Origin of the sequence: Palleronia sp. LCG004, from assembly GCF_032931615.1 — a bacterium.
In the GTDB taxonomy this organism is placed as follows: domain Bacteria; phylum Pseudomonadota; class Alphaproteobacteria; order Rhodobacterales; family Rhodobacteraceae; genus Palleronia.
Map to the genome: position 1 here is coordinate 170,305 of NZ_CP136759.1, position 54,877 is coordinate 225,181.

The following is a 54,877-nucleotide window of genomic DNA, read 5'->3' on the forward strand; positions in this document are numbered from 1 at the left end:
CCGCGTCACCGCGACGGCTGGGGGTCAGTCTCTTTCTCGACGGGATATCCGGCAGCGGCCCAAGTCTGGAACCCGCCCGCCATCTCGGCGACGTCATCGATCCCCATATCGCGCAACGTCTTGACCGCCAAAGCCGATCGCCACGCTGCCGCGCAAAAGAGGATCAGCGTCCGGTCGGTGGCAAGCCGCGGATCGTGCCACGGGCTTGCAGGATCTGCGCGGAATTCGAGCATGCCGCGCGGCACGTGGATCGCGCCGGGGATCCGCCCGGCCTGTATCAGCTCCTCTGCCTCGCGCAGATCGACGAGCAGAGCACGATCCTCGACGGTGGCGCGAAGCACCTCTTCCATGGAGAGGACGGTGATCTCGGCCTTGGCCACGGCCACCATTTCGGCGACGGATGCGATCGTCATCGGTCCCTCCCTCGGTCAGTAGCCTAGCGCGCAACCATCCTTGCGCGGATCGGATCCACCAACCAGAACGCCGTCCTCGCCGATCCCGATCGCCTGCGCGCCGCCGATTGCGGTCTCGGGCTCGGCCACGTCGTGTCCCCGGCGGGTCAGCTCATCACGCACTGCGTAGGAATAGCCTCTCTCGACATTGAGCTTTCCGGCGTCGGGGAAGCAGCGAGGCCCGTCGATCGCCTCCTGCGGATCCATCCCGTAATCGGCAATGTTACTGACGAATCGGGCATGGCCGTTGGCTTGATAGGCACCGCCCATCACTCCGAACGGCATGACAACCCGGCCCTCGCGGCGCAGCATCGCGGGGATGATCGTGTGCATTGGCCGCTTGCCCGGAGCACCTTCGTTCGGATGCCCCTCCGTGAGCGAGAACCCCGCGCCGCGATTCTGAAAAAGGATGCCGAACTTGTTCGACGCGATGCCCGATCCGAACGGATGGAAGATCGAGGAAATGAGGGATACCGCCATTCGGTCGCGATCGACCACGGTGATGTAGATGGTATCGCGATGGATCGCCTCGCTGATCTCGGTCGCCGAGACCATCGCCCGGTCCATCTCGATCAGCGCGGCGAGCCTGTCGGCCGTTTCGTCGTTCAGCATGTGGTCGAGGCGGGTGGCATGGCGGGGATCGGCAAGGAACCGGTTGCGCGCATCGTAGGCGAGTTTCGTCGCCTCAGCTTCGATATGGGCGCGGTCCGCCCCCCAGGGATCCATCGACCTCAGATCGAAGCGTTTAAGGATATTGGCGAGAAGGATCGCCGTGGCACCCTGCCCGTTGGGCGGGTGTTCGACCAACTCGTAGCCGCCGTAATTCCCCACAATCGGATCGACGTAATCGGATGCGACCGAGGCGAAATCCTCGAGCGTGTGATTGCCACCCGCCGCACGAAGCGCGGCCACCATATCCTCGGCTATTTGCCCTTCGTAGAAAGCGTCGCGGCCGTCCGCCGCGATCCGGCGCAGCACTTCGGCCTGATCGGGCGCGCGGAACATCCGACCCGCCTGCGGTGCCTCGCCATCGAAGAGAAAGCGATCCCTCGCGCCACCCTGGAGCGCGCCGGCCTCGGCGCGCCAGTCGAAAGCCACGCGGGGTGCGACGGGGATACCGGCCTCGGCATAGTAGATCGCGGGTGCCAGCGACATGGCAAGGCCGGCACGGCCGTGGTCTTGCGAAAGCCTGCAGAAACCGTCGACAGCACCCGGTAACGTCACCGAATGTGCACTGCGAAGCGGTACGGTCGCATTCCCCTCGCTGCGGAGCCGTGCGGCATCGAAGGCAGCTGGCGCGCGTCCCGATCCGTTCAGTGCGACGATCTCGCCCGTCTCGGGATTGGAGACGAGCGCGAACATGTCGCCGCCGATCCCTGTCATCTGCGGCTCGGCGATGCCGAGGAGAACGGCCCCCGCGATGGCCGCGTCGACCGCGTTGCCGCCCGCCTCGAGGATCTGGACCGCGACCTTCGCGGCAAGTGGGTGGGAGGTGGCGCACATGCCATTGGCGGCGTGGACCGCCGATCGTCCGGGCAGGTGAAAATCGCGCATCATACCTCTCCGTTCCGCGGAATTCGCGTCACGTTAGGCAATGAACCGGTGATTGCCAATGCATGGCATCGGTGACGGAAGCGGTGCCCCTCAGCAGCTCTGGACCTTGCGTCCCACATCGATGCGGAACGACAGCCGGTTGCGTTCGCCCACGCGCAAATAAGCAAGGTCGTGGCTCAGCTCTCGGATCAGGAACCAGCCAAAGCCGCCTTCGGCCGCGTCCTCGATCGGAGGGGGCGGGTCGGGATAGGGCATGGCGCAGTCCGGCATGGCAAGTCCGTCATCCAGCGCCACGCAGAAAAGCCCGTCGGGGTCGTGCGTCACGTGCAGCTCGATCATGCCCGCCGCATCGTCGGGATAGGCGTGCTCGCAAATATTGTTCATTACCTCGGCGAGGACGAGTTCCACTGTGCTGCATTCATCCTCGCTCAGCCTTAGATGCTGCAGGCCGCCGAGGGTGGAGCGCAGGGCATCGCGCACGGCCATGGGATTGCTGGGAAAAATGACCCTAAGCTCGTTGCGCCAGGATTCACAGATTACGTCGCGCCTCTCGGCCTCGCGCGTCTGCTTCTTTTCTCCGGTGGACAAGTCAGTACGCATGAGCCTGCCGAACCTGCTGTTCGGCCGGCCCTTCGATGGCCGGAATGGCGTGATGGATCGTGAAGATCTGTTCCATCCGGGTCAGCCTGAAGACTTTCGCGACAGCGGGCGACAAGCCCGAGAGCTCAAGCCGCTGAAGCGGAGCAAGCTGCTTCTTCGCCCCGATCACGGCACCCAGGCCGGAGCTGTCTAGGAATTGGACATGCTGCATATCGAGGATGACCCGGGCGGGGCCGTCCTGCGCGGCATCGCGAACCGAATCCTTGAACTGAACCGCCACGGCTGCATCCACCCGGTCGGCGAGAACCCTGACGATCATCGCGTCCTCGATCATGAGAATATCGAATTCCATTCGGTCATTCCTCTACTCGTCCAGACATGGTTCTAGGGGAGGATCGTTAACCGGTAATGAAGGAAATCGGGAAACGGAGATGCCGTATGCGGTTCAGGTCTGGCCCGCGCACACGGCCGACCCTAGGATGGCTGCGCTCCTCCAGTGCCGCTCACAGGCCCCCCTCGGAGCAAGGGATCTTCACCGCGCCATGGAATCTTCCGTTTCCGATACGATCTACGCTCCGCCCCGGGCGCCGATCGACATCTTGCACCGCGACGACGATCTGCTGATCGTGGCCAAGCCCGAGGGGCTCCTCTCGGTGCCGGGGAAGGGGGAGGCGCTCGCCGATTGTCTCGAGACGCGTCTCCGGGCCGACGACCCGCAGGTTCTGCTCGTGCACAGGCTCGATCGTGACACGTCCGGGGTCATGGTCTTCGCGCGCAACCGCGCCGCGCAGCGCCATCTCGGTCTGCAATTCGAACGGCGTCATCTGTCGAAGGGATACGTTGCGCTTGTCGAGGGATACGTCGAGGAGGAGAAGGGAACGATCGACCTGCCGCTCAAGGCGGACTGGCCGAACCGCCCGCGCCAGATGGTCCATCCGGAGGGGCGGCACGCCATCACGCATTGGCGGGCTATCGAGAGGGGGAACGGTGCGACTCGCATGGCGCTTCACCCCGAGACGGGGCGCGCGCATCAGCTGCGCGTCCACATGTGCAGCCTTGGCCATCCGATCCTCGGCGATCCGCTCTATGACGGACCGGATGCTCCGCGCATGATGCTCCATTCCGAAACGCTGGAGCTGCGCCACCCGACCGGCGGCGAGCGGCATACCTTCCGCGCGCCGCCGCCGTTCTGATCAGGCGAGCACGTCCGACAGCGCCAAAGCATCGCGACCGAGCGCCTGGGCTACCGGTGCGTTGGTGATCCGGCCCGCATGTACGTTAAGGCCCTGCGCCAGATGCGGGTCCGCGCGGCAGGCCGCCTTCCATCCCGCATCGGCGAGTGCGAGCATGAACGGCATCGTCGCGTTGCCAAGCGCGATGGTCGAAGACCGCGCGACCGCCCCGGGCATGTTCGCCACGCAGTAATGCATGATGCCGTCCACGTCGTAGACCGGGTTCTCGTGCGTGGTGGGCTTCGACGTCTCGAAGCAGCCGCCCTGATCTATCGCCACGTCCACGAGGACCGCGCCCGGCTTCATCGTCGAGAGCATGTCGCGGGTGACGAGCTTCGGGGCCGCGGCCCCGGGAATCAGGACCGCACCGATTACCATGTCGGCCTCGGCCACGATCTCGGCGATGTTGCCACCCGAGGCATACCGCGTGTTGAAGTCACGCGAGAACATCTCGTCGAGTTGCCGCAGGCGCGGCAGCGAACGGTCGAGGACGGTCACGTCCGCGCCCATCCCGGCTGCGATCCGTGCGGCATGGGTGCCGACGACGCCACCGCCGATCACCGCAACGTTGGCGGGCGTCACGCCCGGTACGCCGCCCATCAGGACCCCGCGGCCGCCATTTGCCTTCTGCAGCGTCCAGGCTCCCATTTGCGGCGCGAGCCGTCCCGCCACCTCGGACATCGGGGCGAGAAGCGGCAGGCCGCCACGCGCATCCGTCACCGTCTCGTAGGCGATGCAGGTCGCTCCCGACGCCAGCAGGTCGTCGGTTTGTGTCGGGTCGGGTGCCAGGTGAAGATAGGTGAAGAGAAGCTGCCCTTCGGAAAGCATCTTGCGCTCACCCGCCTGCGGCTCCTTCACCTTCACGACCATCTCGGCTTCGCCGAAGATCGCCTCGGCATTCTCGACGAGCCGCGCACCTGCCTCTTCGTAGGCGGCGTCCGTGAAACCCGCGCCTTCGCCTGCGCCCTTCTGGACCAAGACTTCGTGGCCATGGCTCACGGCCTCACGTGCGGCATTGGGCGTGATCCCCACACGGAATTCCTGGGGCTTGATCTCTGTCGGGCATCCGATGCGCATGTCACGTCTCCTCGCTGAATGTCTTTCTACCAAGCGTAGGGCCCGTGGAATGAAATTGCTTTGAATTGATTGCAAAGGTAAGCGGTTCGAACGCACAAACTTGGCGTAGTTACCGGTATTCGGCGAAGGATCTTGCGCATGGCCGATCTCGACGAACAGGATCGACGCATTCTCGTCCAGTTGCAGCGGCAAGGGCGACTGACGAATGCGGAACTCAGCGAGCGTGTCGCACTTTCCCCCTCGGCCTGTCACAGGCGGGTTTCTCGGCTCGAGCGGGCCGGCGTGATTGCGGGATATGTCGCGCTGCTCGATCGCGCGCGGCTCGACAGACGGACGACCGTCTTCGTCGAGATCACGCTTTCGGGGCAGGCGGACGAAGTGCTCGACGCGTTCGAGGGTGCTGTCGCGAAGATCCCGGAGATCCTCGAATGCCATCTCATGGCCGGAACGGCCGATTACCTGCTGAAGGTCGCGGTCCGCGATACCGAGGATTTCGCCCAGCTCCACCGCCGCCATCTCGCCCGGCTGCCGGGCGTCGCGCAGATGCAGTCGAGCTTCGCGCTCAGACGCGTGCGCGAGACAACGGAAATCCCGCTCTAGGCGCGTCGGTCACGCAGGAAGAGATAGAGCGGCAATCCGCAACTCACTCCGATGCAGAAGACCGCCGGAATGGCGACGAGGTTGAGCCAAGCTTTCTTCTGCCAGGTTTCCCAGAGGATCCAGATCGTCAGCGTAACGGCCGAGATGGTGAGATCCCAGACGAGGCCGGTGGTTGATGCGTTGACGTACCACGCGTCTATCAGGGCACCGAATCCGTTACCTTCGGCCATGAAGCTCAGGAACCAGTACATCGGGTGTACCGCGCCCCAGATTGCGAGCGCGAGAAAGATCCATCGCATCAGAAACTGCCGCCGGTGATCCCGATCTCGGCCGTGCCGGAAATAGCGATACCGGTCTCGCGGTCTGGCATTTGGTAGGGCTCGGGCGGGCCGGCAGCGCCGCAGGCGGCAAGGACCAGCAGGGCGAAAAGGCCGAGACGTGCGCTCATCTGTTCCTCACCATGATGCTGGTATTGGGGCCGACCACGCCGACGCTCTGGCTCGTTCGTACGCCGCCCGGACCGACCGAGACACCGAGCCCGGCATAGGGGATGCCGCCGGAGCAGGCACCGAGCAGGAGCGGAAGGCAGAGAAGGTAGAGACGCGGCATGGCGGACCTTCGGAATGCGACGATCGGATCCTAGATATGCGGCGACGATTCGGACAGAAGTTTGCGCCAGCGCTGAGCCTGATCTTGCACATTCGACGGTGCGGTGCCGCCATAGGATGTACGGGAGGCCACCGAATTGTCGACGCCGAGCACGTCGAAGACCCGCTCCGTGATCGCGGGATGCGCGTTCTGCATGTCCTCGAGGCTCAGATCCGGCAGGTCGCAGCCGCGGTCCTCGGCCAGCGCGACGAGGCTTCCGGTCACGTGATGGGCATCGCGGAACGGCAATCCCGCCTCGCGCGTCAGCCAATCGGCCAGGTCGGTCGCGGTGGAGAATCCGTGCGATGCCGCCTCGCGCAGCGCATCACGATTGGCCTTCATGTCGCCCGCCATGCCGGTCATCGCGGCGAGCGCCAGCATCAGGTTGTCGGCCGCGTCGAAGACCTGTTCCTTGTCTTCCTGCATGTCCTTGGAATAGGCGAGCGGAAGTCCCTTCATCACCATCAAAAGCGCGGTCTGCGCTCCGAAGATCCGACCGATCTTGGCCCGGAGCAGCTCGGCCGCATCCGGGTTCTTCTTCTGCGGCATGATCGAGGAGCCCGTGGTCCACTTGTCCGACAGCGCGACAAAGCGGAACTGCGCGGACGACCAGATCACCAGCTCCTCGGCCAGACGGCTGAGATGCATGGCACAGATCGACGCGGCCGACAGGAATTCGAGCGCGAAGTCCCGGTCGCTGACCGCATCGAGCGAATTGGCACAAGGCCGGTCGAAGCCCAGAGCATGCGCCGTGGCATCCCGGTCGATGGGGTAGGATGTGCCCGCAAGCGCCGCGGCCCCGAGGGGCGATTCGTTCATCCGCGCACGCGCATCGCGGAACCGCTCGCGGTCGCGACCGAACATCTCGACATAGGCGAGCATATGATGCCCCCACGTCACCGGCTGAGCGGTCTGCAGATGGGTGAAGCCCGGCATTACCCAATCCGCGCCGGCCTCGGCCTGATCGAGGAGCGCCGTCTGAAGCGCGTGCAGCCCATCCATGGCGGCATCGCACTGATCCCGCGTCCAGAGGCGGAAATCTGTGGCAACCTGATCGTTGCGCGAGCGTCCGGTATGGAGCCGTCCCGCCGCTTCGCCGATCAGCTCCTTGAGGCGGGCCTCCACGTTCATGTGAATATCCTCGAGCGCGGCGGAGAATTCGAACCTGCCGCCTTCGATCTCTGACAAGACGGTGAGCAGGCCTTCCCCGATCGCGTCGGCATCCTTAGGCTCGATGATGCCCTGCGCCGCCAGCATCGCGGCATGGGCCCGCGAGCCTGCGATGTCCTGCGCCGCCAGCCGCCGGTCGAACCCGATCGAGGCATTGATCGCCTCCATGATCGCGTCCGGCCCTTCGGCGAAGCGTCCGCCCCACATCGCGTTGGAGTTCTTGTCGGCCATGAAACGCGCCTCCGGGAGGATGGATGAAAGTCTTGACCACAGCCCTTTATCTGGGCCTTGCCACGACCGCAAACGCGCAAGGGCCAGATTGGGCCGATCTGCGGACGGGCGAGATGGCTTCGCTTATCGTCCATGACACTCCGGCAGCCGCATCCTCCGCCGCATTCTTCGATGCCGACGGGGAGGGACGAACGCTTGAGGAGTATCGCGGGAAATATGTCCTCGTGAATTTCTGGGCGCTCTGGTGCGCGCCGTGCCTCGACGAGATGCCGTCGCTCGATGCGCTGCAGGCGGAACTCGGCGGCGAGACTTTCGAGGTTGTTCCGCTCGCCGTCTGGCGCAACCCGATGCCGGGGATCGAGGAATTCTTCGAGGCGCAGGAGATCGAGCATCTGCCCGTTCTGCTCGACCCGGATCGCGAGGTGTCCGGCGAGATGGGTGTCGATGCCCTGCCGATCACGGTTCTCCTCGACCCGGAGGGCCGCGAGGTGGCGCGGATGCGTGGCGATGCAGACTGGGCGAGCGAGGAAGCCATCGCGCTGATCGAAGCCGTGACCGCTGGCGACTAGCCAGCCATTGCCCTGACTTCGGCGTGGCGGGGGCAGCGGGTCAGATGATCGTTGAAGAAGCCCGACGCCTCCATGAAGGCGTAGACGATGGTCGGCCCGCAGAACTTGAAGCCGCGGCGCTTCAGATCCTTCGATATCTGCTGCGACAGGGGCGTCTGAGCTGGAACCTCCGACATACTGGCAAATGCGTTCTGAACCGGTACACCGTCGACGAAGGACCAGAGGTAATTCGAAAAACCTTCACGCGCCTCGACCTCCCGCCAGGCCCGGGCATTCAGGATCGCGCCCTCGATCTTGCCGCGATGCCGCACGATGCCGGGATCGCCGAGCAGGCGGGAGACGTCCTCGTCACCCCACGAAGCTATCAGATACGGATCGAACCCCGCGAAGGCGGAACGGAAATTTTCCCGCTTCCGCAAGATCGTCAGCCAGCTCAGGCCGGCCTGGAAGCCGTCGAGCACGAGCTTTTCGTAAAGCGCACGGCCATCACGTTCGGGCACGCCCCATTCGGTGTCGTGATACTGCACATAGAGCGGATCGGTTCCACACCAGTCGCACCTCTCGGTCATCGTCGCGCACCCTCCGGTCGGACGAACGTTCCGCATGCGAAACATTCGTGAAAATTTGTCGCCTTTACGGCTTGTTAGCGGGTGCGAACGGATAACCGATCCGACCGCTAGGGAGATCACGATGAGTGTAGAGAATGTCGCAGGGGAGGTCATCCCCAGGTCGCGCGCGACCTTCGGGGAATCCGCGGCGCGATCTTCCTCCCGGGTACCCGAACGCGACGTGATCGCCATGGTCGAGACCGCCGTCGCGTCGGGAAGCGTCATGCTGGCCTTCCAGCCGATCGTGCCCGCCTGCCATCCGGAGCGTCCGGCTTTCTTCGAGGGGCTGATCCGCCTTCTCGATCAGTCCGGCCGCATCATCCCGGCCAAGGATTTCATCACCGAGGTCGAACTCAGCGCGCTCGGCCGGCGCATCGATCGTCTTTCGCTCGGCTATGGGCTCGACGTGCTGGGCGACCGGCCCGAGCTGCGACTTGCAGTCAATCTCTCGGCCAAATCGATCGAGAACGAGGAGTGGTGCGATACGCTCGACCGCGCGATCGTTGCCGATCCGTCTGTGGCCGAACGGCTGATCCTCGAGATCACCGAAAGCTCTGCCATCGAACGTCCGGATCTCGTGCGGCTCTTCATGGAAACCTATCGCCGCCGCGGGATCACCTTCGCGATCGACGATTTCGGGTCGGGCTATACCTCGATGCGCTATCTCAAGGATCTGTGCTTCGACATCCTCAAGATCGACGGTCAGTTCATTCGCGGGGTCGCACAATCGTCAGACAATCGCGCGCTTGTCAGCGCGATGGTCTCGCTCGGGCGGCATTTCGACATGGTGACGGTCGCCGAGAAGGTCGAGACTGCAGCCGATGCAGAGATCCTGCGCGAGCTCGGTGTCGATTGTCTGCAGGGATATTATTTCGGCGCACCGACGATCCGCCCCCGTTGGGATTCCGACGACAAGGATCTCGCGGTCGGCTGATCGCGAGGGGCATCAGGCCCGAAACCTTGCGAATTCGACCTCCGACATAACCTCCGCTGTTGCCAATCGGCTTCACTTGGCTACCTTCCGAGAAGCAAGCTTTTCGGGGGATCCACATGACCAACGTCGTAATCGTGTCCGCAGCCCGCACGGCCGTCGGTACCTTCAACGGCTCGTTCGCGAGCGTTCCGGCCCACGATCTGGGGGCCAAGGTCCTCGCCGAGATCGTCGCGCGTGCCGGTGTCGATCCATCGGAGGTCAGCGAAACGATCCTCGGACAGGTTCTGACCGCCGGGCAGGGGCAGAACCCCGCGCGGCAAGCACATATCAATGCGGGCCTTCCGACCGAATCGGCCGCCTGGAGCATCAACCAGGTCTGCGGATCCGGTCTGCGAGCCGTGGCGCTCGCCGCGCAGCATATCCAGCTCGGCGATGCGAAGGTCGTGGCGGCCGGTGGCCAGGAGAACATGTCGATGAGCCCGCATGTCGCGAACCTGCGTCAGGGTCACAAGATGGGCGACGTGAAGTTCATCGATTCGATGATCCGCGACGGCCTTTGGGATGCGTTCAACGGCTATCACATGGGTCAGACCGCCGAGAACGTTGCCGAGCAATGGCAGATCAGCCGCGAGGATCAGGACGCCTTCGCCGCCGAGAGCCAGAACAAGGCCGAGAAGGCACGCGCCGAAGGCAAATTCCAGGACGAGATCGTTCCCTTCACCGTTTCCGGGCGCAAGGGCGACATGGTCGTCGACCGCGACGAACACATCCGCGAAGGCGCGACCGCCGAGGGAATGGGCAAGCTTCGCCCCGCCTTCACCAAGGATGGATCGGTCACCGCGGGCAATGCGAGCGGCATCAACGATGGCGCGGCCGCCGTCCTGCTGATGAGTGCAGATGATGCCGAAAAGCGCGGAATCGAGCCGCTGGCACGGATCGTGAGCTACGCGACCGTCGGGCTCGACCCGTCGATCATGGGCACGGGGCCGATCGGGGCGAGCCGCAAGGCCCTCGAGAAGGCCGGTTGGAAGCCCGGTGACCTCGATCTCGTGGAGGCAAACGAGGCTTTTGCGGCGCAGGCTTGTGCAGTCAACAAGGACATGGGCTGGGATCCGTCGATCGTGAACGTGAACGGCGGCGCGATCGCGATCGGTCATCCGATCGGTGCCTCGGGTGCGCGGATCCTCAACACGTTGCTCTTCGAAATGAAGCGCCGCGATGCGAAGAAGGGTCTTGCCACGCTTTGCATCGGCGGCGGAATGGGTGTCGCCATGTGTGTCGAGCGCGGCTGAGGCATCTGGCCGCGCCGAACCGATCGGTGCGGCCGTCGCGATGGTCGGCAAGCAGACATTCTTCGATCAGGTCGTCTTCTCCGGCGGCGGGACGCGATGTTTCTGGCAGGCGGGCTTCATACATGTCCTGCGGCAGGAAATCCCGGTCCACCCTGAACGGCTGACGGGTGTCTCGGGCGGCGCGTGCTCGGCCTGCGGTTTCGTTACCCATCGCGGAGAACGGGTCCGCGACGCGATGATCGAGGCTTTTTCCAGGCAGGACTGGAATATCTCGCTCGACGACCCGGCGAGCGGAGATCACGGCCACACGCCGCATCAACGCGTCTATCGCGAGGTCATCGAATCCTGTTTCGGTGATCGGGAAGCTGCGAGCTTGATCGACGAAGGACCGCAGGTTCAGATCCTGATCGCGCGGCCACCCTCTCATAGCTGGGCCAAGCTTTCAGGTGCGGCGATGACGCTCGTCTACGAAGCTGACACCATGCTGCGATCGAACCCGCATCTGACCTGGCCGGAAGCGGCTGGAATGGTGGGCGAGTTAATTGATGCGAATCAAGCGGCGCGCGACGGACGGATCACCGACCTGATCTGCGCGGCGGCGACTATCCCGCCGGTCTTCGAGCCGCCACTCTGGGGCGGAGCGCCAGCGGTCGACGCGGGGATGATCGATCAAGCTCCGCTTCCCGTACCAGACCAGGGCCGAACCCTGGTTTTGCTGACAAAGATCTTTCGGGACGTGCCCGAACACCCGGATCGTCTCTACGTCATGCCGAGCGAGAGCGTCGTGGCCGACAAGATCGATTTCACCGATCCCGACAAGCTCAGGCAGACATGGCAACAGGGCGAGGAGGACGCTCATGCCTTCCTGAAATCCGGCGGGCTCACCGAACGTCTGAAACCATAAATCAACAAGGAGGAGAGAGAAAATGGCACGAGTAGCAATCGTGACGGGCGGCACGCGCGGAATCGGCGCGGCGGTCGCGCGCGCATTGAAAGCAGAAGGCCACCAGGTCGCGGCGACTTATGGTGGCAATGACGAAGCGGCAAAGGCGTTCACCGACGAGACAGGCATCAAGACCTACAAGTGGGGCGTCGACGATTACGAAGCCTGCAAGGAGGGCATCGCGCAAGTTGAAGCAGATCTCGGCCCCGTGGATATCCTCGTTAACAACGCGGGCATCACGCGCGATGCGCCGTTCCACAAGATGACGCCGGAAAAGTGGAACGAGGTGATCGGAACGAATCTTACCGGGGTCTTCAACATGACGCACAATGTCTGGGGAGGAATGCGCGAGCGCGGATTTGGCCGGATCGTCACAATCAGTTCGATCAATGGTCAGAAGGGCCAATTCGCACAGGCGAATTACGCGGCTGCGAAGGCCGGCGATATAGGCTTCACCAAGTCATTGGCGCAGGAGGGTGCGTCGAAGGGGATCACCGTCAACGTCGTGGCTCCGGGCTATATCAACACCGACATGATGAGCACGATTCCCCAGAAAGTGATGGACCAGATCGTCGGCGGCATTCCGGTCGGAAGGTTGGGTGAGCCCGACGAGATCGCACGCTGTGTCCGCTTTCTCTGTTCCGATGACGCAGCCTTCATTACAGGCGCGACCCTGTCGGCGAATGGCGGCCAGTACATGACCTGAGGTAGGTCATAATCGCGCTATAGGCGATCTTGGGGGCGTCGGCCCGATGGCCGACGCCCTTTTTCACGACTGGCTATTGTGACAGGCGCGTGATCTGCTCCTTCAGGCGGAGCTTTTGTTTCTTCAAGTCGGCGATACTGATGGGGTCGTAGCTCGGGCTGCGCTGTGCGTGCTCGACCTGTTGCGAGAGGGTCTGGTGTTTCAGCTGCAATTGCTGGAGATGCGAACTCAAAGCCATCGAAGTCCTCCTTGGTTGCCGGTACGTCAATTGACGCACAAAAATGCGCTCCTGTCACGTGACTGTCACGTGAGCCGTACCCATGCGCGAATTTTCCACAGCTCAGATCAGGCTCTGCCCGTTTCTGAGCACCGATTGCAGCCGGTCCGTATATTTATTGCGGCTGCAATCACAGGTTGATTCGAGGTGCATCGGTATCGGTGCGCTGACGATCAACGGAGCACGCCCGCCCTTCGTTCCGCGTACGAGGACGAGTGAGGCGGGGCGATCCGCGCGGGGCTGCAAAATCTGTACCACGATGGATCCGAGATGCGACTGCATCGCACCGAGAAGGTCCCCCATGCGGTCGGCTCGCTGGATCACGCTCATCATGCCACGGGGGGCGAGCCTGCGAGCGCCGACCGCTATCCAGCGCTCAAGTGGCAGGTCCTCGCGATGGGCTGTCGCGCGATCGTCCTTTGCGGGATGGGTGCCGCTGCCGGGGGCATAATAAGGGGGATTCGCGATGACGTGGTCGAAACGCCTCTGTCGAAGCTCGGTGGGCAGTTCATCCAGATCGCCGCTGTAAATTCCGGCGACGATCCCGTTCGTCTCGGCATTGCGCCGTGCGAGGGTGGCATATTCGTCCTGCAACTCGACGCCCGAAAGATCGAGACCGGGCACCCGCGAGGCGAGACAGAAAAGCGCGCATCCCACGCCGCAGCCGAGCTCCAGCACCGATTGTCCGGGTTTGGCGGGCACGAAACTCGCGAGGATGACCGGATCGACCCCGGCCCGGTATCCGCGGGCAGGCTGCTCGAGCGTCAGTCGACCGCCGAGAAAGGCGTCGCGTGTGGTCTCACCGCCCGAGATCGACATCGTTGTCCACCAGGACGGCTTCAGCACGAAAATGATCGCGGTCGGCCACCATCAGCCGTCTCGGAAGGATCCCGATGCTTCCTTCGAGAACGCTCATATGGACGTCCAACTCAAACCACTCTATCCCCTCGCCCGAAAGCAGGGCCTTCGCGAAGGCGATATTCGTGGGGTCGCTGCTGCGCATGAGTTCCTTCATGGGGCGCAGTTAAGTCGCCGCGCCCCCCTTGTCGAGCGGTGGAAATATGGACGCGAGTCTCAAGCCCCAGGAACGACTGGCACAGGCGCTCGCAGAGCCGCTGGCCGAGGTCGACGCGTTGATCCGCGAGCGCATGGCGAGCGAGCACGCCCCGCGCATTCCTGCCGTTACCGATCACCTGATCGGCGCGGGCGGCAAGCGCATCCGGCCGATGCTCACGCTCGCCGCCGCGCGCATGAACGGCTATCCCGGGCCCTACGACGTGCATCTGGCCGCGACGGTCGAGTTCATCCACACCGCCACGCTCCTGCACGACGACGTCGTCGACGGGTCGGGCCAGCGCCGCGGTCGGCCGACCGCGAACATCCTGTGGGACAACAAGTCGAGCGTCCTCGTGGGCGACTATCTTTTTGCGCGATCGTTCCAGCTGATGGTCGAGACGGGGTCGCTGCGCGTGCTCGACATCCTGGCGAGCGCGGCGGCCACGATTGCCGAGGGCGAGGTCCTGCAACTCACCGCGATGAGCGATCTCGCCACGAGCGAGGACGTCTATCTCAAGATCGTGCGTGGCAAGACCGCCGCGCTCTTCTCGGCGGCGACCGAGGTGGGCGGCGTGATCGCCGGTATTCCCGACGACCTGGTCGGGGCGCTGCATCGTTATGGCGACGCGCTGGGCATCGCGTTCCAGATGGTCGACGACCTGCTCGACTGGCAGACGGGCGAAGCTGCCGGAAAGAATTTCGGCGACGATTTCCGCGAGCGCAAGATGACGCTGCCGATCATCCGTGCAGTCGCAGGGGCCGAAGGCGAGGAATGGGCGTTCTGGGTGCGCACGATCGGACGCGGTGCGCAGGAAGAGGGTGATCTGGAGGCGGCATTCGACTTGCTGAAGCGCCGCGGTGCGATCGAGAGCACGCGGCAAACGGCGCTCGCCTGGGCCGAGACGGCCAAGAGGGCACTCGACCCGCTTCCCGATACCGAGCTGCGTGACCTGCTGCGCAATCTGGCCGATTACGTGGTCGTGCGGATCCAGTAGCTCAGGCAAGTCCCGTGGCACGGATCCACCAATTGGGGTGCTCCTTGGTAAGCTTGGCGGCCGCCATCTGCGCTTCTGGCGCGGAGGCATAGAGCCCGAAGCAGGTCGCACCGCTGCCCGACATCCGCGCAAGCAGGCAGCTTTCGGTCCGGGCGATGCGCGCGAGCGCCACGCCGACTGCCGGGCAGACGCTGCGCGCCGGATCCTCGAGATCGTTGCGCTGATCTCCGAGCCAGTCGGCCAAAGCGCGTGCGTCGGGCCATGCCGGAAAGGGGGGGAGGGGAGCGTTCTCGCGCCTCGTGAGCGCGTTGAATATCGTGGGTGTCGAGACCGCCACGCGCGGGTTGACCAATACGGCATGGATTGGCGGGAGCCCGTCGACAGGCTTCACGATCTCACCCACGCCCTCGACCCGCGCGGCGCGCGACAGGAGGCAGACAGGCAGATCCGCACCGAGCCGGACAGGATCGGCAGGCAGCGCGCGACCGTCCATATTTCGGAGCGCATGAAGTGCAGCCGCCGCATCCGCAGTCCCGCCGCCGATGCCGGCCTCGATCGGCAGATGCTTGTCAAGCGTGAAGGCCGCAGGAGGGCCGTCCGTCGCGCGCGCGGCCCTGATCACGAGGTTGTCGTCTCCCGCAGGACAACGATCCGCCATCGGACCCGTCACGGAGAGAGACCAGTGCTCGGCCGGTCGGACCTCGAGGCTGTCGCCGATCTCGGCAAAGACCACGAGCGAATCGAGCAGGTGATACCCGTCGGCGCGCCGCCCCGTGACATGCAGGGCAAGGTTGATCTTGGCGCGGGCCCGCAGAGAAAGATCAGCCGCCGTCATTGACGATCAGCGGTGTGCCCTCTTCCTCGTCGATGACGCGATCGAGGCCGATCTCGAGCTTGCGGCGAATGCGGTCCGGTTCGACCTCGTCGTTTTGGTCGTTGTCGACGAAGCTGAGCGCACGCTGCCACTGAAACCGTGCCTCCAGCTTGCGGCCGACCATCCAGTACACATCGCCCAGATGATCGTTCACCACCGGATCGACGGGCATGAGCTCGACCGCGCGTTCCATCGGCTCGACGGCTTCGTCGAAACGGCCGAGGCGGTAGAGCCCCCAGCCGAGACTGTCGACGATGAAGCCTGAATCGGGGCGGGCGGCGACGGCACGCTCGATCAGTGAAAGCGCTTCGTCATAATCCTCTCCGCGTTCAAGCATGGAATAGCCGAGATAGTTCAGCACGATGGGGCTGTCGGGGTTGACCTCGAGCGCGGCACGGAAATCCGCTTCCGCCTCGGACCATTCGTCCAGCCGCTCGTAGGTCACGGCGCGGGAGAAAAGGGCGATCCAGCGCGACGGATCGTCATCGCCGAACGCTTCGAGAGCGTCGGTATAGACCGCATTCGCCTCTTCCGTCCGGTCGTCCTCGCGCAGCGCGTCCGCGAGCGCCATCAGGATCGGCGCACGGCTCGGATGGCTTTCCGAAAGTGCGCGCAGGGTGTCGATCGCCTCGTCCAGTCGGTCGGACCGGATCATGATTTCCGCACGGCCGATCTCGGCGGCAGCGAAGGCCGGATCGTCCTCGGGAATGCCTTCCGAGGCCTCGATGGCGAGCTCGTACTGTCCCAGCTCGTCGAGAAGGGCTGAATTGAGTAGGATCGCCTCGACATGGTCTGGCCGAAGATAGGTCACGGTCCGCCCGTAGAGCAGGGTGAAGGCCGGAGACGCCTCTGACACCAAGATGTTGCCGATATCGAACGCGGTCTCGGCCATGCCTTCCACGGCATCGCGGGCGATCGTGTAGTCGATCGTCTCGCCGGCTTGCAGGCGATCCCGCAATGCACTCAGCGGCTCGTCGAGGGTGCCGTTGCCGAATGCTTCCTCGATCGTGGCGATGGCCTCGTCCGGCCGGCCGAGCTGACTGAGGATCTGTGCATGTGCGACGGTTCCGCGCCTCGTGAGAGACAACGCGCCGTCCGCGAGAAGCGCCTCGGCGTCTTCGAACCGCTCGAGCGACGCAAGGGCGAGCGCCTTGTGATAGCGACCGAAGGCCGCGAGGCCCTGTTGACCGGCAACGGCGTCGAAGGCGGCAAGCGCCGCGTCGGTCTGCCCGTCGCCCAGAAGCGTCCAGGCACGTGCGAGCCCGTCGAAGAGCGATCCGACGCTGAGACCGGCTTCCATGTCCTCGAGCGTGCGTGACCATTCACCCTCGCGCGTCTGCTGGGCGAGGGTGGCCAGGTTGGCGAGCTGCGAGGTTCCTCCGGCCTGTGTCAGGCGGCTCGCGATCGCCGCGGCCTCGTCGATCTCGCCAAGCGAGATATGCGAGGCGGCAAGCTGTTCGAGGATCGCGTAATCGTTCGGATCGCCGGCAAGGGCCTGCGCGAGATAGCGTGACGCCTCGCGGTAATCGTTCGTCGTCTGCGCCTGGCGGCCGGCGAGATAGGCCCCGGGATTGACTTCCGCCGTGGCGGTCTGGGCCATGAGGCCGAGTGCTGTGGCCAGGAGAAGCGGACGGAACATGACGACCCTTTCGCGTTTGCGGTCGCCGTGGACCCTAGCGACCGGCGCATCGCGATACAATGAAGCCTCGCGCAGAATTGCCCGGGCCGCGAGCGTTGCGACTACATGTTGGGATAGTTCGGGCCGTCGCCGCCTTGGGGCACCGTCCAGACGATGTTCTGCTGCGGATCCTTGATATCGCAGGTCTTGCAGTGAACGCAGTTCTGGAAGTTGATGACGAAGCGATCCTCGCCTGTCTTCTCGTCCTTGACGAATTCGTAGACGCCTGCCGGGCAATAGCGCTGAGACAGGCCCGCATATTTCGGCAGGTTCACCTTGACCGGTACCTCGGCATCCCTCAGCCGCAGGTGACAGGGCTGGTCCTCGGCGTGGTTGGTGTTGGAAAAGCTCACATTGGTCAGCCGGTCGAAGCTCAGCTTGCCGTCCGGCTTGGGATAGTCGATGGGCGAATGGTCTGCGGCGGCCTCGGTCGCCTGCGCGTCGGTCTTTCCGTGCTTCTGCGTGCCGAAAAGCGAGAATCCGGCCGTGTTGCACCACATGTCGAACCCGCCGAGCGCGACGCTCGCCTTCAGGCCGTATTTCGACCAGAGCGGCTTCACGTTCCGGACTTTCTTGAGGTCCTGGCCGATCGCGCCCTGTCGTACCTCCCGGTCGTAGCCTTCGAGGCTGTCGGAGGAGCGGCCGGCATCGAGGGCTTCATGCGCGGCCTCGGCCGCCGCGATCCCCGACAGCATGGCGTTGTGGTTGCCCTTGATCCGCGGCACGTTGACCATTCCCGCCGCACAGCCCAGCAGCACGCCGCCCGGAAAGGCGGTCTTGGGCAGCGATTGCCAGCCGCCTTCGCTGATCGCGCGCGCGCCATAGCTGATGCGTTTGCCGCCTTCGAGCAGTTCGGCGACCATCGGGTGATGCTTGAACTGCTGGAAGCTCAGATAGGGGTTCACATGCGGATTGGCGTATCCCAGGTGCACGACGAAGCCGACATAGACCTGATTGTTGTCGAGGTGATAGATGAACGACCCGCCGCCCGCATTGTCGCCGAGCGGCCATCCCATCGTATGGACGACCGATCCGGGCCGCGACTTGGCCGGGTCGATCTCCCAGAGCTCCTTCATGCCCAAACCGTATTTCTGCACATCCGCCTCGGCGGCGAGCGAGAACGCCTCGATCACCTGCTTCGAGAGGGACCCGCGCACGCCTTCGCCGAGAAAGACATACTTGCCGTGAAGCTCCATCCCCGGCTCGTAGGACGGGCCGGGCGTGCCGTCGGCGTTTCGACCGAACTCGCCCGCCACGACGCCCTTGACCGATCCGTCTTCGTGATGAACGAGTTCCGAGCAGGACATGCCCGGGAAGATCTCCACACCGAGCGCCTCGGCCTGCTCGGCAAGCCAACGGCAGACATTGCCCATCGAGACGATGTAGTTGCCGTGGTTGTTCATCAGCGGCGGCATGATCGCGTTCGGGATGGAGATCTTTCCGCTCTTGCCGAGGAAATGGAATGCATCCGACGTGACGGGCACGTCGAGCGGGGCACCCCGCTCCTTCCAGTCGGGCAGAAGCCGGTCGAGGCCCACAGGGTCGAGCACCGCGCCCGACAGGATATGCGCGCCGACCTCGGATCCCTTTTCGAGCACGACGACTTCCCGATCGGGGTCGAGCTGCTTGAGGCGGATCGCGGCGCTGAGCCCGGCGGGACCCGCGCCGACGATGACGACGTCGTATTCCATCGCTTCGCGTGTGACATCGGACATCGGCATTCCTTCGTGTGGGGCATCGCATAAATCGAAGGAAAACCTAACTTCGGTCCGGGGCGATGGTCAATCGCGACCCGGCGTAGGGCTCGCCGGAACTCCGGCGGGGGATCGAGGGTTGGCCCGGGATCGGCTATGACGGGCTTCGCTTGACTTTTGCGGATGCGCTTGCGTTAACCGGCCAGTGTTTTCGTCCTCCTCGACATGAAGAACGACCAATATGGAAAAGATCGCCCTTACCCGCGCGGGACAGACAGACCTCAACGCGGAGCTCAAGCAGCTCAAATCGGTGGAACGCCCGGAGATCATCCGTGCGATTGCCGAGGCGCGAGAGCATGGCGATCTGAGCGAGAACGCGGAATATCACTCGGCGAAGGAGAAGCAGTCCTTCATCGAAGGTCGCATCAAGGAAATCGAGGGGATCCTGTCTCGTGCCGACGTGATCGACACTTCGCGCATGTCGGGATCGATCAAGTTCGGCGCACATGTCACGTTGGTCGACGAGGATACCGAAGAAGAAAAGACGTATCAGATCGTGGGCGAGCCCGAAGCCAATCTCGAGGCGGGCAAGCTCAACATCAAATCGCCGCTCGCGCGCGCGCTGATCGGCAAGGACGAAGGTGACAGCGTCGAGGTCCGAACCCCCGGCGGCGAGAAATCGTACGAGATCCTGAGCGTCGAATACCGCTGATCCCAAGCGCGGTCTGCGCTTACCCGAAAGGTTCCGATGGCGGACGATATCCTTTCCTACCTGAGCCGTTTGCGGCCGAGCCTGCGCGTGGCGCTGGCACTGTCGTTCGGCTGGCTGCTGCTCGTGGCGATCTTCATGCTGTTTGCAGGTGGTGCGGCGGCGTCGATCCTGCCCGTGATCATGATCTTGCTGAGCATCGTCGGACCGATCGCGATCGTGGCGAGCGGCGCTCTCGGCGTCGCACTGATGGAGCAGAACGCCGAGATCGAGGATCTGCGGCACGAACTTTCTCATCGGGAGCGCGCACAGCCACCGCGTGGCGGTGCGGCACCCGACGCCGCGCTGAAGAGGGTGAGCCAGCAGCTCGGGGAGGTGACCGATCGTCTGGCCGAGCTCGAGACGTGGCTCGCGCAGCGCGCTCCGGCGATCGAGCGTGCCGACGAGATCCTGAACGCCCCACCGGCGCAGGCCCCCATGGCCGAACCTGCCGAGGACGAGGGGCCGGGCCTCGACCTCGATCCGCATCCGGGTCCGGCCGATCCGCCGCTGTCGCTCGACGCGCTGACCCGCGCGCTGCAATTTCCGGCAGATACCGAGGATGGCGAAGGGTTCGATGCGTTGCGGCGCGCCTTGCGCGACAGGCGTGCCGCCCAGATCGTGATTGCCGCGCAGGATGTCCTGACATTGCTGAGCCAGGACGGCCTCTACATGGACGACCTGAAGGCCGAGCCCGCGCCGATGACGCTTTGGCGGCGGTTCGCCGACGGCGAGCGGGGGCCCGAGGTCGCACCGCTCGGCGGCATTCGGGACGAGGAGGCGCTCGATCGGTGCCGGTCGCGGATGCGTCAGGACACGATCTATCGCGATGCTGTGCATCATTTCCTGCGGCTCTTCGATCATCGGCTTGCCGAAATCGCGCCCCAGGCCTCGGACGCGGAACTTGCCGCATGGGTCGAGACACGTTCGGCCCGTGCCTTCATGTTGCTCGGACGAGCCTCCGGCATCTTTTCCTGAGCCGAGAGACTTCGTTCAGAACCGGTCGAGCAGGCGCCGCAGATAGTCGCGCTCGGCCTCCGGTCGGGCCTGCTCACCCGATCGGCGGCGGATTTCGTCGAGCAGTTCCTCGGCGCGGCGGTAGATGTCTTCCTGATTCAGAAGCTCCTCTTCGGAACCCATGCTGCCGGTCCGTCCGGCCTCGCGGCCCAGCGGATCGCGCGCACGTCCTTGAGGGTCGCCCTCGGCGGTCGACATGCCCTGTCCCGGCTGTCCCTGTTCCTCGGCCATCGCCTCCCCAAGGGATCGCATCCCCTCGCGCAGCGCTTCCATCGCGTCCGACTGGTCGTCGAGCGCGCCGGCATAATCGTCGTTCCGAAGACTTTCCTCGGCCCCGTCCATGGCGCGACCAGCTCGATCGAGCGCCTCTCGCGCGGCTTCTCCGGCTTCGGACCCGGCACCGGGGAGGTTGCCCCGTTGGCGGTCGAGTTCGTCACGAAGCGCCTGTTGACGATCGGCGAGATCCCCTGGGCCGTTAGGCTGGTCGCCCTGTCCCGCGCCGGTCCCCCCCTGCTGGTCGCCTCCCGGTTGCTGTCCGGGTCGTTGGCCCTGCTCGCCACCTTGTTGCTGTCCGCCGGGTTGTTGTCCCGGCTGCTGGCCTTGCTGACCTCCAGGTTGCTGACCGAACCGTTCCTGCAGGTCGCGGAAGGCTTCGTCGCTTAGATTCTGCTGGTCGCGAAGAGTCTGCTGGAGGTTCTGCATCGCCTGTTCGCCAGGGCCGGGCTGACCCTGCCCGCCCTGGCCCTGAGTGACCTGCATGTTCTCCATCATGCGATTGAGCTGTTCGAGAAGCGCCTGTGCCTCGGCCATCCGGCCCTGCTCCATCAACTCCTGGATCTGGTCCATCATTTCCTGCAGTTGATTGCCGGTGATCTCCTGCCCCTGCTGATCTTCGGCCTGCTGCTGGTCCTGACCCTCGTTCTGTTCGGCGAGCTGACGGATATAATCGTTCATCGCCTCGCTGAGCTCCTGCATGAGCTCGGCGATCTCTGCCTCGTCGGCGCCGTTTTCCATTGCCTCGGACAGCCGCTCCTGCGCGCGGCGCAGCCGGTCAAGCGCGTCGGCGAGGTCGCCGTACTCAAGCTCGTTCGCGATATCCCAGAGGGCCGCTGCGATCTCGTTCTGACGCTCGGGCGACAATGACCCGTCCGCGATTTCCGCCTCGAGTCGCCGGATCGCCACTCGAAGCTTGAGATAGAGGGATTCCGACGGGAAGGCATCGTCAGGCTCGTAGGACACGGCGCGCAGAACCTGCGCCACGCGCGTCGCGTTCTCGCGCGCCCAGAGGAGGTCGCGCCGTTGCTCGACGATCGCCTGGGCCATCGGGTCGAAGAAGCGCAACCCGAGAAGCGTCTGGGACTGCGTGCCGGACGCGCCCTCCTGACCGAGCTCGTCCGTCACGTGATAGGTGATCCGCACCGGCAGGTTGGCCCAAGGATGCTCGCTGAAATTCTCGACGAGCGTTCCGGTGAAGTCCGAACGATCGCCGCTGATCGGCAGCGGCAGATCGACGGCCAGCGGCTCGCGTGGATCGGGTTCGGTCGCGAGGCCCCAAGTGCGATCGACCGCATCCAGATCCAGCGAAATCTCGACGCTGCCGGCAGTCACGCCATAATCGTCGGACGCGGCATATGGCTGGCGGAATTGTCCGTTCTCGGCGCGTTCGGCATCGCCGGTGACACGAATGGCGGGCGGCGCATCGGGCAGCAGGGCGATCTCGAAGCGACGTCCGCCGGGTCCGTCGATCGCGATCTCGCCCTCTTGGGCGATGCGGAAGTTGCGCAGCGGGGCGTCCGCATCCTCTTCCCCGCCGATCTGGGCGGAGACGGTTTCCGACACGTCGAGATCGCCGGGCTGGCCGTAGAGACGGATGGTGACGTTCGCTCCCTCGGAAAGCTCGATGCCGTCTGACGGCAGATCGGCGAGGTAGAGAGATGGCAGGCCGGTATAGGCTGGCGGTTCGATCCAGCCTTCCCATGAGGGGCCCTGCGCCGCGGCCTGTCCGCCACCCGGTCCCATTTCGACGACCGATCCCACGCGCAGGATGGATCCGAAGAGAACGGCGACCGCAAAGGCCAGTACCGCCACGTATCTGAGCGCGAACGGATCGCGCGCGGCCACGCGCAGATCCGGCCGAACGGCGCGTGCGGACCGAATCCGCTCGGCCATACGCGCGACATGCGCGTCCCATAAGGCCCGGGACTGGCTGTCGGCCGAACCTACGACCTGCGCATCCGTGAGGGCGGTGATCGGACGCCCCTTCAACGATTCGTCGAGCCGGACGAGCGCATCGGCCTCGGACGGCCAGCGGAAGCGGCGGCTGCCGTGGATCAGCGCCCAGAGCCCGGCGAGCCCGAGGGACACCGCAATGATCCAGAAGATTTCGAGAGGCGCGGCCTCGTGCAGGCCCAGCATCAACGATGCGAGTGCGACGAGCCCCAATGTCCAGAGCGGCCAGAAGGCGTGCGTTCCCCGCTCCGCCGCCATGCCGGCACGCGTGAGGAAAAGCGGTCGGCGCAATCCGCGCCGGGCAGTTTCAGGCAATCGGGTCGTCGGGGGCATGACACTCCGGCACTGGCGCGGCGGCCTCGAGGGGGGGGCCGTGCGCGGATCAGCCGGGCGTCACAGCCATGAAGGCACGATATCGCGTTTGATCATCTCGTCAAATGTCGGACGTGCCCGGATGACGGAGCTTTGATCGTCCCGGACGAGGACCTCGGGCACCAGCGGGCGGGAATTGTATTCGGACGCCATGACCGCCCCGTAGGCCCCCGCACTGCGGAACGCCACGAGATCGCCGGGCGCGAGCGGTGGCAGGTCGCGCGCCCGGGCGAAGGTGTCGCCGGATTCGCATACCGGCCCGACCACGTCGACCGGGGCATGGAGGGCCCCCGGCGCGGGTTCGACCAGCGGGACGATATCATGATGCGCGCCATACATCGCCGGACGCGCAAGGTCGTTCATCGCCGCGTCGAGTATGAGGAATGTACGATCCTCTCCCTCCTTTACATAAAGGACGCGCGAGACGAGGACGCCCGCATTGCCGCTGATGAGGCGGCCCGGCTCGATCTCGATCTCGCAATCGAGATGGCCGAGCGTGCGGCGCACCATCGCGCCGTATTCGGCCGGCACGGGCGGGGCCTGATTGTCACGTGCGTAGGGGATGCCGAGTCCGCCACCAAGGTCCAGCCTGCGGATCGTGTGCCCGTCCCCGCGCAGAGCCTCGGTCAATTCGGCGATCTTGCCGTAGGCGGCCTCGAACGGCCCGAGAGAGGTAAGCTGGCTGCCGATATGCACGTCGATTCCGACTACTTCGATGCCCGGAAGGCTGGCAGCCTGCGCGTATATGTCGCGCGCGCGAGAGATCGGAACGCCGAACTTGTCTTCCTTGCGGCCGGTCGAGATCTTGTCGTGCGTTCCGGCGTCGATGTCCGGGTTGACCCGCAGGGTGATGGGGGCTCTGAGCCCGAGCCCGGTGGCCACCTCGTCGAGGACGAGGAGTTCCGGCTCGGATTCGACGTTGAACTGGCGGATGCCGCCCGTGAGGGCTTGCGTCATCTCCTCGCGCGTCTTGCCTACGCCGGAGAAAACGATGCGGTCGCCCGGAATGCCGGCTGCACGCGCGCGGGCATATTCACCACCGGACACCACGTCGACGCCCGCGCCGAGATCGCCGAGGAGCTTGAGCACCGCGACGTTCGACAATGCCTTCATCGCGAAGCAGACGAGATGGTCGAGCCCGTCGAGCGCTTCGTCGAAAAGGTGGAAATGACGGGTGAGCGTGGCGGTCGAATAGCAGTAGAACGGCGTTCCGACCTCGGCCGCGATATCGGCGAGGGGCACGTCCTCTGCATGGAGATGGCCGTCGCGATAAAGGAAATGGTCCATCCGGGATCCTTCGGATCGAGCTTTGCGGCCTGCGCCGCGCGCTTTGCGTTTGCGCCCGCCGGTGCGGCCGACATGGCTGCGGCGAAGCCTTCGAGGAACTGACGCAAGACGTTAGAAATGGGCTGAGCCGGTTTGGAAAAACCCCCGAACCTTCGTCCGGGGGCCATCTGGCGTCTCAGGCGTCGAATGCAGCTCTCAAAGCATGCCTTCGCGCTGGGCCTTCTTCCGGGCGAGCTTGCGCTGCCGGCGGATGGCCTCGGCCTTTTCGCGCGCTTTCTTCTCCGAGGGCTTCTCGAAATGCTGCTTGAGCTTCATTTCGCGAAAGACACCCTCACGCTGGAGTTTCTTTTTCAGGGCGCGAAGCGCCTGATCGACATTGTTGTCGCGAACGCTAACCTGCATGTGGTTTTCACCACCTTTCTAAGTTTGTGTTACGTCAAGTGCAGGAGGTTGGCCTTCTAGCAGGCGATGCCTAACTTGTCCAGTAAGAGCCATCGAACTGGAGATGTCATGGACGATCCCCGAGACGCGCTGCTGGATGCGGCGATGATGCACGTGCCCTTCGACGGTTGGAGCGAGACGACGCTGCGGGCCGCGGCGCGCGATGCCGAGATCCCGCAGGCCGAGGCGCGGGCACTTTTCCCCCGCGGTCCGGTCGACATGGCGTTGGCCTTCCATCGTCGCGGCGACGACAGGATGGCCGAAAGCCTCCGCTCGCAGGAAATGGAAGGGCTGCGCTTTCGCGAAAAGGTGACGCGTGCGGTACGCACCCGCATCGAGGTCGTCGAGGACAAGGAGGCGGTGCGACGTGGCACCACGCTCTTTGCGCTGCCGCAGAATGCCGCCGACGGAAGCCGCGCGATCTGGGGCACCGCGGACCGGATCTGGACCGTGCTGGGCGACACGTCCGACGACGTCAACTGGTACACGAAGCGTGCGACCCTGTCGGGCGTCTATGCCTCCACCGTGCTTTTCTGGCTGGGCGACGATTCGCTCGAATCGCAGGATACATGGGCATTCCTGGATCGCCGGATCGACAACGTCATGCGGATCGAGCGGGCGAAGGCGAGCGTTGCAGCCAATCCCGTAGGCCGTGCGATGATGGCCGGGCCCAATTGGGCCTTGTCGCGGCTTCGCAAACCTTCGGGCATGGGCGCGTTTCCCGGATCGAGAGGTGCGAGATGAGCGATATTCCCGATCGGATGAACGTCGTCGAGATTTCCGAAGCCGGAGGGCCGGAGGTCCTGGTCTCAGAGACGCGAGAAGTGCCCCGGCCCTGTGCGGGCGAGGTCGTGATCCGCGTGGCCTTTGCCGGCGTCAATCGGCCGGATGCCCTGCAGCGTGCGGGCGCATATGCGCCTCCGAAAGGCGCGAGCGATCTGCCGGGCCTTGAAGCGGCGGGCGAAATCGTCGCGGTGGGCGATGGGGCCGGCTGGAACGTTGGCGACCGGGTCTGCGGGCTGCTGCCGGGCGGGGGCTACGCGGAATATGTCGCGACGCCCGGCGCACATTGCCTGCCCGTGCCCGATGGGCTGACGATGAAAGAAGCGGCTTGTCTGCCCGAGAACTATTTTACCGTGTGGACGAACGTATTCGATCGCGGCGGCCTCGACGGGGGCGAGCGGTTTCTGGTGCACGGTGGTTCGTCGGGGATCGGCACGACGGCGATCCAGCTTGCGCGCGAATGGGGTGCGCGGGTGTTCACCACTGCCGGCACCGACGAAAAATGCGCCTTCTGCGCCGATCTCGGTGCCGAACGGGCGATCAATTATCGCTCCGAGGATTTCGTGGAGATCCTGAAGGCGGAAGGCGGGGCCAACCTGATCCTCGACATGGTGGGCGGGGACTACATCCCGCGCAACATCGATACGCTGGCGGATGAAGGACGTCTCGTGCAGATCGCCTTCCTGGGCGGATCCAACGCCGAGCTCAACTTCGCCAAGGTGATGATGCGCCGTCTGACGATCACCGGCTCGACCCTGCGTCCGCAGAGCGATCTCGCCAAGGCCCGTATCGCCGACGCGCTCGGCGAACATGTCTGGCCTCTGCTCGCGGCCCGGAAGGTCGCACCGATCATCGACAGCGAATTCGCGCTTGCCGACGCCGCGAAGGCCCATGCGCGGATGGAAAGCTCCGAGCATATCGGAAAGATCGTCCTGAAAGTGGCCGGCGAATGAGGCCGACACGGCGGGCGGTGATGGCGGGCGCGGCCGCATTCGGCCTCGCGCGGCCGGCCTTCGCGCAATCCTCGGGCCCCTGGGCGGGTGTCGAGGAGAGGGCCGCGTCCTTCGATCAGATCCGCGCCATGATCGTTTCCGTCGATGGCGAGCGTCAGGTTGCGCGGGTCTTCGCGGGTCCTGCGCTTTCCACGCCGGTCAACGTGAAATCGGTGTCGAAGACGATCGTCTCGGCGCTGACGGGCTGTGCGATTGACCGGGGCGAGATCCCGGGGATCGATGCCACGATCGGCGAACTGGCGCCCGGCCTCATCCCGTCGGATGCCGACCCGAGGGCGCGGGAGCTGACGATCGAGAATCTTCTGTCGATGCAGGCCGGGCTCGAACGGACCTCGGGAGGCAATTACGGAGCCTGGATCTCCAGCGGGAACTGGGTGGCGGACGCACTCGCCCGTGACTTCGTTGAGGAGCCGGGGCAGGGGATGCTCTATTCCACCGGATCGACCCACATACTCGGGGCGGTCCTGTCCGAAGCCACCGGCCTGTCGCTGCTCGATCAGGCGCGGCAGCGGCTGGGCGGCCCCCTCGGGATCGAGATCCCGCCATGGACCCGCGATCCGCAAGGCCGCTACATGGGCGGCAACCAGATGGCGCTCAGCCCCGAAGGCCTCCTGCGGTTCGGCGAGATGTACCGGATGGACGGAACCTGGAACGGGGCGCGCGTGCTCGGTGCCGGATATGTCGAGGATTCGTGGCGCGGGCGGACACGGTCGCGCTGGTCCGGTCTCGGATACGGGCTCGGCTGGTTTCTGGGATCCCATGCGGGAGCGGATTACGCGCTCGCCCGCGGATATGGCGGTCAGGTGATCTGCGTCGCGCCCGATCTGGCGCTTACCATGGTGATCACGTCCGACCCGGATCGCCCGGCGCGATCGCAGGGGTATTTCGGTGATCTCATGGGTCTGATGGAACGATCGATGGAGATTGTCGCGCAAGGCTAGTCAAGGCGCGGGAGGCGGGGTACCACCGCCCGCGTGACGGATGTTCTCGATCTTCGCGAGGTTGGCTATGTGCTCGACGGGCAGGACATCCTGCGGGGCGTGACGCTTGCCACGCGCGCGCGACGGATCGGTATCGTGGGCCGCAACGGGTCGGGCAAGTCGACGCTTGCCCGAGCGCTTGCCGGCCTCGTCCCTGTCGAGGGGCATTTGCGGATCGAGGGCGTCGACGTCATGCGCGACCGGCGCGCGGCACTCGTCACGATCGGGCTTCTGTTCCAGAATCCCGACCACCAGATCATCTTCCCCACTGTGGCCGAAGAGCTTAGGTTCGGTCTCCGGCAGCAGGGCCTGAAAGCACGCGCGGCGGAGAACCGCGTTGCAGAAACGCTCGCACGCTTCGGCAAGTCCGGGTGGGGGCCGCGATCGGTCAACGACCTGTCGCATGGCCAGAAGCAGCTCGTCTGCCTCATGGCGATCCTTGCGATGCAGCCGCGGGTGATCGTCCTCGACGAGCCGTTCTCGGGGCTCGACATTCCGACGCGGATGCAGCTCGCGCGCAGGCTCGGGGCACTCGATGCGGCGCTCGTCCATATCAGTCATGCGCCCGAGGACCTCGCGGACTACGAGCATGTGATCTGGATCGACGAGGGCCGTGTCATGGCCGAGGGCGGACCGGAAGTCCTCGACGCCTATGCCGCGCGGATGCGCGAGATCGGCGCACGCGATGACTAGGCCCCCATGCTCGCGCTGAGCTCGCCCGTCAGGACGCACGCGCATCTCTGGCCCGCCTGGCTCAAGCTCGCGGGTCTCTGCGTCGCGACGCTGGTCCTCTTCGCGATCGGGCATCCCTGGGGTCAGGCGCTCGCTGCGTTGGCGGTCCTTGCGCTCTTTCTCGCGCCAGGGCGCATCTTCGCGCGTGCGGGGCTGCGTCGGCTCTGGCCGCTCTGGCCCTTCGTGGTGCTGATCCTGCTCTGGAACGGGCTCACGGGGGATTGGGCCGAGGGGGCGACGATCGCGCTGCGTCTTCTCTCGGCGGTGGGGATCGCGACGCTCGTGACGATGACGACACAGCTTTCGGAGATGATCGCGGTGGTTCGCGCGCTCGCCAGCCCGCTCAGAAGGTTCGGTATCTCGACCCGACCGGTCGAGCTCGGCATTGCGCTCGTGCTCCGCTTCACGCCCGCGCTCATGTCGCGCGCGGCACAGCTCCGGATGGCCTGGCGGGCACGATCGTGCCATGCGCCCTCATGGCGCGTGCTCGCGCCGCTCGCCATCAGCGCGCTTGACGATGCCGACCACGTTGCGGATGCTCTGCGCGCCCGCGGCGGGCTCATCGAAGAAGGAAATGACCGGCATGGAACGTAATCTCAGCCTCGTCGCGATGTTCGCGGCGCTCATCGCGGTGCTGGGGCTGGTCCCGCCGGTCAATCTGGGTTTCGGTGTGCCGATCTCGGCCCAGACGCTGGGCGTCATGCTCGCGGGCACGGTGCTCGGTGCCCGTCGTGGCACGCTTGCCGTGCTGCTGCTCATCTTTCTCGTACTTCTCGGCCTGCCACTCCTGGCGGGCGGGCGTGGCGGGCTTGGCGTGCTCGCGGGGCCGACCGTGGGCTTCTTCCTCGGCTGGCCCTTCGCGGCGTTCGTCACCGGCCTGATCACCGAAAGGCTCTCGCGCCTCCATGTCGGCGTCGCGGCGGCGATCGGATCGGTTCTGGGCGGGATCGTCGTGCTCTACGTCTGCGGCATCACGGGCATGGCGATCGTGCTCGGGCGCAGCTGGATCGAGGCGGCGGGCCTTTCGGTGGCGTTCGTGCCGGGCGATATCCTCAAGGCCGTACTGGCGGGAATGCTGACCACGATCCTCTATCGCGCGCGTCCTCGCAGCGTTCTGTCGCGCGCCTGACCTATACGTAGAAGGCAAGCCGCGCGAGCGCCAGATCGGCCTCCATCTCGCGCCCTATCGCCACCAGACCGATGCGGCGCAGCGTCGTGGGATCGAATGCCGCGTCGATCCTGTGCGCCCGCGCATCGGCGAAAGGCAGGCGGTGCGTGGTCCATTCGCCGGTCGTCGGGACGGACAGCCGATAGCTCTGCCAGGGTCGGACGACATCCGCCGTGCGCAGATGCACGTTGTACTCGGCCCCGTTTCCGCGCAGCATGACCTCGATCCCCGTGACATCCGACGCATCCGCGGGCTCTCCGTCCGGCTCGAGGTCGAGCGCCATCTGCAGAAAGCCGCCGTCGTTCTCGAGGCTGACATGCCCCGTCAGACGCCGCGCGCGCCGACCCGCCACTTCCTCCGTCCGGAGTGTGCCGTCTGACATGCCGCCCATCACCTGGTCCGAGACAAGCCGCCATTCGGTGCCGCGTGCCGTGCGATCGTTGCTCGCGTCGTCGATGAGAAGGTCGCGCATGACGCTCGCTTTCCGTGCGTTGGGCCTGTTCCTTTCAGTTAGCACCCGGCGAATTCGCGAAAAGGGCTTGATCTTGGAACCGAGGCGGGCAGTCATGCTACCGAATGGTTCGGGGGAGAAACGCTGATGCGGACGAAGACCTTCATCGCGGCAGGCGCGATCGCCACGCTCGCCGGCATGGCGGGTGCCCAGGAAGATGGCGGCGTCAAGGTCGGCATGATCACGACGCTTTCGGGCGGCGGCGCGGGACTTGGCATCGACACGCGCGACGGCTTCATGCTGGCGGTGGAACAGGCCGACCGCGACGACCTCGAAGTCGTGATCGAGGATGACGAACAGGCCCCCGACATGGCCGTGCAGATCGCCGACCGGATGATCCAGCAGGAGGATGTGGACGTGCTGACCGGCATCGTCTGGTCGAACCTCGCCATGGCGGTGGTTCCGGGGGCGGTCGCGCAGGGCAAGTTCTATCTCTCGACCAATGCGGCCCCCGCGCAACTCGCCGGACGCGGATGCGATCCGAACTACTTCGCCGTCAGCTACCAGAACGACAACCTGCACGAGGCGGCGGGTGCCTATGCCACGCAGGCCGGCTATACCGAGACGTTCATCCTGGCCCCGAACTATCCCGCCGGGCAGGACAGCCTCACCGGGTTCAAGCGCTTCTACGAGGGCAACCTGTCGGGCGAGGTCTTTACCCAGCTCGGGCAGACCGACTACGCCTCCGAGATCGCGCGGATCCGGGCCTCGGACGCGGATTCGGTCTTCTTCTTCCTGCCGGGCGGAATGGGAATCGCTTTCCTCAAGCAATATGCCGATAGCGGGCTCGACCTGCCCGTCATAGGGCCGGCCTTCAGTTTCGATCAGGGGATTCTCCAGGCCGTGGGTCCCGCCGCGCTCGGCGTCCGGAACACGTCGACATGGTCGAAGGACCTCGACAACGATGCCAACCGCGCCTTCGTCGAAAGCTTCGAGGCCGAATACGGGAGGCTGCCGTCGATCTATGCCGCGCAGGGCTTCGACACGGCGAACCTGCTGATCTCGGCCATGGACGCGGCATCGATCGACGATCCCGACGCCTTCCGCGAGGCTTTGCGGGCGGCCGATTTCGACAGCGTCCGGGGCGATTTCTCCTTCGCCTCGAATCAGCACCCGATCCAGGACATCTATGTCCGCGAGGTGATCGAGGAAGGCGACGTCTTCACCAACGAACTCGTCGCGACCGCGCTCGAGGATCGCTCGAACGAGTATGTCGAAGATTGCGACATGTGACGCCGACCTCTATTCCGCTTTCCTGACATCCGAAGGACCGCGCCTCACCCGCGCGGTCCGCTATTTTTCCGAGGGGCCATGGCGCTTCTGATCGAGCAGGTTCTGAACGGCGTCCAGTTCGGCGTGATGCTGTTCCTGATGGCGGCTGGGCTCACGCTCATCTTCGGCGTCATGGGCCTCATCAACCTGGCACACGGATCACTCTACATGGTCGGTGCCTTCGCGGCCGCATGGGTCGCGGGCACGACGGGATCGTTCCTGCTGGCGCTCGCCGCGGCACTCGCGGCAGCGGCGGCGGCCGGGGCGCTGGTCGAGGTTCTGGTCATCCGCAGGCTCTATGCGCGTGACCATCTCGACCAGGTGCTCGCGACATTCGCCCTGATCCTCATCTTCTCCGAAGGGGTGCGCTGGATCTTCGGGTCCTTTCCGCTCTTTCTCGAGATCCCGGCATGGCTGAGCGGCCCGGTCGCGCTCGGGCCGATCGTCTATTCCAAGTACCGCCTCACGCTCATCGCGGTGGGTCTCGTCGTGGCTTTGGGGCTCTTCTGGCTCACGCGGTGCACGCGGCTCGGCGTCAGGATTCGCGCGGGCGAGGCCGATCGCGAGATGATCGCGGCGCTGGGCGTCGATATCGGACGGCTCTACACCTTCGTCTTCGCGCTCGGCGCAGCACTCGCGGGGCTGGCCGGGGCGCTCGTCGGTGCGATCCAGTCGGTGCAGGTCGGCATGGGCGAACCGGTTCTGATCCTGGCCTTCGTCGTGATCGTGATCGGCGGCATCGGATCGATCAAGGGGGCATTCGTGGGCGCGATCCTCGTGGGGCTCACCGACACGTTCGGCAGTCTCGCGTTGCCCGCCCTCCTGTCGCTGGTGATGACCGCATCCGAGGCGCAGGCCGCGGGCACGGCGCTCGCGCAGGTCGCGATCTATGTGCTGATGGCCGCAATCCTCTTCTGGCGTCCGCGGGGGCTCTTCGGTCATGCCTGAGCGCTGGATCAACGCGGCGCTCCTGGGTGGGCTCGGTGCCGTGGCTATCTGGGCGTCGCTGGCGGGGCAGCCCTTCACCGTGACGCTCGCCACCAAGGTCGCGATCCTCGCGCTTGCCGGGGTGGGGCTGAACATTGCGCTGGGCCTGGGCGGTCTGGTGAGCCTTGGGCACGCGGCCTTCTTCGGGATCGGCGGTTACGCGATGGGGGTGCTGGCCAGCCACGCGCAGGTCTACGATCCGATCTTCACATGGCCATTCCTCTTCGAGGGGTCGAAGTCGATGCCCGTGATCTGGATTTTCGCGATCCTTGCGTCAGCGCTCGCGGCCTGGGCCATCGGGCGCATCTCGCTCAGGACGAGCGGCGTCTACTTCATTATGATCACGCTCGCCTTCGGTCAGATGCTCTACTATCTCGCCATCTCCTGGCCGGCCTATGGCGGCGAGGACGGATTGCCGATCTATCTCAGGAACGGCTTTCCGGGGCTCGACACGCTCGACCCGATCCAGTTCTTCGCGATCTGCTTCGCGATCCTGCTGATTGCACTCTTCGTCATGGCCCGGATCGCGGCCTCTCCGTTCGGTCTCGCTCTCAACGCCGCACGGCAGGCACCCGCGCGGGTCATGGCGGCAGGCATCGACCCCGATCGGCTGCGGCTCAGGGCCTTCGTCGTCTCCGGTGCGATCACGGGCCTCGCCGGCGCGCTCTACGCCGATCTCAACCGGTTCGTCAGCCCGACGATGTTCTCCTGGCAGCTTTCGGGCGAGATCATCGTCTTCATCATCCTGGGCGGCGTCGGGCGGCTCTGCGGGCCCGTGGCCGGGGCCGCGCTCTTCGTTCTGCTCGAGCGTTGGCTGGGCGGTCTCTCCGAGTATTGGCACATCTTCCTCGGACTGTTGCTGCTCGCCGTGGTTCTGGCAGGGCGGGGCGGTATCGTGGGGCTCCTGAGCCGGAAGACCTCGCATGGCTGAGCCCCGCCTGAGCATTCGCGGCGTGACGAAATCCTTCGGCGCGCTCGTCGTCAGCGACGCGGTCGATCTCGACCTCCGCGCCGGCGAGATCCACGCCCTGATCGGGCCGAACGGCGCAGGCAAGTCGACGCTCATCGGGCAGATATCGGGTGCCATCCGGCCGGATGGGGGTCGCATCGCGCTCGACGGGCGGGATGCGACGGAGTGGGACGTTCCCGCACGGGCGCGCGCGGGGCTCGGGCGGACGTTCCAGGTTTCGTCCCTCGCGCTCGAGGACAGCGCGCTGCAGAACGTGATGCTGGCGCTCGCGGGGCGTGAGCGGCGGATCGGTATCTGGCGACGCGCGCTGCTGCGCGACGATCTGGTGGTGCCGGCCCGAGATGCATTGGCCGAAGTCGGCCTCTCGGGGCGCGAAGATGTCCCCGCCGGCGCTCTCTCTCACGGCGACAGGCGACGGGTCGAGATTGCGGCGGCCCTCGCTCTCGATCCCCGCGCGCTCGTCATGGACGAACCGCTTGCCGGGCTCGGCACCGAGGGCGTGGCCGATCTTTCCGCGTTGCTCAGGCGCGTCAAGGCGCGCGCGCCGATCCTGCTGGTCGAACACGACATGGACGCGGTCTTCGCGCTCGCCGACCGGGTCAGCGTCCTCGTCGGGGGCCGGATCATCGCGACGGGCACCGGCCCCGAGATCCGCGCCGATCCGTCCGTACAGGACGCCTATCTCGGGTCGCCGGCATGACCCTGCTCGAGATCGAGGACCTCCACGCCTCCTACGGGCCAGCCGACGTGCTCCACGGCGTGGGCTTCACCGTGGCCGAGGGCGAGGTCGTGGCGCTGATGGGCCGCAACGGCATGGGCAAGACGACCACAATCCGCGCGATCTGCCGGATGATGCCTTCGCAGGGCGGGCTCCGCTTCGCCGGTCGGGATCTGCACGGTCTGCCTTCGCATCGCGCGGCACGGCTGGGGCTCGGCCTCGTCCCCGAGGGGCGTCGCTGCTTCGCGCCGCTCACCGTGACCGAGAACCTGATCGCCGCCGCACGTCCGGGCCACTGGGACCGGGCGCGGGTCGAAGCGCTCTTTCCGCGCCTGGCCGAACGGCGCGAACAGCGGGCGGGCACGCTGTCGGGTGGAGAGCAGCAGATGCTCGCGATCGGGCGCGCGCTCATGACCAATCCGCGCCTTCTTATCCTCGACGAGGCGACCGAGGGGCTCGCCCCGCTCGTGCGGGCCGAAATATGGTCGGCGATCGACGTGCTGACGCGCGAAGCCGGGATGGCGATCCTGATCGTGGACAAGTCGCTTGCCGAACTCGGTCGCATCGCCGATCGCGCGGTGATCCTCACGCGCGGCCGCGACGTCTGGCAAGGGGCGCTGGCTGATCTCGACGCCGATCTCGCGGCGCTGCACCTGGGCGTCTGACCCTCTGGCCAAGCCCTCCACGCTGGGGCAGAATGGCCGCCTTTGCTGGGAGGCTCACATGGATATCCTCGACGCTCTGCGGGACGCGGTCGGTGCGGCGAACGTGCTGACCGGATCCGATGCGGAAGCCTATGCGCGCGACTGGACCGGGTATTACGAGGGCGCGCCGCTCTGCGCCGTTCGCCCCGCATCGACCGAGGAGGTCTCGAAGGTCGTGCGCGCGGCCTCGCAGGCTGGTGTCGCGATCGTGCCCTTCGGCGGCAATACGGGCCTGATGGGCGGCACCCATGCGTCGGGCCGTATCGCCCTGAGCCTCGAGCGGATGAACAAGGTGCGCGAGATCCGTCCATCCTCGCGCATGGCGATCGTCGAGGCGGGCGTGGTCCTGTCGCAGATGCACGAGGCCGCCGATGCGCATGACCTCGTCTTCCCGCTGACCTTCGGGGCGCGCGGGTCGGCGCGGATCGGCGGCGTGCTCGGGACCAATGCGGGCGGGTCGAACGTCCTGCGCTATGGCAACACCCGCGCGCTTTGCGTGGGGATCGAGGTGGTGCTTCCATCGGGCGAGGTCATGGATCTGATGACCGAGCTCGTGAAGGACAATTCAGGATACGACCTGCGCGACCTCTTCATCGGCTCCGAGGGGACGCTCGGGATCATCACGGCGGCCGTGCTGCGGCTTTGGCCCAAGCCGAAGGCCTATGCGACGGCGATGGTCGCGGTGCCCGAGTTGGGCGTGGCGCTCGACCTGCTCAACACGCTCCAGAACGCGACCGGCGGCGCGGTCGAGGCCTTCGAATACATGCCGCGCAACTACATCGACGCCCATCTCGCGCATGGCAAGACGGCGCGGCAGCCCTTCGCCGACGCCCACGACCACAACATCATGATCGAGATCGGCGCGACTGCGCCGCGCGATGCGGAACCCGACGAAACCGGCGCGATCCCGATCCAGACCTATCTCGAAGAGGTTCTGGCCGGCCTGATCGAGGAGGGTCGCGTGATCGACGCCCACGTGGCGCGCTCCGAAAGTCAGCGACGCGAGATGTGGGAGCGTCGCGAGGCCGCGGGAGAGCTCACGAACGCGATGGGCCATTCGGTCATCACCGACGTGTCGCTGCCGCTCGAACGGGTCGAGACGTTTCTCGACCGGTCCAAAACCGAGATCGCGCGGATCGACCCGGATGCCCGGCTGATGGTCGTCTCGCATCTCGGCGACGGCAACGTGCATCTGACGGTCTGGCCCAGCGACATCGAAGCGCATTACGACGCGGTGATGGAGGTGGTCGAAACGATCGTGCGCGATCTGGGCGGATCATTCTCGGCCGAGCACGGCATCGGCCTCGGCAAGCGCGGCTCGATGGCGCGGCGCAAGGATCCCGTGGCGCTCGCCCTGATGCGACAGATCAAGGCGACGCTGGATCCCCGGAACATCCTCAATCCCGGCAAGGTCCTGCCGGACTGAACCTCACGCCCTCAGATCGTCGGGCAGCAGGCTGTCGGGAATGTCCTGGTAACAGACCGGCCTCAGGAACCGCCGGATGGCGAGCGTCCCGACCGAAGTCGCGCCGAAATTGGTCGATGCGGGATAGGGGCCGCCATGCACCATCGCATCGGCCACCTCCACGCCCGTCGGGAACCCGTTGAAGAGGACGCGGCCCGCGCGACGCTCGGCCAACGGCAGCAGGGTGCGCATCTCCGCCGCGTCGCCGTCGTCCATGTGGAAGGTGACGGTCAACTGCCCGCGCATCGCACGCGCGACCGCCGCCATCTCGCCCGCATCGCGGCATCTGACGATCAGGCCGACCGGTCCGAACACCTCCTCGCCAAGCGTCTCTTCGGCAAGCCAGGTCTGCGCGTCGGTGTCGAAAAGGAACGGCGTGGCCTGTCGCGCGCCGGGCTCGGTCTCGAGAACGGTCTCGACGCCACGCACCTCGCGCATGCGGACGGCCCCCTCCCTGTAGGCGGCGGCGATGCCGTCGGTCAGCATGGTCTGCGGTGCCGCATCGCGCAGTGCGGCCGCGGCCGCATCGCGCAGTGCATCGGCACCCGGTCCGTCCATGACGATCACGATCCCGGGGTTGGTGCAGAACTGCCCCGCCCCCATGGTGAGCGACCCGGCCCAGTTCTTGCCGATTTCGCCTCCCCGCGCCGCCGACGCCTCGGGCAGGACGAAGATCGGATTGACCGATCCGAGCTCTCCGAAAAAGGGAATCGGCTCCTCCCGGCTGGCGCAGAGATCGAAAAGCGCGCGGCCCCCCTTGAGCGATCCGGTAAACCCGACTGCCCGGATGAGCGGATGGCGGACCAGGGCCTGCCCCACCGCGTGGTCGCCGCCATGGACGAAGGAGAACGCTCCGGCCGGCATGCCAGTCCGCTGCCGCGCGGCCTCAATGGCCTCGGCGGCGAGTTCGGCCGTGCCGGGATGGCCTTCATGCCCCTTCACGACCACGGGGCATCCCGCGGCAAGGGCCGCGGCGGTGTCGCCACCGGCCGTCGAGAAGGCGAGCGGAAAGTTCGACGCACCGAAAATCGCGACGGGCCCGATCGGCCGCTGGATCATGCGCAGATCGGGGCGCGGCATCGGCTTGCGATCGGGCAGGGGCTCGTCGTGGCGACGGTCGAGATAGTCGCTGTCACGGATATGACGCGCAAAAAGCCGCATCTGGTTCGCCGTCCGCGGCAGCTCCACCGACCGGATCCGCGGCTCGGGCAGGCCGGTCTCGGCCATCGCCGTCTCGGTGATCTCGTCGACCCGCGTTTCCAGTTCCTCGGCAATGGCCTTCAGAAAGGCCGCACGATCCTCGCGCGTGGTTGCGGCATAGGCTCCGAAGGCGTCGTCGGCCGTCACGACGGCCCGGTCGATCAGGTCGGGTGTTCCGATGGGAAAGTCCCGTGCCGCGCCCGTCACGGGGCTGGAGGCAAAGGTCGCTCCCGAGGATACGCGTTCACCGGCGATCAGATGTCCGGCGTCTCTGTTCTGGGTCATCTCGTCTCCAATTTCGGTCTCGTTGACGGGTACCGCGACGCGGGAACTCCGCAGGATCGCTCCGCCGCGTCCCGATTCAGGCGGCGGCCTGCAGGATCGCGAGATATTCCTCGCGGGTCGCCTGCCTCGGATTGGTCGCGTGGCAATGATCGAGAAGCGCCGCATCCGCCACGCGCTCCATCATCGCGCCGGTCACGCCCATCGCGCTCAGTCCCGAGGGCATCCCGAGCCGGGCATTGAGCTCTGCGATCCGCTGGTCGGGCGGCCCGCCCAGCCTTTCGTGCAGGAGATCCCATTTCGCGCCGATCGCGGGCCGGTTGAAGCGCAGCACCTCGGGCATCAGCACGGCGTTGAGCGTGCCGTGGTGCAGGGCAAGCTCGCGGATGGCCCCAAGCGGATGGGTCAGCGCATGGACCGCACCCAGCCCTTTCTGGAACGCCATCGCCCCTTCGAGCGCCGAGATCATCATGTCGCGCCGCGCCTCGGCATCGCCGCCGTCCTGCATCGCCCGTTCGATCGCGCCGATCCCGCGGTCCAGCCCGTGAAGCGCGATCGCCTCGGCCGGCGGATTGAAGGCCGGTGCCATGAACGTCTCGAGGCAATGGGAGATCGCGTCCATCCCCGTCGCCGCCGTCAGGCCCGGTGGCAGCCCGTAGGTCAGCTCCGGATCGCAGAGCGCGATCGAGGGCAGGTTGTGCGGCGACAGGATGCCGACCTTTCGGCCATCCTCGGTGATGATGACCGCCGCGCGCCCGACCTCCGAGCCGGTGCCCGAGGTCGTCGGGACGGCGATCATCGGCGCGATGCGTCCATGGATCCGGGCGACACCGCCGTTGATCGCGGCATATTGCCCGAGCGGTGCCTCGTGTCCCGTCAGCAGTCGCACCGCCTTGGCCAGATCGAGCGACGATCCCCCTCCGAGCCCGATGACGCAGTCGCATCCCTCGCGCCGATAGATCGCGAGCGCGTCCATAACGGCCGCCTCGGTCGGATTGGCCGGCGTCGCGTCGTAGATCGCGACATCGGAAAGGCTGCCGGCGACGCGCGTCACGATCCCGGTCCCGACAAGCCCCGGATCGGTGCAGAGAAGCGGCTTCGTCCCGCCGAGTGCGGACACGAACTCGGCCAGTCGCGCGATCTCGCCCTCCCCGAACTCGATCCGCGTCAGATAGGAAATCAGGGCCATGGGCGACCCCGGACGCAATCAGACCTACTCCTCCGCACGGCGTTTCCTCCCTCGGCCCCCGGATCCGTGCCGCGACGATGGGAGGGTCGCACGGCCAAGTCAACATGCCGCAGGACAGCCTCCCAGGCGATGATCCGGGGCACGTGACGGCTTGTCCGGAGGCGTAGCTGCGTCCAACAATGGGATCGGTTCTGCGACAGCTGGAGGAGTGTGGCGATGCGGATCGACGGGGCAGGGGCGATCGTGACCGGAGGGGCCTCCGGTCTCGGTGCCGCGACGGCGGAACGGCTGGCGACGAACGGGGCGAAGGTCACGATCCTCGATCTCGACGCCGAAAGGGGCGCGGCGGCGGCCGAACGGATCGGCGGGCGTTTCGTGCGCACCGACGTGACGTCGGAGGAAGATGTCGAGGCGGCGCTCGACCGGGCCTTCGACTTCTGCGAGGCGCAGCGCATCTGCGTCAACTGCGCGGGCATCGGTCCGCCGGCCAAGGCCGTCGACCGCGAGGGCCGTGCCCTTCCGCTCGAGAAATTCATGGGGATCGTGTCGATCAATCTCGGCGGCACCTTCAACGTCGCCTCGAAATTCGCCGCCCGGATCCACGCATCCGACCCCGACGGCGACGAGCGTGGCGTGATTGTCAACACCGCGTCCGTCGCGGCGTTCGACGGCCAGATCGGTCAGCCGGCCTATGGCGCGTCAAAGGGCGGGGTGGTCGGTCTGACATTGCCTCTCGCGCGCGAATTCGCGCGCTATGGCATCCGCGTCATGACGATCGCGCCGGGCCTCTTCCTCACGCCGCTCATGGAGTCTCTGCCGGAGGAGGCTCAGGCGAGCCTTGGTGCGCAGGTGCCCTTTCCGAACCGGCTCGGACATCCCGACGAATACGCGCGCCTCGTCCAGTCCATCGTCGAGAACCCGATGCTCAACGGAGAGACCATCCGTCTCGACGGGGCGATCAGGATGGCCCCGAAATGACGGACCCGCGATCCGCACGTTGCGCAATGCTTCAAGCACACACATGCGGTCTCGTCGGGGAATTGCGGATCTCGGGGATCGCAATGGTGCCCAGGAGAGGACTCGAACCTCCACGTCCATACGGACACTAGCACCTGAAGCTAGCGCGTCTACCATTCCGCCACCTGGGCAGGTTGCGTGGGGGCAATTACCGAGGCACCGGGGTGGTGTCAACGGCAAAGAGTGGGGTGTGGGGCAATTGCGGCTTGTGTGGTCTGGCGGGGCGTCCTAAACCCCCGCAAAGCCACGCGGGAAAGGATTTTCAATGGCGAAGATTGTCACGATCCTCGGCGGCTCGGGATTCGTCGGGCGGTATGTCGCGCAGAGGATGGCCGCGCGCGGCTGGCGTGTCCGCGTGGCCTGCCGGCATATCAACAATGCCAATTTCGTCAGGCTCTACGGCGTGGTGGGGCAGGTCGAGCCGGTATTCTGCAACATCCGCGACGATGCATCGGTGCGCGAGGTCACGCGCGCCGCGGATGCCGTCGTCAATTGCGTCGGCATCCTCGCGGAATCGCGCCGTCAGAGCTTCGAGGCGCTGCAGAGCGAAGGGGCCGCCCGGATCGCCCGGATCGCGGCCGAGGAAGGCGTTGAGAAACTCGTCCAGATCTCGGCCATCGGCGCGGACGAGGACAGCCCCAGCGAATATGCCCGTACCAAGGCCCAGGGCGAGGCCGCCGTGCGCGAGGCGTTTCCGGGTGCCGTGATCCTTCGCCCCTCTATCATCTTCGGCAGCGAGGACGAGTTCTTCAACCGTTTCGCCTCGATGGCCGCCCGCTCGCCTGTCCTGCCGCTCGTCAACGGCAAGGTCCGGTTCCAGCCGGTCTGGGTCGACGATGTGGCGCAGGCGGTCGAACGCGCGCTGACCTCCCGTGTCGAGCCCGGCATCTACGAACTGGGCGGGCCGGATGTCCGCACGTTCCGCGAACTTATGGAAGAGATGCTCGACGTCATCCGCCGTCGCAGGCTGATCGTGTCCTCGCCGATCTGGGCCGGACGCATCATGGGTGGCGGGTTCGACCTTGTGGGCAAGCTCACGGGCGGGCTGATCTCCGGGCCGCTCACGCGCGATCAGGTCGACAATCTCTCGAGTGACAATGTCGTCGGGGACGGTGCCAGGACCTTCGCCGATCTCGGGATCGAGCCCACGGCGACCGAAGCGGTGCTGCCCGGCTATCTCTGGCGGTTCCGCCGGTCCGGTCAGTATTCCGACATCAAGGAAAGCGCTCGCCGGCTGCGATCACGTCAGGAATAGGCGATCCACAGCAGGATTGCGCCAAGGCCCAGCCTGTAGATCACGTATGGCGTGAAGCTGACAGACCGCAGCAGGCGGAACATCAGCTTCAGCGCCGCCAGTGCCGCCACGAAGGACAGCAGCGCGACGATCACCATGTCGCGTCCCATGGCGGAGTCGGCATCGGCCGCAACTTCCAGCGACAGCAACGTACCCGAGGCCAGGATGACCGGCACGGACATGAGCATGGCGATGCGCGCCGATCCTTCCCGGTCGTAGCCGAGCGCGCGACCGGCCGTGATCGCGATACCCGAGCGCGACGTGCCGGGGATCAGCGCGATCGCCTGCGCGCACCCCATGAGAACCGCGTCCCGCAGGCCCCAGGCTTCGGCCTTGCGGTACGTCGATCCGCTCCGGTCTGCCCAATAGAGGACGAGGCCGAAGATGATCGTGGACCAGCCGATGACCGCGACGGATCGCATCGCCTCTCCGAGGCCCAGGATCGTAAGGGCCAACCCCGCGAGGATGACCGGCACCGTTGCGATGGCGAGGCAGAGCGCGAGCCAGGCGCCTTGCGTGTCGACGCGGCCCCTGAGCAGCCTTGGAACGCCGAGAAGGGCACCGCGTATGTCGCTCCAGAACATGACGACGACGGCACCGAGGGTCCCGACATGGGCCGCCACGTCGATGGCGAGCCCCTGATCGGCGAGACCGGTGAGAATCGGGAGGAGAATCAGGTGGCCCGAGGATGAGACGGGCAGAAACTCGGTGATCCCCTGGACCAGCGCGACGAGGAAGAGGTGCAGAATGGGCATCGTGTCGCGTTCTCCAGAATTTGGCCGCAAATTAGACCTTTGATTTGCGAGTGAAAGAACTAATAAAGATCCGAAGCGGACCTAATATCAATCTTGTTTGCCGCGGACGTTAGTTGGTCTCACCAAAAGAATAGTGTATAGGTCAGCATAGCTGTCTTTTAATTCTGTTTTAGCCAGTGTAAGCGCCGTTTGCGACAGGAGGGCGACGATGGCCAATCAACCGATGCTGAAATTCGTGAATGTCGGCCGTGCGATGCCCGACAAGCGTCCGGCGGATGCACGCCGCGAGGATTTCGACGAGATCTATGCCGAATTCGCGCGCGAGAAGGCGGCTGAGCAGTCCGGGCGCTGCTCGCAATGCGGTGTGCCTTATTGCCAGAGCCATTGTCCGCTGCACAACAACATCCCCGATTGGCTGCGCCTGACCGCAGAGGGCCGGTTGCAGGAAGCCTACGACGTCAGCCAGCAGACCAACACCTTCCCCGAGATCTGCGGCCGCATCTGCCCGCAGGACCGCCTCTGCGAGGGGAACTGCGTCATCGAGAAATCCGGGCACGGAACGGTCACCATCGGCGCGATCGAGAAATACATCACCGACACCGCCTTCGATGAAGGCTGGATCAAGCCGATCACCAATGCCGGCGAGCGGCCGGAGACGGTCGCGATCATCGGCGCGGGTCCGGGCGGCCTCGCCGCGGCCGACATGCTGCGTCGCGAGGGCGTGCAGGTCACGGTCTTCGACCGCTACGACCGCGCGGGCGGGCTGATGACCTACGGCATTCCGGGCTTCAAGCTCGAAAAGGACGTCGTGATGCGCCGGATCGCGCAGCTCGAGGAGGGGGGCGTGACCTTCCGTCTCAACTGCGACGTGGGCGTCGACGTGACCTTCGAGGAAATCCGCTCCGGACACGACGCGGTGCTGATCGCGACCGGTGTCTACAAGACCCGCGACCTGCAGGCACCGGGTGTGGGCGCGAAGGGGATCGTTCGCGCGATCGACTATCTGACGGCGTCGAACCGCAAGTCCTTCGGCGACGATGTCGAGGAATTCGAGAATGGCGATCTCAATGCCGAGGGCAAGCGCGTCGTGGTCATCGGCGGCGGCGATACGGCGATGGATTGCCTCCGCACCGCGATCCGGCAGGGTGCCAGATCGGTCAAGTGCCTCTATCGCCGCGACCGCGACAACATGCCCGGATCGCAGCGCGAGGTCGCCAATGCCGAGGAGGAGGGCGTCGAGTTCGTCTGGCTCTCCGCGCCCAAGGGGTTTCGCGGCGAAACCGTCGACGGTGTCGTGGTGCAGAAGATGCGGCTCGGTCAACCCGACGCGACGGGCCGGCAGGTGCCGGAACTCATCGAGGGATCGGATTACGTCGAGGAGGCCGAACTGGTCATCAAGGCGCTCGGTTTCGAGCCGGAAGACCTGCCGCGGCTCTGGGGGGTCGACGGCCTCGAAGTGACGCGCTGGGGGACGGTCCTTGCCGATTTCCGGACGCACGAGACTTCGCTGCCGGGCGTCTATGCCTGCGGGGACATCCAGCGGGGAGCGAGCCTTGTGGTATGGGCGATCCGCGATGGACGCGAGGCGGCGCAAGCGATCATGGCGCAGCTTGGACCCCGGGCGGCGGTCGCGGCCGAGTGACGGATGTTGGGGGCCATGCCCCCGCGGCCTTGGAGGCAGCCCCCTTCGGAGTATCTAGGGGGCAAGTAGGACGGGATCGGAGGGTCCGGGCGGGAGGTCGGTAAATGCAGTGTGACATGACCGAACGGCCCGGACGTGAATGGGCGGAGAGCAATACGCCACGCGGCCTTGCCTGGAAAACCACCCGCAAACGGGCTTCGCTGGGGCGGAGGTGATTGCCGACCTTCCGGCGATCGAGATTGGACTAACGCGCCGGACGGTGGTCTTTTTCCCGCCGGGGCGCATCATTGCAGGACAACGGCCGGGATCGACGCGATCCTCGCCTTGATGAGCGAAGGGGACTGACCGATGACCAAATACGACGCAGCCTGGGTCGCCCGCGAGACGGCCAAGCGGGCCCATATGGATGCCCATTCGCTCTATCGCGAAAGCGACGAGCATTCGTCCTGCGGTGTCGGCCTTGTCGTCAATATCGATGGCGAGAAGAGCCGCGGCGTGGTCGAGGCCGGCATCGACGCGCTGAAGGCGATCTGGCATCGCGGTGCGGTCGATGCGGACGGAATGACGGGCGACGGCGCGGGCATCCACGTGCAGATCCCGGTCAAGTTCTTCTACGACCAGATCGAGCGGACGGGTCACACGGCCAACAAGGATGCGCTGATCGCCGTGGGTCAGGTCTTTCTTCCGCGGACCGATTTCGGCGCGCAGGAGACCTGCCGCACGATCGTCGAGACCGAGGTCCTGCGCATGGGCCACTACATCTATGGCTGGCGCCACGTGCCGGTCGATACGACCTGCCTGGGCGAGAAGGCCAACGCGACCCGTCCCGAGATCGAGCAGATCCTGATCTCGAACGCGAAGGGCGTGGACGAGGAGACGTTCGAACGCGAGCTATATGTCATCCGCCGGCGGATCGAGAAGGCCAGCGCCGCGGCCGGTGTTCGCGATCTCTATCTCGCGTCGCTGTCGTGCCGGTCGATCATCTACAAGGGCATGATGCTGGCCGAGCAGGTCGCCGAATTCTATCCCGACCTGAAGGACGAGCGCTTCGTCTCGGCCTTCGCGATCTATCACCAGCGGTATTCGACCAACACCTTCCCGCAATGGTGGCTGGCGCAGCCCTTCCGCATGCTGGCCCATAACGGCGAGATCAACACGCTGAAGGGCAACCTGAACTGGATGAAGAGCCACGAGATCCGCATGGCCTCGGGGGCCTTCGGCGACATGGCCGAGGACATCAAGCCGATCGTCCCGCAGGGATCGTCCGACAGCGCGGCACTCGATTCCGTGTTCGAGGCCCTTGTGCGTGCCGGCCGCTCGGCCCCGATGGCCAAGACGATGCTGGTGCCGGAATCCTGGTCGAAGCAGGCGCAGGAACTGCCCGAAGCGTGGCGCGACATGTATTCCTACTGCAACTCGGTGATGGAGCCGTGGGACGGCCCCGCCGCGCTTGCCATGACCGACGGGCGCTGGGTCTGTGCGGGTCTGGACCGCAACGGCCTGCGGCCGATGCGCTACGTCGTGACAGGCGACGGGATGGTCATCGCGGGATCCGAGGCGGGAATGGTGCCCGTCGACGAGAGCAACGTGGTCGAGAAGGGCGCGCTCGGTCCTGGCCAGATGCTCGCCATCGACATGGAAGCGGGGCAGCTTTTCCACGACGTGGAGATTAAGGACAAGCTCGCCGCGTCGCAGCCCTTCGGCGAGTGGGTCGAACGGATCACCGAGCTCGACACGGAACTGTCGAAGGTCAGCGAGGCCCCGATCTTCACCGGCGCGGATCTGCGCCGGCGGCAGATCAGCGCGGGCTACACGATGGAGGAACTCGAGCAGATCCTCGCGCCCATGGCCGAGGACGGCAAGGAGACGCTCGCCTCGATGGGTGACGACACGCCGTCTGCCGTCCTGTCCGAGACCTACCGTCCGCTGTCGCATTTCTTCCGTCAGAATTTCAGCCAGGTGACGAACCCGCCGATCGACAGCCTGCGCGAATTTCGCGTGATGAGCCTCAAGACCCGGTTCGGCAACCTCAAGAACGTGCTCGACGAATCGAGCGCGCAGACCGAGATCGTCGTGCTCGACAGTCCGTTCGTCGCGAACGCGCAGTTCGACCGCATGGTCGAGAGCTTCACCTCTCCGATGGTCGAGATCGACTGCACCTTCCCCGAAGGCGCGGGCACCGGCACCCTGTCGAAGGCGCTGCACCGCATCCGCGCGGAGGCCGAGGACGCGGTCCGCTCGGGCGCGGGTCACATCGTGCTGACCGACAGCCACGCCTCGGAAGACCGTGTGCCGATCCCGATGATCCTCGCGACCTCGGCGGTGCATTCCTGGCTGACGCGCCAAGGGCTCAGGACCTTCTGCTCGCTCAACGTTCGGTCGGCCGAATGCATCGACGCGCATTACTTCGCGGTGCTGATCGGCTGCGGCGCCACGACGGTGAACCCCTATCTCGCCGAGGACAGCATCGCCGATCGGATCGAGCGGGGGCTGCTCGAGGGCACGCTCACCGAGGCGATGACGCGCTATCGCGTGGCGATCGACCAGGGCCTTCTGAAGATCATGGCCAAGATGGGGATCAGCGTCGTGTCGTCCTATCGCGGCGGGCTCAACTTCGAGGCGGTGGGGCTCAGCCGTGCCATGTGCGCGGAATACTTCCCGCGGATGCAGTCGCGGATTTCCGGGATCGGCGTGAACGGCATCCAGCGGAAGGTCGAGGAGGTCCATGCGCGCGGTTTCCGCGGCGGGCAGGACGTGCTGCCGATCGGCGGCTTCTACAAGCTGCGCCGGTCGGGCGAGACGCATGCCTGGCAGGCGACCAGCATGCACATGCTGCAGATGGCCTGCGACCGGGCAAGCTATCAGCTCTGGAAGCAGTTCAGCGAGAAGATGCGCGCCGCGCCGCCGATCCATCTGCGCGATCTCATGGATTTCAAGGCGCTCGGGGCCCCGGTTCCGATCGAGGAGGTCGAGTCGATCACCTCGATCCGCAAGCGCTTCGTGACGCCGGGAATGTCCCTGGGCGCGCTCAGCCCCGAGGCGCACAGGACGCTGTCGATCGCCATGAACCGGATCGGCGCGAAATCCGATTCCGGCGAGGGCGGCGAGGATCCCAAGGACTTCGCGCCGGACGCCAACGGCGACAATCGCTCGGCCAAGATCAAGCAGGTGGCCTCGGGGCGTTTCGGCGTGACGGCGGAATACCTGCTCAATTGCGAAGAGCTGGAGATCAAGATCGCGCAGGGCGCCAAGCCCGGCGAGGGCGGGCAGCTGCCCGGTATGAAGGTTACCAAGCTGATCGCGAAGTTGCGGCATTCGACCCCGGGCGTGACGCTGATCTCGCCGCCGCCGCATCACGACATCTATTCGATCGAGGATCTGGCGCAGCTGATCTACGACCTGAAGCAGATCAACCCGCGCGCCAAGGTCACCGTGAAGCTGGTGGCGTCCTCGGGCGTCGGCACGATCGCGGCGGGCGTCGCCAAGGCCAAGGCGGACGTGATCCTGATCTCGGGACATAACGGGGGCACTGGCGCGTCGCCGGCGACCTCGATCAAGTATGCGGGCCTGCCGTGGGAGATGGGCCTGACCGAGGCGCATCAGGTTCTTGCCATGAACAACCTGCGCTCTCGTGTGACGCTCAGGACCGATGGCGGGCTCAGGACCGGGCGCGACATCGTCATGGCGGCGATGATGGGGGCTGAGGAATACGGTATCGGCACCGCCGCGCTCATCGCGATGGGCTGCATCATGGTGCGGCAATGCCAGTCGAACACCTGTCCCGTGGGCGTCTGTACGCAGGACGACGCGCTGCGCGACAAGTTCACCGGCAATGCCGACAAGGTGGTGAACCTCATCACCTTCTATGCGACCGAAGTGCGGGAGATCCTGGCCTCGATCGGGGCGCGGTCGCTCAAGGACGTGATCGGGCGTGCGGACCTGCTGAGCCAGGTCAGCCGGGGAAGCGCGCATCTCGACGATCTCGACCTGAACCCGCTCCTCGTGACGGTCGATGGCGCGGAGAAGATCACCTACGACCGCGACCGTCCGCGGACGCCGGTGCTCGACACGCTCGACGCGGAGATCGTACGCGATGCGCAACGTTTCCTAGAGGATGGCGAGAAGATGCAGCTGAGCTATGCGGTGCGCAATACGCACCGGACGGTCGGCACGCGGACGTCGAGCCATATCGTCAAGCGCTTCGGGATGCGGGACCACGGGCTGCAGCCCGACCACCTGCACGTGAAGCTGACCGGCAGCGCGGGGCAGTCGCTCGGCGCGTTCGCGGCACCGGGGCTCAAGATCGAGGTGTCCGGCGACGCAAACGACTATGTCGGCAAGGGCCTTTCCGGCGGGACGATCGTCGTGCGGCCGCCGATGGTGAGCCCGCTCGTTGCGAGCGAGAACACGATCATCGGCAACACCGTGCTTTATGGCGCGACCGAAGGGCATCTTTTTGCCGCGGGCCGTGCGGGCGAGCGGTTCGGCGTGCGCAATTCCGGTGCGCATACGGTGATCGAGGGCTGCGGGTCGAACGGCTGCGAATACATGACCGGCGGCGTCGCGGTGATCCTGGGCGAGATCGGTGCCAATTTCGGGGCCGGCATGACCGGCGGGATGGCTTTCGTCCACGATCCGAGCGGAACTGCGTGTCAGATGATGAACATGGAGACGCTCGTGACCTGTCCGGTCTCGACCGACCATTACGAGGGCCAGCTGCGCGATCTGATCGAGCGGCACCATCGCGAGACGAACAGCCGCCGTGCCGCAGATATCCTGCAGCATTGGGATGTGGAGCTTGCGAACTTCGTTCAGGTCTGTCCGAAGGAGATGCTGAACAAGCTCGAATATCCGCTCGGGGTCGAGGATCGCGCCATTCCCGCGGAGTGAAAGTTCACGGGCGGGCCCGAGCGGTCCGCCCGACATCGAACGCCATGACGGATCGAGCATCCGTACAATGGGAAATGCCGGTCGCGCTCAGCGGTCGACGGGCAGGCCCGAGGGAACGGCGTCAGGTATGCCGAGGCGACCGTCAATCGAGCCGCGATCGGTTAGGCTGCCGAGGAACGCCATGAGCGCGTCGAGCTCCCGTTCGTCGAGCGGGGTGCCGGGATTGGCGGCTGCGGCGATCGCCGCACGTTCGACCGGATTCTCCATCGCCCAGAAATCGGGGACGATGCCCTCGATCCGGGGCAGCACCGACTGGTCGCGGTATCGCTCGATTGCCGGTCCGGGATCGGCATGGTCGCGAAGGAACCCGCGCAGATCGTCATGGGCCCCCGCATGCCCCCATGGCCCCGTTTCCGTCACGTTGCGCAGCATCGGCGTGCGGAACGCATAAGCATCCTCTGCCCGGCCGGTGACGCGAAGTCGGCCGATATCGCGTTGGTGGTTCTCGAACCGCTCGGCCTTCCCGGGTCCGAGCTGCGGAGCGGCCATCGCATGGAACGACATGTCGCTGAGCAGGGGGCCGGAATGGCAGGTGGCGCAGCCGGCCGAGCCGGTGAAGAGCGCCAGGCCGTCCGAAGCTGCGTCGCCCAGCGTGGTTTCGCCCCTCAGATAGCGGTCGAAAAGGCTGTCGTCGGCGCGCCATTCATGCGCCATGAAGGCCGCGATCGCGTCGGAGATGTCGGTGAAATCGATGTCGCGACCGGCGGCGATTTCGGGATAGGCGGCAGTAAAACGCCGCGCATATTCCGGAATGTCCGCGACACGTCCGGCGATCGTGTCCCAGGCCCCGTCCGGACCCGTGAGACGGCCCTGCCGCACGAGTTTGGCGACGTCGTTCTCCTGATAATGACCGGCCATCTCGTCGGGGCTCAGGACGGGAAACATGGTCTGCGCCGACAGGAGGCTCGCGAAGCCCTGGACCATCTCGTCCTCGAGCGGTGTCCTGAGACCCGACGGCCGGTCGGGATCGGCCTCGATCCGGCCGTCGTGGAAAAGCACGGTGACGTCCCGATGCCCGAGATTGAAGAGCGGCGGGGCGTTCCGGGGGATCCGCTGTTCCGGCATGTTCATCGGATCGGGATGCCGGTCTGGCCCGAGACCCGTTCCACCCTCGCCGAGGCCGAGCGACAGCCCGTCGCCCGTCGCGAAGCGGGGATGGTGGCAGGACGCGCAGGAAATGTTGCGGTTGCCCGACAGGATCGGATCGTAGAACAGCAGCCGCCCGAGCTGAAACTCTTCCATCGAATGCTGCGAATACCCGGCCGGATCGATCGGCGGCGGCAGATCGCCCGCTCGGGCGGGGAGGGCGACGAAAAGCAGGAGCAGGATGGCCTTCATGCGCGTGAGAAAAGCGCAATCCGGGCCGATCCGTCAATGAAATAAAGACCCCGCCGGCTGGGCCGGCGGGGCAAGGTAGCGCCGTCGGGGCGAATGCAGAGGCATCCGCTCGCCCTTGGCGCTGGCGGTAACGCGGTTCAGCGCAGCTCTGCGCGGATCTGTTGTCTGAGAATGTCGATGGGAACGCGCTGGCCGTCGCGCACGAAGCTCCAGTAGGTCCAGCCGTTGCACGAGGGCGCACCGTCGAGCGCGGCCCCCACCTGATGGATCGAGCCGGTCACGTGATCGGCGACGAGCGTGCCGTCGGCGCGCACCTTCGCGACCTGACCGCGGGAATTCTGCAGCTTTTCGCCGGGGCGCAGCAGGCCGCGTTCGACGAGTTGCCCGAAGGGGATGCGCGGCTCGGCGCGCTTGGATTGCGTGACGTCGAGCGCGGATCGGTCGAACTTGCGCACGCGCGACAGGCGGCGGTTCGCGATGTCGATATAGCCCTGGTCGCGTTCGATCCCGATGAAGTCGCGCCCGAGCATCTTGGCGACGGCACCGGTCGTGCCGGACCCGAAGAACGGGTCGAGCACCACATCGCCGGGATTGGTCGTGCCGACGATCACACGGTGCAGCAGGCTTTGCGGCTTCTGCGTCGGATGCGCCTTTTCGCCGTCGGGGGTCTTCTCGCGCTCATGGCCCGAGCAGATCGGCAGGACCCAGTCGCTGCGCATCTGGACGCCTTCGTTGAGCGCCTTGAGCGCATCGTAGTTGAAGGTGTATTTGGCCTCTTCGCTGCGACCCGCCCAGATCATCGTCTCGTGCGCGTTGGTGAGCCGTTTGCCCTTGAAGTTCGGCATCGGGTTGGTCTTGCGCCAGACGACGTCGTTGAGGATCCAGAACCCCTGATCCTGAAGCGCGGCACCCACGCGAAAGATGTTGTGATAGCTTCCGATCACCCAGATCGCCCCGTTGGGCTTGAGCACACGCCGCGCGGCGCGAAGCCAGTCGCGGGTGAAGCGGTCGTAATCGGCGAAGCTCGAGAAATGGTCCCAGGCATCGTCGACGGCGTCGACCTGACTGTTGTCCGGGCGATGCAGCGCGCCCTTGAGCTGCAGGTTGTAGGGCGGGTCGGCGAAAATCAGATCGACGGAAGCTTCGGGAAGGCTGTCCATCGCCTCGATGCAATCACCGCACAAGATTCTGTTGAGCGGCAGCGTAGCTGCGCTTTGGGTGGTCGTCATCCGGTTTCACTGCCTCGTATGCCGCGTCGTTTTCGACGCTTGCCGTTGTTGATCCAAAGATGCCGAGCGAAAGGAGAAGATTCAAAGCGTTTTTCGCCGGGGGCGTTAACGAATTTCATTGATACAAGATATTGTGGATTGGACGGAAAGACCGCCTGTGATGTGGGGTCACGCCGTGGCTTTTCAGTCCCAGTTGGTGCCGCGCCGTGCCGTAGCCCATATTCGTTTCCCATCCGTAATGCGGATGCTGTTGCGCGAGCGTCACCATGAGGCGGTCGCGCGTCACCTTCGCCACGATCGATGCCGCCGCGATCGAGAGGCTGAGCGCGTCGCCCTTGATGACCGCCTCCGAAGGGCAGGGCAGGCCAGCCGGGATCTGGCGGCCATCGACGAGCAGGTGATCGGGCACGATCGGAAGATCGTCGAGAGCGCGGCGCATGGCGAGAAAGCTTGCCTGCAAGATGTTCATATCGTCGATCTCGGCGACGCTCGCCTCGCCGATGCCGATCCACGCGCAATTGCGCAGGCGCTCGAAGAGGCCTTCGCGCCGGGCGGCGCTCAGCTTCTTGCTGTCGTCGAGGCCGTCGGGAACGAGACCGGGGTCGAGCACGACGCAAGCCGCGACGACGGGACCGGCCCATGGACCCCGGCCGACTTCGTCGAGGCCGGCGACGATCCGGGCACCGCCGCGACGGGCCGCGTCTTCATGTAGGAAATCGGGCATGGTCCGCGGCTTGTCGCAGAAGCGCGTTCTGCGCAAGCGCGAAGGGTGGGGCAGGGCATCGTCGTACTGTTTAAAATCGAACCAAGAATGATGCCCTGCCCCTCACGACCCGACGGGCCAAGATGTGCGGAATGGATTTCCGCCGAACCGTGAAGGCTCGACCGGCCGGGTGCGTACGGGTCCCGGTTCGGCCTGCTTGGACCTTTCCCCCAAGGTCGCGAGGCAGGCAATAACGTCGCAGTGCAATGCGATGTCAGTCCCGCGAAGGGGCTTTGTCATTGAATAACGTGCCCCGATCGGCAAGGATTTGCCGTATCCGCATGAAAGGCTTGTCGCGTCGTGATCCGTCTCCGTTCCCTTGCCGTCGCGTCACTGATCTTCGGTGTCCTTGCGGGTGCCGCGAGCGCCGAATGCTACGCCGATTACAAGGCGAAGCGTGACGATCCCCTGCGGCTCCATTATGGGGTTATCCGTCTCAGCGATTCGGAATGCGCCGATCCCTCATCCTCGGTGGCGCGACGCATCGCGTCTGACGGATGGGAGCTTCTGACGGTGATGCAGGTCTTCGACCGAGCCGCCGCGGATCGAAGGAGATCGGATGCCGGGAACTATTTTCTCCGCTACTGACAGTCGCTGGGGAGGACGCGTTGCGACGATCGGCATCGCGGCGATCGTCTCGATCCTCGGCCTCACGGCAATCTTCCTGTTCCTCAGCCTGCCGGACGGAAACCTGTTCGACGAGCGGGTCGAGCAGATATTCATCGACAATGCGGGCCTGACCTCGGGCGAGACCGTCCGGTTGCTCGAGATCATCGCGCAATCCGGCACGGCCTTTTCCGACGTACTGGCGAGCTACCGCGTCATCATCTTCGTACTTCTCGTCTTCGCGACGGCGCTTCTGCTGGCTGCCCTCGTCTTTCTCGTGACGATCCTCGCGCTCAATCGCCGCATGGGAGAGCTCGAAAGAGCGGGGATCCAGGTTTCCTCCCTGCTGATCTCGCGGGCGGAGCGGACCGTCTATCTCAACAACATGGAGTTTTCGCTGACCGAAGCGGCGATCGAGACGCTGAGCGTGCTTGCCGAGGCGCGCATGGACGGGGATGTCCTGTCGGGCGCGGAACTCGAGGCGATGGTCTCGGGGCGCAACGCGGCAGATTGCGACGAAGCCGCGGGTGCCACGCGGATCAAGCGGCTGCGCGACGCGCTCGGCAATCAGATGGTCAGCGAATTGCTGGTCAAGACGATCGCCAGGCGAGGCTACATGCTGTCGATCGATCGGGACGTCATCCGTATGGTCTGAGGTCGATCGGTCGACTTCGCAGCCTACCGGCGGGGACCGATATCGGATCTCCAGATGAGTGGTGCGCTCAGGCACGACCGAGCCAAGTCATCGCAATTTGCCCGAGCGCAAATGAACACCGTGCCGCTGGGTACCCCCGCATTCGGCAAAACGCCCGACGAATCCATCGGTGCATTCATGCTAGGGTTGGGCCACCCTCACTCATCAGCATCGAAGATAGGCGTGAAGCCGCCCCATATCATGCGCGTGCCGTCGAACGGCATGTCGAGGTCATGCCAGCGCGGATCGGATTCCATCGACGCACCGCAGCGGTCATGCGTCTCCTTGTCGGGCCAGACGATCCACGAGAAGCAGACCGTCTCGCCCCCCTTCAGGTCCACGGCCCGTTTGAAATCCGTGCGCGTCCCGTCGGCGATGCTGTCGCCCCAGCATTCCATCGTCTGCAACGCACCGTATTCGCGAAAGAGCGGCCAGGCCTTTCGGGCGCTGTCGATATAGGCTTGCTTGTTGTCGTCAGGGACGGGCGTGAGGAAGCCGGCGATATAGGTCATTCGGGATCTCCGTTATTTGCATCGGGGGCGGCGTGTCGATGAGGTTCGTCGGGTGATTGGCGAGCGCCAAGCGAACCCGCAGGTCGCGAACTGGGCCCGGAGCGAAGTCCGGTGCCCGGTCGAAGATGGGGGCCGCGGCGAAGGCGGAAGGATCAACCGGCATGGCCGGCCTTTCCGGTCACGAATTGCAGGTTTGGTGGGAAGAGCTCAGGCGTCACCGCCCGATCCCTTCATCGCGGTCATGTCCAGAAAGACCGTTTCCCAGACATGGCCATCCGGATCCTCGAATGCCCCGCCATACATCGGGCCCTGTTGCTGCCTTGCCCGTGTCTCGGTTCCGCCCGCAGCGATGGCCCTTTGGTGGATCTGGTCTACGGCTTCCCTGCTGTCGAACGACAGGCAGAGCAGCACGCCGCTTTCGGTTTTCGGGTCGATGATGCGTTTGTCGGTGAAGCTGGCATAGAAATCATGATCGAGCAGCATCACGCTGATCGTATCGGACCAGACCATGGCCGAAGCGCGATCGTTCGAGAAACCCGCGTTCCTGTCGAAGCCCAACGCCTTGTAGAAGGCGCTTGCGGCAGCGACGTTCCCGACAGGCAGATTCACGAAAATAGACTTTTGCATATCCGGTTTTCCTTATGGACCGCCGAGACGTTCGGGTTCGTACGCCTGTCTGGACAGGCTAGGCGATATGGATTACAAAAAGCAACAATGAAGTTACCTAAAGAAACTAGAGAAGCAGACAGCCCCCACGGGCGCTGGTATGGCGATGCCTGCGGTACGGCATTCGCCTTGGAATTGCTGGGCGAACGCTGG

At 65.4% G+C, this 54,877-nt stretch carries 57 protein-coding genes and 1 tRNA gene (1 of these 58 cut by a window edge); 29 read left to right on the top strand and 29 right to left on the bottom strand.

What is annotated here, in order from left to right; genetic code table 11:
* Positions 1-5: 5 nt before the first annotated feature.
* The 4 genes from RVY76_RS00745 to RVY76_RS00760 form a co-directional block, all read right to left on the bottom strand.
* On the bottom strand, positions 6-413 hold the full coding sequence (locus tag RVY76_RS00745) for a rhodanese-like domain-containing protein (protein ID WP_317375140.1): 408 nt from the start codon (positions 411-413) through the stop codon (positions 6-8).
* 15 nt (positions 414-428) lie between these two features.
* Positions 429-2,006 (bottom strand): gamma-glutamyltransferase family protein, encoded by a 1,578-nt coding sequence (locus RVY76_RS00750; protein ID WP_317376688.1) that lies wholly within the window; start codon positions 2,004-2,006, stop codon positions 429-431.
* Positions 2,007-2,096: 90 nt separating this feature from the next.
* A complete protein-coding gene (locus RVY76_RS00755; RefSeq protein ID WP_317375141.1) occupies positions 2,097-2,606 on the bottom strand; it encodes an ATP-binding protein in 510 nt (169 codons plus the stop codon).
* Complete coding sequence (locus tag RVY76_RS00760) at positions 2,596-2,958, bottom strand: STAS domain-containing protein (protein ID WP_317375142.1); 363 nt, start codon at positions 2,956-2,958, stop codon at positions 2,596-2,598. The genes RVY76_RS00755 and RVY76_RS00760 overlap by 11 nt, the downstream gene beginning before the upstream one ends.
* A gap of 190 nt (positions 2,959-3,148) precedes the next feature.
* On the opposite strand from RVY76_RS00760, the gene RVY76_RS00765 reads away from it, so the two are divergent.
* Entirely contained in the window at positions 3,149-3,799 is a 651-nt protein-coding gene (locus tag RVY76_RS00765; RefSeq protein ID WP_317375144.1) for an RluA family pseudouridine synthase, read from the top strand.
* On the opposite strand, the gene ald is transcribed toward RVY76_RS00765, so the two are convergent.
* The gene (gene ald, locus RVY76_RS00770; protein WP_317375145.1) at positions 3,800-4,915 is read right to left on the bottom strand and encodes an alanine dehydrogenase; all 1,116 of its coding nucleotides are present in this window, start codon (positions 4,913-4,915) and stop codon (positions 3,800-3,802) included. It abuts the gene before it with no gap.
* A 138-nt stretch (positions 4,916-5,053) separates the two neighbouring features.
* On the opposite strand from ald, the gene RVY76_RS00775 reads away from it, so the two are divergent.
* Positions 5,054-5,515 (top strand): Lrp/AsnC family transcriptional regulator, encoded by a 462-nt coding sequence (locus RVY76_RS00775; protein ID WP_317375146.1) that lies wholly within the window; start codon positions 5,054-5,056, stop codon positions 5,513-5,515.
* On the opposite strand, the gene RVY76_RS00780 is transcribed toward RVY76_RS00775, so the two are convergent.
* From RVY76_RS00780 to argH, 4 genes are read right to left on the bottom strand one after another with little or no spacing between them, the layout of a single operon-like run.
* Complete coding sequence (locus tag RVY76_RS00780; protein ID WP_317375147.1) at positions 5,512-5,814, bottom strand: DUF2834 domain-containing protein; 303 nt, start codon at positions 5,812-5,814, stop codon at positions 5,512-5,514. The genes RVY76_RS00775 and RVY76_RS00780 overlap by 4 nt on opposite strands.
* Positions 5,814-5,963 (bottom strand): hypothetical protein, encoded by a 150-nt coding sequence (locus tag RVY76_RS00785; RefSeq protein WP_317375149.1) that lies wholly within the window; start codon positions 5,961-5,963, stop codon positions 5,814-5,816. Before RVY76_RS00785 ends, RVY76_RS00780 begins: the two co-directional genes overlap by 1 nt.
* Entirely contained in the window at positions 5,960-6,124 is a 165-nt protein-coding gene (locus RVY76_RS00790) for a hypothetical protein (protein ID WP_317375150.1), read from the bottom strand. The genes RVY76_RS00785 and RVY76_RS00790 overlap by 4 nt, the downstream gene beginning before the upstream one ends.
* A gap of 30 nt (positions 6,125-6,154) precedes the next feature.
* Entirely contained in the window at positions 6,155-7,564 is a 1,410-nt protein-coding gene (gene argH, locus RVY76_RS00795; protein ID WP_317375151.1) for an argininosuccinate lyase, read from the bottom strand.
* Between the two features lie 23 nt (positions 7,565-7,587).
* On the opposite strand from argH, the gene RVY76_RS00800 reads away from it, so the two are divergent.
* The gene (locus RVY76_RS00800) at positions 7,588-8,133 is read left to right on the top strand and encodes a TlpA disulfide reductase family protein (protein ID WP_317375152.1); all 546 of its coding nucleotides are present in this window, start codon (positions 7,588-7,590) and stop codon (positions 8,131-8,133) included.
* Here the strand turns inward: RVY76_RS00800 and RVY76_RS00805 are convergent.
* On the bottom strand, positions 8,130-8,702 hold the full coding sequence (locus RVY76_RS00805; protein ID WP_317375153.1) for a DNA-3-methyladenine glycosylase I: 573 nt from the start codon (positions 8,700-8,702) through the stop codon (positions 8,130-8,132). The genes RVY76_RS00800 and RVY76_RS00805 overlap by 4 nt on opposite strands.
* A 121-nt stretch (positions 8,703-8,823) precedes the next feature.
* Between RVY76_RS00805 and RVY76_RS00810 the strand changes: the two genes are divergently transcribed.
* The 4 genes from RVY76_RS00810 to phbB all read left to right on the top strand — a co-directional run bounded on the left by RVY76_RS00810 (position 8,824) and on the right by phbB (position 12,616).
* On the top strand, positions 8,824-9,675 hold the full coding sequence (locus RVY76_RS00810; RefSeq protein WP_317375155.1) for an EAL domain-containing protein: 852 nt from the start codon (positions 8,824-8,826) through the stop codon (positions 9,673-9,675).
* Positions 9,676-9,791: 116 nt separating this feature from the next.
* Positions 9,792-10,967, top strand: coding sequence for an acetyl-CoA C-acetyltransferase (locus RVY76_RS00815; RefSeq protein ID WP_317375157.1), 1,176 nt, complete (start codon positions 9,792-9,794; stop codon positions 10,965-10,967).
* Entirely contained in the window at positions 10,909-11,871 is a 963-nt protein-coding gene (locus RVY76_RS00820) for a patatin-like phospholipase family protein (RefSeq protein ID WP_317375158.1), read from the top strand. The genes RVY76_RS00815 and RVY76_RS00820 overlap by 59 nt, the downstream gene beginning before the upstream one ends.
* 22 nt (positions 11,872-11,893) lie before the next feature.
* Positions 11,894-12,616: an acetoacetyl-CoA reductase gene (gene phbB, locus RVY76_RS00825; protein WP_317375159.1), complete on the top strand. Its 723-nt coding sequence runs from the start codon at positions 11,894-11,896 to the stop codon at positions 12,614-12,616.
* Positions 12,617-12,689: 73 nt separating this feature from the next.
* Here the strand turns inward: phbB and RVY76_RS00830 are convergent, their stop codons facing one another.
* The 3 genes from RVY76_RS00830 to RVY76_RS00840 form a co-directional block, all read right to left on the bottom strand.
* Positions 12,690-12,854 (bottom strand): YdcH family protein, encoded by a 165-nt coding sequence (locus RVY76_RS00830; protein ID WP_317375160.1) that lies wholly within the window; start codon positions 12,852-12,854, stop codon positions 12,690-12,692.
* Between the two features lie 102 nt (positions 12,855-12,956).
* Positions 12,957-13,712: a tRNA1(Val) (adenine(37)-N6)-methyltransferase gene (locus tag RVY76_RS00835; RefSeq protein WP_317375161.1), complete on the bottom strand. Its 756-nt coding sequence runs from the start codon at positions 13,710-13,712 to the stop codon at positions 12,957-12,959.
* A complete protein-coding gene (locus tag RVY76_RS00840; RefSeq protein ID WP_317375162.1) occupies positions 13,693-13,908 on the bottom strand; it encodes a DUF2007 domain-containing protein in 216 nt (71 codons plus the stop codon). Before RVY76_RS00840 ends, RVY76_RS00835 begins: the two co-directional genes overlap by 20 nt.
* Before the next feature lie 46 nt (positions 13,909-13,954).
* Between RVY76_RS00840 and RVY76_RS00845 the strand changes: the two genes are divergently transcribed.
* Positions 13,955-14,944 (top strand): polyprenyl synthetase family protein, encoded by a 990-nt coding sequence (locus RVY76_RS00845; protein ID WP_317375164.1) that lies wholly within the window; start codon positions 13,955-13,957, stop codon positions 14,942-14,944.
* A 1-nt stretch (position 14,945) separates the two neighbouring features.
* On the opposite strand, the gene RVY76_RS00850 is transcribed toward RVY76_RS00845, so the two are convergent.
* From RVY76_RS00850 to RVY76_RS00860, 3 genes are all read right to left on the bottom strand, one after another.
* A complete protein-coding gene (locus tag RVY76_RS00850) occupies positions 14,946-15,779 on the bottom strand; it encodes a 4-(cytidine 5'-diphospho)-2-C-methyl-D-erythritol kinase (protein ID WP_317375165.1) in 834 nt (277 codons plus the stop codon).
* On the bottom strand, positions 15,766-17,457 hold the full coding sequence (locus RVY76_RS00855; protein WP_317375166.1) for a tetratricopeptide repeat protein: 1,692 nt from the start codon (positions 17,455-17,457) through the stop codon (positions 15,766-15,768). Before RVY76_RS00855 ends, RVY76_RS00850 begins: the two co-directional genes overlap by 14 nt.
* 101 nt (positions 17,458-17,558) lie before the next feature.
* On the bottom strand, positions 17,559-19,211 hold the full coding sequence (locus RVY76_RS00860) for an electron transfer flavoprotein-ubiquinone oxidoreductase (RefSeq protein ID WP_317375167.1): 1,653 nt from the start codon (positions 19,209-19,211) through the stop codon (positions 17,559-17,561).
* A gap of 220 nt (positions 19,212-19,431) precedes the next feature.
* On the opposite strand from RVY76_RS00860, the gene greA reads away from it, so the two are divergent.
* Both greA and RVY76_RS00870 read left to right on the top strand, forming a co-directional pair.
* Complete coding sequence (gene greA, locus RVY76_RS00865) at positions 19,432-19,902, top strand: transcription elongation factor GreA (protein WP_317375169.1); 471 nt, start codon at positions 19,432-19,434, stop codon at positions 19,900-19,902.
* 36 nt (positions 19,903-19,938) lie between these two features.
* A complete protein-coding gene (locus RVY76_RS00870) occupies positions 19,939-20,916 on the top strand; it encodes a hypothetical protein (protein WP_317375171.1) in 978 nt (325 codons plus the stop codon).
* Between the two features lie 15 nt (positions 20,917-20,931).
* On the opposite strand, the gene RVY76_RS00875 is transcribed toward RVY76_RS00870, so the two are convergent.
* The 3 genes from RVY76_RS00875 to rpsU all read right to left on the bottom strand — a co-directional run bounded on the left by RVY76_RS00875 (position 20,932) and on the right by rpsU (position 25,245).
* Positions 20,932-23,517, bottom strand: a complete 2,586-nt coding sequence (locus RVY76_RS00875; RefSeq protein ID WP_317375172.1) for a TIGR02302 family protein — start codon at positions 23,515-23,517, stop codon at positions 20,932-20,934.
* Between the two features lie 60 nt (positions 23,518-23,577).
* A complete protein-coding gene (gene lysA / locus RVY76_RS00880; protein WP_317375173.1) occupies positions 23,578-24,843 on the bottom strand; it encodes a diaminopimelate decarboxylase in 1,266 nt (421 codons plus the stop codon).
* Positions 24,844-25,038: 195 nt separating this feature from the next.
* The gene (gene rpsU / locus RVY76_RS00885; protein ID WP_009159816.1) at positions 25,039-25,245 is read right to left on the bottom strand and encodes a 30S ribosomal protein S21; all 207 of its coding nucleotides are present in this window, start codon (positions 25,243-25,245) and stop codon (positions 25,039-25,041) included.
* A 108-nt stretch (positions 25,246-25,353) separates the two neighbouring features.
* Between rpsU and RVY76_RS00890 the strand changes: the two genes are divergently transcribed.
* Genes RVY76_RS00890 through RVY76_RS00915 form a run of 6 tightly spaced genes read left to right on the top strand, consistent with a single transcriptional unit; the run spans position 25,354 to position 29,921 of the window.
* A complete protein-coding gene (locus RVY76_RS00890) occupies positions 25,354-26,028 on the top strand; it encodes a COQ9 family protein (RefSeq protein WP_317375175.1) in 675 nt (224 codons plus the stop codon).
* On the top strand, positions 26,025-27,020 hold the full coding sequence (locus RVY76_RS00895) for an NAD(P)H-quinone oxidoreductase (RefSeq protein WP_317375176.1): 996 nt from the start codon (positions 26,025-26,027) through the stop codon (positions 27,018-27,020). Before RVY76_RS00890 ends, RVY76_RS00895 begins: the two co-directional genes overlap by 4 nt.
* Positions 27,017-28,021 (top strand): serine hydrolase, encoded by a 1,005-nt coding sequence (locus RVY76_RS00900; RefSeq protein WP_317375177.1) that lies wholly within the window; start codon positions 27,017-27,019, stop codon positions 28,019-28,021. The genes RVY76_RS00895 and RVY76_RS00900 overlap by 4 nt, the downstream gene beginning before the upstream one ends.
* 33 nt (positions 28,022-28,054) lie before the next feature.
* Positions 28,055-28,753, top strand: coding sequence for an ABC transporter ATP-binding protein (locus RVY76_RS00905; RefSeq protein WP_317375179.1), 699 nt, complete (start codon positions 28,055-28,057; stop codon positions 28,751-28,753).
* 6 nt (positions 28,754-28,759) lie between these two features.
* Positions 28,760-29,386, top strand: coding sequence for an energy-coupling factor transporter transmembrane component T (locus RVY76_RS00910; protein ID WP_317375181.1), 627 nt, complete (start codon positions 28,760-28,762; stop codon positions 29,384-29,386).
* Positions 29,376-29,921: a biotin transporter BioY gene (locus tag RVY76_RS00915; RefSeq protein WP_317375182.1), complete on the top strand. Its 546-nt coding sequence runs from the start codon at positions 29,376-29,378 to the stop codon at positions 29,919-29,921. Before RVY76_RS00910 ends, RVY76_RS00915 begins: the two co-directional genes overlap by 11 nt.
* A 1-nt stretch (position 29,922) precedes the next feature.
* On the opposite strand, the gene RVY76_RS00920 is transcribed toward RVY76_RS00915, so the two are convergent.
* A complete protein-coding gene (locus RVY76_RS00920; RefSeq protein ID WP_317375183.1) occupies positions 29,923-30,432 on the bottom strand; it encodes a CIA30 family protein in 510 nt (169 codons plus the stop codon).
* A 126-nt stretch (positions 30,433-30,558) separates the two neighbouring features.
* Here RVY76_RS00920 and RVY76_RS00925 point away from each other — a divergent pair, with 126 nt between their 5' ends.
* The 6 genes from RVY76_RS00925 (at position 30,559) to RVY76_RS00950 (ending at position 36,548) form a co-directional block, all read left to right on the top strand.
* A complete protein-coding gene (locus RVY76_RS00925; protein ID WP_317375184.1) occupies positions 30,559-31,704 on the top strand; it encodes an ABC transporter substrate-binding protein in 1,146 nt (381 codons plus the stop codon).
* Between the two features lie 78 nt (positions 31,705-31,782).
* Positions 31,783-32,691 carry a branched-chain amino acid ABC transporter permease gene (locus RVY76_RS00930; protein WP_317375185.1) on the top strand — a complete coding sequence of 303 codons (909 nt, stop codon included), beginning with the start codon at positions 31,783-31,785 and terminating at the stop codon, positions 32,689-32,691.
* Positions 32,684-33,661 (top strand): branched-chain amino acid ABC transporter permease, encoded by a 978-nt coding sequence (locus RVY76_RS00935; RefSeq protein WP_317375187.1) that lies wholly within the window; start codon positions 32,684-32,686, stop codon positions 33,659-33,661. The genes RVY76_RS00930 and RVY76_RS00935 overlap by 8 nt, the downstream gene beginning before the upstream one ends.
* Positions 33,654-34,400, top strand: coding sequence for an ABC transporter ATP-binding protein (locus tag RVY76_RS00940; RefSeq protein WP_317375188.1), 747 nt, complete (start codon positions 33,654-33,656; stop codon positions 34,398-34,400). Before RVY76_RS00935 ends, RVY76_RS00940 begins: the two co-directional genes overlap by 8 nt.
* The gene (locus RVY76_RS00945) at positions 34,397-35,083 is read left to right on the top strand and encodes an ABC transporter ATP-binding protein (RefSeq protein WP_317375190.1); all 687 of its coding nucleotides are present in this window, start codon (positions 34,397-34,399) and stop codon (positions 35,081-35,083) included. Before RVY76_RS00940 ends, RVY76_RS00945 begins: the two co-directional genes overlap by 4 nt.
* A gap of 58 nt (positions 35,084-35,141) precedes the next feature.
* The gene (locus RVY76_RS00950) at positions 35,142-36,548 is read left to right on the top strand and encodes an FAD-binding oxidoreductase (protein WP_317375191.1); all 1,407 of its coding nucleotides are present in this window, start codon (positions 35,142-35,144) and stop codon (positions 36,546-36,548) included.
* Between the two features lie 3 nt (positions 36,549-36,551).
* On the opposite strand, the gene RVY76_RS00955 is transcribed toward RVY76_RS00950, so the two are convergent.
* Entirely contained in the window at positions 36,552-38,072 is a 1,521-nt protein-coding gene (locus tag RVY76_RS00955) for an aldehyde dehydrogenase (NADP(+)) (protein WP_317375192.1), read from the bottom strand.
* 76 nt (positions 38,073-38,148) lie between these two features.
* Positions 38,149-39,258 (bottom strand): iron-containing alcohol dehydrogenase, encoded by a 1,110-nt coding sequence (locus RVY76_RS00960; protein ID WP_317375193.1) that lies wholly within the window; start codon positions 39,256-39,258, stop codon positions 38,149-38,151.
* A gap of 216 nt (positions 39,259-39,474) precedes the next feature.
* On the opposite strand from RVY76_RS00960, the gene RVY76_RS00965 reads away from it, so the two are divergent.
* Positions 39,475-40,236: an SDR family NAD(P)-dependent oxidoreductase gene (locus RVY76_RS00965; protein WP_317375194.1), complete on the top strand. Its 762-nt coding sequence runs from the start codon at positions 39,475-39,477 to the stop codon at positions 40,234-40,236.
* 84 nt (positions 40,237-40,320) lie between these two features.
* Here the strand turns inward: RVY76_RS00965 and RVY76_RS00970 are convergent.
* Positions 40,321-40,406, bottom strand: a tRNA-Leu gene (locus tag RVY76_RS00970).
* A 134-nt stretch (positions 40,407-40,540) separates the two neighbouring features.
* On the opposite strand from RVY76_RS00970, the gene RVY76_RS00975 reads away from it, so the two are divergent.
* Positions 40,541-41,530, top strand: a complete 990-nt coding sequence (locus RVY76_RS00975) for a complex I NDUFA9 subunit family protein (RefSeq protein ID WP_317375195.1) — start codon at positions 40,541-40,543, stop codon at positions 41,528-41,530.
* Here RVY76_RS00975 and RVY76_RS00980 read toward each other — a convergent pair.
* Positions 41,521-42,324: an undecaprenyl-diphosphate phosphatase gene (locus tag RVY76_RS00980; protein ID WP_317375196.1), complete on the bottom strand. Its 804-nt coding sequence runs from the start codon at positions 42,322-42,324 to the stop codon at positions 41,521-41,523. The genes RVY76_RS00975 and RVY76_RS00980 overlap by 10 nt on opposite strands.
* A gap of 208 nt (positions 42,325-42,532) precedes the next feature.
* Here RVY76_RS00980 and RVY76_RS00985 point away from each other — a divergent pair, with 208 nt between their 5' ends.
* Positions 42,533-43,966: an NAD(P)-dependent oxidoreductase gene (locus RVY76_RS00985; RefSeq protein WP_317375197.1), complete on the top strand. Its 1,434-nt coding sequence runs from the start codon at positions 42,533-42,535 to the stop codon at positions 43,964-43,966.
* Between the two features lie 348 nt (positions 43,967-44,314).
* Positions 44,315-48,856 (top strand): glutamate synthase large subunit, encoded by a 4,542-nt coding sequence (gltB, locus tag RVY76_RS00990; protein ID WP_317375198.1) that lies wholly within the window; start codon positions 44,315-44,317, stop codon positions 48,854-48,856.
* Positions 48,857-48,943: 87 nt separating this feature from the next.
* Here the strand turns inward: gltB and RVY76_RS00995 are convergent, their stop codons facing one another.
* The 3 genes from RVY76_RS00995 to RVY76_RS01005 all read right to left on the bottom strand — a co-directional run bounded on the left by RVY76_RS00995 (position 48,944) and on the right by RVY76_RS01005 (position 52,207).
* Positions 48,944-50,254: a cytochrome-c peroxidase gene (locus RVY76_RS00995; RefSeq protein ID WP_317375199.1), complete on the bottom strand. Its 1,311-nt coding sequence runs from the start codon at positions 50,252-50,254 to the stop codon at positions 48,944-48,946.
* A 137-nt stretch (positions 50,255-50,391) separates the two neighbouring features.
* The gene (locus tag RVY76_RS01000; RefSeq protein WP_317375200.1) at positions 50,392-51,483 is read right to left on the bottom strand and encodes a site-specific DNA-methyltransferase; all 1,092 of its coding nucleotides are present in this window, start codon (positions 51,481-51,483) and stop codon (positions 50,392-50,394) included.
* Positions 51,484-51,598: 115 nt separating this feature from the next.
* Complete coding sequence (locus RVY76_RS01005) at positions 51,599-52,207, bottom strand: ribonuclease HII (protein WP_317375201.1); 609 nt, start codon at positions 52,205-52,207, stop codon at positions 51,599-51,601.
* Positions 52,208-52,546: 339 nt separating this feature from the next.
* Between RVY76_RS01005 and RVY76_RS01010 the strand changes: the two genes are divergently transcribed.
* Together RVY76_RS01010 and RVY76_RS01015 are read left to right on the top strand one after the other, a co-directional pair.
* Entirely contained in the window at positions 52,547-52,834 is a 288-nt protein-coding gene (locus RVY76_RS01010) for a hypothetical protein (RefSeq protein ID WP_317375203.1), read from the top strand.
* Positions 52,806-53,507, top strand: coding sequence for a hypothetical protein (locus RVY76_RS01015; protein ID WP_317375204.1), 702 nt, complete (start codon positions 52,806-52,808; stop codon positions 53,505-53,507). Before RVY76_RS01010 ends, RVY76_RS01015 begins: the two co-directional genes overlap by 29 nt.
* A gap of 197 nt (positions 53,508-53,704) precedes the next feature.
* On the opposite strand, the gene RVY76_RS01020 is transcribed toward RVY76_RS01015, so the two are convergent.
* The gene (locus RVY76_RS01020; RefSeq protein ID WP_317375206.1) at positions 53,705-54,058 is read right to left on the bottom strand and encodes a DUF1428 domain-containing protein; all 354 of its coding nucleotides are present in this window, start codon (positions 54,056-54,058) and stop codon (positions 53,705-53,707) included.
* A gap of 207 nt (positions 54,059-54,265) precedes the next feature.
* Positions 54,266-54,685: a VOC family protein gene (locus RVY76_RS01025; RefSeq protein ID WP_317375207.1), complete on the bottom strand. Its 420-nt coding sequence runs from the start codon at positions 54,683-54,685 to the stop codon at positions 54,266-54,268.
* Between the two features lie 87 nt (positions 54,686-54,772).
* On the opposite strand from RVY76_RS01025, the gene RVY76_RS01030 reads away from it, so the two are divergent.
* A protein-coding gene (locus tag RVY76_RS01030; protein WP_317375208.1) for a helix-turn-helix domain-containing protein crosses the window boundary here: on the top strand, positions 54,773-54,877 show its 5' end (the start). The gene runs 582 nt beyond the window's last position; the window shows 105 of its 687 coding nt (coding positions 1-105); the start codon lies at positions 54,773-54,775; the stop codon falls past the right edge of the window.

Coding starts and splice junctions, on each gene's coding strand:
- RVY76_RS00745 (WP_317375140.1), bottom strand. CDS start 413: ATGACGATCGCATCCGTCGCCGAAATGGTGGCCGTGGCCAAGGCCGAG.
- RVY76_RS00750 (WP_317376688.1), bottom strand. CDS start 2,006: ATGCGCGATTTTCACCTGCCCGGACGATCGGCGGTCCACGCCGCCAAT.
- RVY76_RS00755 (WP_317375141.1), bottom strand. CDS start 2,606: ATGCGTACTGACTTGTCCACCGGAGAAAAGAAGCAGACGCGCGAGGCC.
- RVY76_RS00760 (WP_317375142.1), bottom strand. CDS start 2,958: ATGGAATTCGATATTCTCATGATCGAGGACGCGATGATCGTCAGGGTT.
- RVY76_RS00765 (WP_317375144.1), top strand. CDS start 3,149: ATGGAATCTTCCGTTTCCGATACGATCTACGCTCCGCCCCGGGCGCCG.
- ald (WP_317375145.1), bottom strand. CDS start 4,915: ATGCGCATCGGATGCCCGACAGAGATCAAGCCCCAGGAATTCCGTGTG.
- RVY76_RS00775 (WP_317375146.1), top strand. CDS start 5,054: ATGGCCGATCTCGACGAACAGGATCGACGCATTCTCGTCCAGTTGCAG.
- RVY76_RS00780 (WP_317375147.1), bottom strand. CDS start 5,814: ATGCGATGGATCTTTCTCGCGCTCGCAATCTGGGGCGCGGTACACCCG.
- RVY76_RS00785 (WP_317375149.1), bottom strand. CDS start 5,963: ATGAGCGCACGTCTCGGCCTTTTCGCCCTGCTGGTCCTTGCCGCCTGC.
- RVY76_RS00790 (WP_317375150.1), bottom strand. CDS start 6,124: ATGCCGCGTCTCTACCTTCTCTGCCTTCCGCTCCTGCTCGGTGCCTGC.
- argH (WP_317375151.1), bottom strand. CDS start 7,564: ATGGCCGACAAGAACTCCAACGCGATGTGGGGCGGACGCTTCGCCGAA.
- RVY76_RS00800 (WP_317375152.1), top strand. CDS start 7,588: ATGAAAGTCTTGACCACAGCCCTTTATCTGGGCCTTGCCACGACCGCA.
- RVY76_RS00805 (WP_317375153.1), bottom strand. CDS start 8,702: ATGACCGAGAGGTGCGACTGGTGTGGAACCGATCCGCTCTATGTGCAG.
- RVY76_RS00810 (WP_317375155.1), top strand. CDS start 8,824: ATGAGTGTAGAGAATGTCGCAGGGGAGGTCATCCCCAGGTCGCGCGCG.
- RVY76_RS00815 (WP_317375157.1), top strand. CDS start 9,792: ATGACCAACGTCGTAATCGTGTCCGCAGCCCGCACGGCCGTCGGTACC.
- phbB (WP_317375159.1), top strand. CDS start 11,894: ATGGCACGAGTAGCAATCGTGACGGGCGGCACGCGCGGAATCGGCGCG.
- RVY76_RS00830 (WP_317375160.1), bottom strand. CDS start 12,854: ATGGCTTTGAGTTCGCATCTCCAGCAATTGCAGCTGAAACACCAGACC.
- RVY76_RS00835 (WP_317375161.1), bottom strand. CDS start 13,712: ATGTCGATCTCGGGCGGTGAGACCACACGCGACGCCTTTCTCGGCGGT.
- RVY76_RS00840 (WP_317375162.1), bottom strand. CDS start 13,908: ATGAAGGAACTCATGCGCAGCAGCGACCCCACGAATATCGCCTTCGCG.
- RVY76_RS00845 (WP_317375164.1), top strand. CDS start 13,955: ATGGACGCGAGTCTCAAGCCCCAGGAACGACTGGCACAGGCGCTCGCA.
- RVY76_RS00850 (WP_317375165.1), bottom strand. CDS start 15,779: ATGACGGCGGCTGATCTTTCTCTGCGGGCCCGCGCCAAGATCAACCTT.
- RVY76_RS00855 (WP_317375166.1), bottom strand. CDS start 17,457: ATGTTCCGTCCGCTTCTCCTGGCCACAGCACTCGGCCTCATGGCCCAG.
- RVY76_RS00860 (WP_317375167.1), bottom strand. CDS start 19,211: ATGTCCGATGTCACACGCGAAGCGATGGAATACGACGTCGTCATCGTC.
- greA (WP_317375169.1), top strand. CDS start 19,432: ATGGAAAAGATCGCCCTTACCCGCGCGGGACAGACAGACCTCAACGCG.
- RVY76_RS00870 (WP_317375171.1), top strand. CDS start 19,939: ATGGCGGACGATATCCTTTCCTACCTGAGCCGTTTGCGGCCGAGCCTG.
- RVY76_RS00875 (WP_317375172.1), bottom strand. CDS start 23,517: ATGCCCCCGACGACCCGATTGCCTGAAACTGCCCGGCGCGGATTGCGC.
- lysA (WP_317375173.1), bottom strand. CDS start 24,843: ATGGACCATTTCCTTTATCGCGACGGCCATCTCCATGCAGAGGACGTG.
- rpsU (WP_009159816.1), bottom strand. CDS start 25,245: ATGCAGGTTAGCGTTCGCGACAACAATGTCGATCAGGCGCTTCGCGCC.
- RVY76_RS00890 (WP_317375175.1), top strand. CDS start 25,354: ATGGACGATCCCCGAGACGCGCTGCTGGATGCGGCGATGATGCACGTG.
- RVY76_RS00895 (WP_317375176.1), top strand. CDS start 26,025: ATGAGCGATATTCCCGATCGGATGAACGTCGTCGAGATTTCCGAAGCC.
- RVY76_RS00900 (WP_317375177.1), top strand. CDS start 27,017: ATGAGGCCGACACGGCGGGCGGTGATGGCGGGCGCGGCCGCATTCGGC.
- RVY76_RS00910 (WP_317375181.1), top strand. CDS start 28,760: ATGCTCGCGCTGAGCTCGCCCGTCAGGACGCACGCGCATCTCTGGCCC.
- RVY76_RS00915 (WP_317375182.1), top strand. CDS start 29,376: ATGGAACGTAATCTCAGCCTCGTCGCGATGTTCGCGGCGCTCATCGCG.
- RVY76_RS00920 (WP_317375183.1), bottom strand. CDS start 30,432: ATGCGCGACCTTCTCATCGACGACGCGAGCAACGATCGCACGGCACGC.
- RVY76_RS00925 (WP_317375184.1), top strand. CDS start 30,559: ATGCGGACGAAGACCTTCATCGCGGCAGGCGCGATCGCCACGCTCGCC.
- RVY76_RS00930 (WP_317375185.1), top strand. CDS start 31,783: ATGGCGCTTCTGATCGAGCAGGTTCTGAACGGCGTCCAGTTCGGCGTG.
- RVY76_RS00935 (WP_317375187.1), top strand. CDS start 32,684: ATGCCTGAGCGCTGGATCAACGCGGCGCTCCTGGGTGGGCTCGGTGCC.
- RVY76_RS00940 (WP_317375188.1), top strand. CDS start 33,654: ATGGCTGAGCCCCGCCTGAGCATTCGCGGCGTGACGAAATCCTTCGGC.
- RVY76_RS00945 (WP_317375190.1), top strand. CDS start 34,397: ATGACCCTGCTCGAGATCGAGGACCTCCACGCCTCCTACGGGCCAGCC.
- RVY76_RS00950 (WP_317375191.1), top strand. CDS start 35,142: ATGGATATCCTCGACGCTCTGCGGGACGCGGTCGGTGCGGCGAACGTG.
- RVY76_RS00955 (WP_317375192.1), bottom strand. CDS start 38,072: ATGACCCAGAACAGAGACGCCGGACATCTGATCGCCGGTGAACGCGTA.
- RVY76_RS00960 (WP_317375193.1), bottom strand. CDS start 39,258: ATGGCCCTGATTTCCTATCTGACGCGGATCGAGTTCGGGGAGGGCGAG.
- RVY76_RS00965 (WP_317375194.1), top strand. CDS start 39,475: ATGCGGATCGACGGGGCAGGGGCGATCGTGACCGGAGGGGCCTCCGGT.
- RVY76_RS00975 (WP_317375195.1), top strand. CDS start 40,541: ATGGCGAAGATTGTCACGATCCTCGGCGGCTCGGGATTCGTCGGGCGG.
- RVY76_RS00980 (WP_317375196.1), bottom strand. CDS start 42,324: ATGCCCATTCTGCACCTCTTCCTCGTCGCGCTGGTCCAGGGGATCACC.
- RVY76_RS00985 (WP_317375197.1), top strand. CDS start 42,533: ATGGCCAATCAACCGATGCTGAAATTCGTGAATGTCGGCCGTGCGATG.
- gltB (WP_317375198.1), top strand. CDS start 44,315: ATGACCAAATACGACGCAGCCTGGGTCGCCCGCGAGACGGCCAAGCGG.
- RVY76_RS00995 (WP_317375199.1), bottom strand. CDS start 50,254: ATGAAGGCCATCCTGCTCCTGCTTTTCGTCGCCCTCCCCGCCCGAGCG.
- RVY76_RS01000 (WP_317375200.1), bottom strand. CDS start 51,483: ATGACGACCACCCAAAGCGCAGCTACGCTGCCGCTCAACAGAATCTTG.
- RVY76_RS01005 (WP_317375201.1), bottom strand. CDS start 52,207: ATGCCCGATTTCCTACATGAAGACGCGGCCCGTCGCGGCGGTGCCCGG.
- RVY76_RS01015 (WP_317375204.1), top strand. CDS start 52,806: ATGCCGGGAACTATTTTCTCCGCTACTGACAGTCGCTGGGGAGGACGC.
- RVY76_RS01020 (WP_317375206.1), bottom strand. CDS start 54,058: ATGACCTATATCGCCGGCTTCCTCACGCCCGTCCCTGACGACAACAAG.
- RVY76_RS01025 (WP_317375207.1), bottom strand. CDS start 54,685: ATGCAAAAGTCTATTTTCGTGAATCTGCCTGTCGGGAACGTCGCTGCC.